The 56,539-nt window shown below is 56.8% G+C and carries 55 protein-coding genes and 3 pseudogenes (1 of these 58 running past the window's edge); 33 read left to right on the top strand and 25 right to left on the bottom strand.

Annotated elements, in window-relative coordinates; all coding sequences use genetic code 11:
• Positions 1-270: pseudogene (locus ACSQ3H_RS29945) on the bottom strand (ABC transporter ATP-binding protein) (it extends 1,603 nt beyond the left edge of the window).
• Positions 271-861: 591 nt separating this feature from the next.
• On the opposite strand from ACSQ3H_RS29945, the gene ACSQ3H_RS29950 reads away from it, so the two are divergent.
• Entirely contained in the window at positions 862-1,035 is a 174-nt protein-coding gene (locus tag ACSQ3H_RS29950) for a hypothetical protein (protein ID WP_436120667.1), read from the top strand.
• Between the two features lie 313 nt (positions 1,036-1,348).
• On the opposite strand, the gene ACSQ3H_RS29955 is transcribed toward ACSQ3H_RS29950, so the two are convergent.
• The 3 genes from ACSQ3H_RS29955 to ACSQ3H_RS29965 all read right to left on the bottom strand — a co-directional run bounded on the left by ACSQ3H_RS29955 (position 1,349) and on the right by ACSQ3H_RS29965 (position 2,688).
• On the bottom strand, positions 1,349-1,789 hold the full coding sequence (locus ACSQ3H_RS29955) for an Ohr family peroxiredoxin (RefSeq protein ID WP_436120668.1): 441 nt from the start codon (positions 1,787-1,789) through the stop codon (positions 1,349-1,351).
• A gap of 216 nt (positions 1,790-2,005) precedes the next feature.
• The gene (locus ACSQ3H_RS29960; protein WP_436120829.1) at positions 2,006-2,248 is read right to left on the bottom strand and encodes an SDR family oxidoreductase; all 243 of its coding nucleotides are present in this window, start codon (positions 2,246-2,248) and stop codon (positions 2,006-2,008) included.
• The gene (locus tag ACSQ3H_RS29965; protein WP_436120669.1) at positions 2,215-2,688 is read right to left on the bottom strand and encodes a hypothetical protein; all 474 of its coding nucleotides are present in this window, start codon (positions 2,686-2,688) and stop codon (positions 2,215-2,217) included. Before ACSQ3H_RS29965 ends, ACSQ3H_RS29960 begins: the two co-directional genes overlap by 34 nt.
• Positions 2,689-2,745: 57 nt before the next feature.
• On the opposite strand from ACSQ3H_RS29965, the gene ACSQ3H_RS29970 reads away from it, so the two are divergent.
• The 7 genes from ACSQ3H_RS29970 to ACSQ3H_RS30000 all read left to right on the top strand — a co-directional run bounded on the left by ACSQ3H_RS29970 (position 2,746) and on the right by ACSQ3H_RS30000 (position 11,679).
• Positions 2,746-3,750, top strand: a complete 1,005-nt coding sequence (locus tag ACSQ3H_RS29970) for an LLM class flavin-dependent oxidoreductase (protein ID WP_436120670.1) — start codon at positions 2,746-2,748, stop codon at positions 3,748-3,750.
• A 14-nt stretch (positions 3,751-3,764) separates the two neighbouring features.
• Entirely contained in the window at positions 3,765-5,120 is a 1,356-nt protein-coding gene (locus tag ACSQ3H_RS29975; protein ID WP_436120671.1) for an LLM class flavin-dependent oxidoreductase, read from the top strand.
• Positions 5,121-5,122: 2 nt separating this feature from the next.
• Positions 5,123-6,304, top strand: coding sequence for a M20 aminoacylase family protein (locus ACSQ3H_RS29980; RefSeq protein ID WP_436120672.1), 1,182 nt, complete (start codon positions 5,123-5,125; stop codon positions 6,302-6,304).
• A gap of 24 nt (positions 6,305-6,328) precedes the next feature.
• Positions 6,329-6,871 (top strand): GNAT family N-acetyltransferase, encoded by a 543-nt coding sequence (locus ACSQ3H_RS29985; protein ID WP_436120673.1) that lies wholly within the window; start codon positions 6,329-6,331, stop codon positions 6,869-6,871.
• Positions 6,872-7,098: 227 nt separating this feature from the next.
• Positions 7,099-8,916: an amino acid ABC transporter permease/ATP-binding protein gene (locus ACSQ3H_RS29990; protein WP_436120674.1), complete on the top strand. Its 1,818-nt coding sequence runs from the start codon at positions 7,099-7,101 to the stop codon at positions 8,914-8,916.
• Between the two features lie 132 nt (positions 8,917-9,048).
• On the top strand, positions 9,049-9,984 hold the full coding sequence (locus ACSQ3H_RS29995; protein WP_436120675.1) for an ABC transporter substrate-binding protein: 936 nt from the start codon (positions 9,049-9,051) through the stop codon (positions 9,982-9,984).
• Between the two features lie 120 nt (positions 9,985-10,104).
• Complete coding sequence (locus tag ACSQ3H_RS30000) at positions 10,105-11,679, top strand: ABC transporter substrate-binding protein (RefSeq protein ID WP_436120830.1); 1,575 nt, start codon at positions 10,105-10,107, stop codon at positions 11,677-11,679.
• 28 nt (positions 11,680-11,707) lie between these two features.
• On the opposite strand, the gene ACSQ3H_RS30005 is transcribed toward ACSQ3H_RS30000, so the two are convergent.
• Positions 11,708-12,067, bottom strand: coding sequence for a hypothetical protein (locus tag ACSQ3H_RS30005; protein ID WP_436120676.1), 360 nt, complete (start codon positions 12,065-12,067; stop codon positions 11,708-11,710).
• 9 nt (positions 12,068-12,076) lie between these two features.
• On the bottom strand, positions 12,077-12,727 hold the full coding sequence (locus ACSQ3H_RS30010; protein WP_436120677.1) for a GntR family transcriptional regulator: 651 nt from the start codon (positions 12,725-12,727) through the stop codon (positions 12,077-12,079).
• Between the two features lie 140 nt (positions 12,728-12,867).
• Here ACSQ3H_RS30010 and ACSQ3H_RS30015 point away from each other — a divergent pair, with 140 nt between their 5' ends.
• The 3 genes from ACSQ3H_RS30015 (at position 12,868) to ACSQ3H_RS30025 (ending at position 17,243) form a co-directional block, all read left to right on the top strand.
• A complete protein-coding gene (locus ACSQ3H_RS30015) occupies positions 12,868-14,289 on the top strand; it encodes a malonyl-CoA decarboxylase (RefSeq protein WP_436120678.1) in 1,422 nt (473 codons plus the stop codon).
• Complete coding sequence (locus tag ACSQ3H_RS30020; protein ID WP_436120679.1) at positions 14,286-15,800, top strand: malonate--CoA ligase; 1,515 nt, start codon at positions 14,286-14,288, stop codon at positions 15,798-15,800. Before ACSQ3H_RS30015 ends, ACSQ3H_RS30020 begins: the two co-directional genes overlap by 4 nt.
• 96 nt (positions 15,801-15,896) lie before the next feature.
• Entirely contained in the window at positions 15,897-17,243 is a 1,347-nt protein-coding gene (locus ACSQ3H_RS30025; RefSeq protein ID WP_436120680.1) for an SLC13 family permease, read from the top strand.
• A gap of 143 nt (positions 17,244-17,386) precedes the next feature.
• Here the strand turns inward: ACSQ3H_RS30025 and ACSQ3H_RS30030 are convergent, their stop codons facing one another.
• The 3 genes from ACSQ3H_RS30030 to ACSQ3H_RS30040 are packed head-to-tail and all read right to left on the bottom strand — an operon-like array spanning position 17,387 to position 19,844.
• Positions 17,387-18,373 carry a molybdopterin-dependent oxidoreductase gene (locus tag ACSQ3H_RS30030; protein ID WP_436120681.1) on the bottom strand — a complete coding sequence of 329 codons (987 nt, stop codon included), beginning with the start codon at positions 18,371-18,373 and terminating at the stop codon, positions 17,387-17,389.
• Between the two features lie 4 nt (positions 18,374-18,377).
• The gene (locus tag ACSQ3H_RS30035) at positions 18,378-19,403 is read right to left on the bottom strand and encodes a carbon-nitrogen hydrolase family protein (protein WP_436120682.1); all 1,026 of its coding nucleotides are present in this window, start codon (positions 19,401-19,403) and stop codon (positions 18,378-18,380) included.
• Between the two features lie 57 nt (positions 19,404-19,460).
• Positions 19,461-19,844: a RidA family protein gene (locus ACSQ3H_RS30040; protein WP_436120683.1), complete on the bottom strand. Its 384-nt coding sequence runs from the start codon at positions 19,842-19,844 to the stop codon at positions 19,461-19,463.
• Between the two features lie 178 nt (positions 19,845-20,022).
• On the opposite strand from ACSQ3H_RS30040, the gene ACSQ3H_RS30045 reads away from it, so the two are divergent.
• From ACSQ3H_RS30045 to ACSQ3H_RS30060, 4 genes and pseudogenes are all read left to right on the top strand, one after another.
• The gene (locus tag ACSQ3H_RS30045) at positions 20,023-20,943 is read left to right on the top strand and encodes a LysR family transcriptional regulator (protein WP_436120684.1); all 921 of its coding nucleotides are present in this window, start codon (positions 20,023-20,025) and stop codon (positions 20,941-20,943) included.
• Between the two features lie 164 nt (positions 20,944-21,107).
• Entirely contained in the window at positions 21,108-22,313 is a 1,206-nt protein-coding gene (locus ACSQ3H_RS30050; RefSeq protein ID WP_436120685.1) for an aminotransferase class V-fold PLP-dependent enzyme, read from the top strand.
• Between the two features lie 171 nt (positions 22,314-22,484).
• Positions 22,485-23,119 (top strand): annotated as a pseudogene (locus ACSQ3H_RS30055) (LysE family translocator).
• A gap of 14 nt (positions 23,120-23,133) precedes the next feature.
• The gene (locus ACSQ3H_RS30060; protein ID WP_436120686.1) at positions 23,134-24,036 is read left to right on the top strand and encodes a dihydrodipicolinate synthase family protein; all 903 of its coding nucleotides are present in this window, start codon (positions 23,134-23,136) and stop codon (positions 24,034-24,036) included.
• A 242-nt stretch (positions 24,037-24,278) separates the two neighbouring features.
• Here the strand turns inward: ACSQ3H_RS30060 and ACSQ3H_RS30065 are convergent, their stop codons facing one another.
• The 13 genes from ACSQ3H_RS30065 to ACSQ3H_RS30125 all read right to left on the bottom strand — a co-directional run bounded on the left by ACSQ3H_RS30065 (position 24,279) and on the right by ACSQ3H_RS30125 (position 36,106).
• Positions 24,279-24,722, bottom strand: a complete 444-nt coding sequence (locus tag ACSQ3H_RS30065) for an Lrp/AsnC family transcriptional regulator (protein ID WP_436120687.1) — start codon at positions 24,720-24,722, stop codon at positions 24,279-24,281.
• Positions 24,719-25,525, bottom strand: coding sequence for a phosphotransferase (locus tag ACSQ3H_RS30070; protein WP_436120688.1), 807 nt, complete (start codon positions 25,523-25,525; stop codon positions 24,719-24,721). Before ACSQ3H_RS30070 ends, ACSQ3H_RS30065 begins: the two co-directional genes overlap by 4 nt.
• Before the next feature lie 12 nt (positions 25,526-25,537).
• Positions 25,538-26,965 carry an aspartate ammonia-lyase gene (locus ACSQ3H_RS30075; RefSeq protein WP_436120831.1) on the bottom strand — a complete coding sequence of 476 codons (1,428 nt, stop codon included), beginning with the start codon at positions 26,963-26,965 and terminating at the stop codon, positions 25,538-25,540.
• Positions 26,965-27,843, bottom strand: a complete 879-nt coding sequence (dapA, locus tag ACSQ3H_RS30080) for a 4-hydroxy-tetrahydrodipicolinate synthase (RefSeq protein ID WP_436120689.1) — start codon at positions 27,841-27,843, stop codon at positions 26,965-26,967. The genes ACSQ3H_RS30075 and dapA overlap by 1 nt, the downstream gene beginning before the upstream one ends.
• A gap of 47 nt (positions 27,844-27,890) precedes the next feature.
• Positions 27,891-29,309: an aldehyde dehydrogenase family protein gene (locus tag ACSQ3H_RS30085; RefSeq protein WP_436120690.1), complete on the bottom strand. Its 1,419-nt coding sequence runs from the start codon at positions 29,307-29,309 to the stop codon at positions 27,891-27,893.
• A complete protein-coding gene (locus tag ACSQ3H_RS30090; protein ID WP_436120691.1) occupies positions 29,306-30,367 on the bottom strand; it encodes a homoserine dehydrogenase in 1,062 nt (353 codons plus the stop codon). The genes ACSQ3H_RS30085 and ACSQ3H_RS30090 overlap by 4 nt, the downstream gene beginning before the upstream one ends.
• Before the next feature lie 111 nt (positions 30,368-30,478).
• A complete protein-coding gene (locus tag ACSQ3H_RS30095) occupies positions 30,479-30,796 on the bottom strand; it encodes a DMT family transporter (protein WP_436120692.1) in 318 nt (105 codons plus the stop codon).
• A gap of 109 nt (positions 30,797-30,905) precedes the next feature.
• Entirely contained in the window at positions 30,906-32,111 is a 1,206-nt protein-coding gene (locus tag ACSQ3H_RS30100) for a trans-sulfuration enzyme family protein (protein ID WP_436120693.1), read from the bottom strand.
• Positions 32,112-32,153: 42 nt separating this feature from the next.
• Positions 32,154-32,843 carry an ABC transporter permease gene (locus ACSQ3H_RS30105; protein ID WP_436120694.1) on the bottom strand — a complete coding sequence of 230 codons (690 nt, stop codon included), beginning with the start codon at positions 32,841-32,843 and terminating at the stop codon, positions 32,154-32,156.
• Between the two features lie 10 nt (positions 32,844-32,853).
• The gene (locus tag ACSQ3H_RS30110; RefSeq protein ID WP_436120695.1) at positions 32,854-33,576 is read right to left on the bottom strand and encodes an ABC transporter permease; all 723 of its coding nucleotides are present in this window, start codon (positions 33,574-33,576) and stop codon (positions 32,854-32,856) included.
• Positions 33,577-33,647: 71 nt separating this feature from the next.
• Entirely contained in the window at positions 33,648-34,409 is a 762-nt protein-coding gene (locus ACSQ3H_RS30115; RefSeq protein WP_436120696.1) for a transporter substrate-binding domain-containing protein, read from the bottom strand.
• 37 nt (positions 34,410-34,446) lie between these two features.
• On the bottom strand, positions 34,447-35,229 hold the full coding sequence (locus tag ACSQ3H_RS30120; protein WP_436120697.1) for an ABC transporter ATP-binding protein: 783 nt from the start codon (positions 35,227-35,229) through the stop codon (positions 34,447-34,449).
• A gap of 190 nt (positions 35,230-35,419) precedes the next feature.
• Entirely contained in the window at positions 35,420-36,106 is a 687-nt protein-coding gene (locus ACSQ3H_RS30125) for a B3/B4 domain-containing protein (protein WP_436120698.1), read from the bottom strand.
• 43 nt (positions 36,107-36,149) lie between these two features.
• Between ACSQ3H_RS30125 and ACSQ3H_RS30130 the strand changes: the two genes are divergently transcribed.
• Positions 36,150-36,773, top strand: coding sequence for a helix-turn-helix domain-containing protein (locus tag ACSQ3H_RS30130; RefSeq protein ID WP_436120699.1), 624 nt, complete (start codon positions 36,150-36,152; stop codon positions 36,771-36,773).
• A gap of 226 nt (positions 36,774-36,999) precedes the next feature.
• Positions 37,000-38,154 (top strand): trans-sulfuration enzyme family protein, encoded by a 1,155-nt coding sequence (locus tag ACSQ3H_RS30135; protein WP_436120700.1) that lies wholly within the window; start codon positions 37,000-37,002, stop codon positions 38,152-38,154.
• Between the two features lie 96 nt (positions 38,155-38,250).
• On the opposite strand, the gene ACSQ3H_RS30140 is transcribed toward ACSQ3H_RS30135, so the two are convergent.
• Positions 38,251-39,603, bottom strand: coding sequence for a sigma-54 interaction domain-containing protein (locus ACSQ3H_RS30140; RefSeq protein WP_436120701.1), 1,353 nt, complete (start codon positions 39,601-39,603; stop codon positions 38,251-38,253).
• A 263-nt stretch (positions 39,604-39,866) separates the two neighbouring features.
• Here ACSQ3H_RS30140 and ACSQ3H_RS30145 point away from each other — a divergent pair, with 263 nt between their 5' ends.
• From ACSQ3H_RS30145 to ACSQ3H_RS30195, 11 genes are all read left to right on the top strand, one after another.
• Positions 39,867-40,694 carry an alpha/beta fold hydrolase gene (locus tag ACSQ3H_RS30145; protein ID WP_436120702.1) on the top strand — a complete coding sequence of 276 codons (828 nt, stop codon included), beginning with the start codon at positions 39,867-39,869 and terminating at the stop codon, positions 40,692-40,694.
• Between the two features lie 13 nt (positions 40,695-40,707).
• On the top strand, positions 40,708-42,330 hold the full coding sequence (locus ACSQ3H_RS30150; RefSeq protein WP_436120703.1) for an MFS transporter: 1,623 nt from the start codon (positions 40,708-40,710) through the stop codon (positions 42,328-42,330).
• A 658-nt stretch (positions 42,331-42,988) separates the two neighbouring features.
• Positions 42,989-43,963, top strand: coding sequence for a CobW family GTP-binding protein (locus ACSQ3H_RS30155; protein ID WP_436120704.1), 975 nt, complete (start codon positions 42,989-42,991; stop codon positions 43,961-43,963).
• Positions 43,964-44,006: 43 nt separating this feature from the next.
• The gene (locus tag ACSQ3H_RS30160; protein WP_436120705.1) at positions 44,007-44,507 is read left to right on the top strand and encodes a DUF1097 domain-containing protein; all 501 of its coding nucleotides are present in this window, start codon (positions 44,007-44,009) and stop codon (positions 44,505-44,507) included.
• Between the two features lie 26 nt (positions 44,508-44,533).
• Positions 44,534-45,277, top strand: a complete 744-nt coding sequence (gene nthB / locus ACSQ3H_RS30165; RefSeq protein WP_436120706.1) for a nitrile hydratase subunit beta — start codon at positions 44,534-44,536, stop codon at positions 45,275-45,277.
• Between the two features lie 27 nt (positions 45,278-45,304).
• On the top strand, positions 45,305-45,922 hold the full coding sequence (nthA, locus tag ACSQ3H_RS30170; protein ID WP_436120707.1) for a nitrile hydratase subunit alpha: 618 nt from the start codon (positions 45,305-45,307) through the stop codon (positions 45,920-45,922).
• 11 nt (positions 45,923-45,933) lie between these two features.
• Positions 45,934-46,284 (top strand): nitrile hydratase accessory protein, encoded by a 351-nt coding sequence (locus ACSQ3H_RS30175; protein WP_436120708.1) that lies wholly within the window; start codon positions 45,934-45,936, stop codon positions 46,282-46,284.
• Positions 46,285-46,316: 32 nt separating this feature from the next.
• Positions 46,317-46,505: a CbtB domain-containing protein gene (locus tag ACSQ3H_RS30180; RefSeq protein WP_436120709.1), complete on the top strand. Its 189-nt coding sequence runs from the start codon at positions 46,317-46,319 to the stop codon at positions 46,503-46,505.
• Between the two features lie 12 nt (positions 46,506-46,517).
• Positions 46,518-47,243 (top strand): CbtA family protein, encoded by a 726-nt coding sequence (locus tag ACSQ3H_RS30185; RefSeq protein ID WP_436120710.1) that lies wholly within the window; start codon positions 46,518-46,520, stop codon positions 47,241-47,243.
• Positions 47,240-47,557 carry a hypothetical protein gene (locus tag ACSQ3H_RS30190; RefSeq protein ID WP_436120711.1) on the top strand — a complete coding sequence of 106 codons (318 nt, stop codon included), beginning with the start codon at positions 47,240-47,242 and terminating at the stop codon, positions 47,555-47,557. The genes ACSQ3H_RS30185 and ACSQ3H_RS30190 overlap by 4 nt, the downstream gene beginning before the upstream one ends.
• Positions 47,558-47,562: 5 nt before the next feature.
• The gene (locus tag ACSQ3H_RS30195) at positions 47,563-48,639 is read left to right on the top strand and encodes a GlxA family transcriptional regulator (protein WP_436120712.1); all 1,077 of its coding nucleotides are present in this window, start codon (positions 47,563-47,565) and stop codon (positions 48,637-48,639) included.
• Positions 48,640-48,932: 293 nt separating this feature from the next.
• Here ACSQ3H_RS30195 and ACSQ3H_RS30200 read toward each other — a convergent pair.
• Both ACSQ3H_RS30200 and ACSQ3H_RS30205 read right to left on the bottom strand, forming a co-directional pair.
• A pseudogene (locus ACSQ3H_RS30200) lies at positions 48,933-49,425 on the bottom strand (12-oxophytodienoate reductase); the annotation flags it as partial.
• A 140-nt stretch (positions 49,426-49,565) separates the two neighbouring features.
• Positions 49,566-50,042 (bottom strand): Lrp/AsnC family transcriptional regulator, encoded by a 477-nt coding sequence (locus ACSQ3H_RS30205; protein ID WP_436120713.1) that lies wholly within the window; start codon positions 50,040-50,042, stop codon positions 49,566-49,568.
• A gap of 105 nt (positions 50,043-50,147) precedes the next feature.
• Here ACSQ3H_RS30205 and ACSQ3H_RS30210 point away from each other — a divergent pair, with 105 nt between their 5' ends.
• The 5 genes from ACSQ3H_RS30210 to ACSQ3H_RS30230 all read left to right on the top strand — a co-directional run bounded on the left by ACSQ3H_RS30210 (position 50,148) and on the right by ACSQ3H_RS30230 (position 56,377).
• Complete coding sequence (locus tag ACSQ3H_RS30210) at positions 50,148-51,347, top strand: diaminopropionate ammonia-lyase (RefSeq protein ID WP_436120714.1); 1,200 nt, start codon at positions 50,148-50,150, stop codon at positions 51,345-51,347.
• Between the two features lie 46 nt (positions 51,348-51,393).
• Positions 51,394-52,566, top strand: coding sequence for a M24 family metallopeptidase (locus ACSQ3H_RS30215; protein WP_436120715.1), 1,173 nt, complete (start codon positions 51,394-51,396; stop codon positions 52,564-52,566).
• Positions 52,567-52,646: 80 nt separating this feature from the next.
• On the top strand, positions 52,647-53,483 hold the full coding sequence (locus ACSQ3H_RS30220; RefSeq protein WP_436120716.1) for a transporter substrate-binding domain-containing protein: 837 nt from the start codon (positions 52,647-52,649) through the stop codon (positions 53,481-53,483).
• Between the two features lie 125 nt (positions 53,484-53,608).
• Positions 53,609-55,051, top strand: coding sequence for an amino acid ABC transporter permease/ATP-binding protein (locus ACSQ3H_RS30225; RefSeq protein WP_436120717.1), 1,443 nt, complete (start codon positions 53,609-53,611; stop codon positions 55,049-55,051).
• Positions 55,052-55,138: 87 nt separating this feature from the next.
• Positions 55,139-56,377, top strand: coding sequence for a Zn-dependent hydrolase (locus ACSQ3H_RS30230; protein ID WP_436120718.1), 1,239 nt, complete (start codon positions 55,139-55,141; stop codon positions 56,375-56,377).
• The last annotated feature ends 162 nt before the right edge of the window (positions 56,378-56,539 follow it).

Below are 56,539 nucleotides of genomic sequence, written 5' to 3' on the forward strand. Positions count from 1 at the left end.
CAACGCATTTTCCGCAATCTTGCCAGCTGCACCGCCCGCCATGGCCGTCTGCGTCTGATCCACGGCATGGCCCAGAAGTCGGGGAATCATCAGTTGCAGGGTCGCGGCGACGAGGGTCGAGCCGATGGCAAATGTCGTTTGCCAAGGATGACGCAAAGTCATGTGGGTAATTCGCACCAGGGTGAAGAGACCTCGACCCCAGCCTGCTGCATTTACGTGCGCCAACGAATCGGAACGATTCGCCGCACGCTTTAACGCATCGCTGCTCACGGTATTTTTCCAGACCAACTGATTGTGCAAACATTGGCCGCAGATCAGGGCCGTTGTGCTAGATATATGACTACGAGCGAATCTTGGCCGATTCCGGGCCCTAATTCAAGAGATCTGCCAAGCCGGTAGACAATAAAACCCTCCTTCTCAAAATATACTACTGCGAATACGTGTCGAGGAAGAGGTACCATGGTGTTGTGTTTCGAGAGTATTACCGGTCTAATCGCAGGATTTCTCGCTGCGCTCTCATGTCCCATCCGCGATGAGTGAAGCGGCGGACCGAACGTCTTTACCGCCGAGTGATATTCCTCACCCTTGAAGCCGACAAAGTGAGTGCAGCGCATTGCATATCTCGCAACTTGGGGTTGTAAACTGCTTGCGATGCACTTACGCTTGAGTCAGCCGTCGCGAGTCTCCTCCCATGTACCCGCTTCGGCTGTTCCCCTCTGGAGGTTTTAACCTTCACAATTAGGCCGGGCTTTTTGGTCCGGCTCTTTTTTGCCTGTCGTTATTTGCTCTAAATCGAGCGGGTTGATTTATTAGCCACGAAACTGTTATTTCGTGTTTCACCATGTAGAAAGGTGCGGATGAGTGGCTAAGAAAAAAAACAAGAAACCCACCACGTTTGTGACAGCGAGTCTCGGCCTCTTTTATCTCAGGATTGAACATGACGGTGTCGAAGCCGACGTAGTAGGACCGTTTAAGACCTTGGCTGAAGCCGAGGAAGAACAGGCCAAACAAAAGAAGCTCAGCAAAAAAGACTGACGTCTTTACTGCCATCCACGCCGTGTCTGATTGCTTCAGATCAATGGAACGCTATTGATGCTCAGGATCAAACACGGGGTGCAAACCTATTTTCGGCGACATCCTGTGGATACGTTCAATGAAACGATCGTTACGGATTTCAGCTTCATAGAGATGCTTTCTCACGACCACGACAGACAATTGGGGCAACGGTGTCTCTCCTCAAAACCCGACTTGCAGTGCGCCGGCTCAGTCTGGAATGCCAGTTTCCTCTGGACGAGTAACGCGATGCCGCTGTATTGGCTCCTGTAGGCCAGCAAAGTGACCAGTCGTGTCAACGATAGAGGCAATCTGGGTCAGAGCAGGTGATCGTAATTTCAACGTTGCCACGCGTTGCTTTCGAGTAAGGACAGATATTGCAGGCTTCGTCGATCAGGGTTCGTGCGACATTGTCCTTAAGATCAGGCAGCCTGACGTTGAGCCGAGCGCTGAGAGAGTAGCCGTCGTCCCCGAGATTCAGATCGATTTCGGCATCGATGCTAACTCCGGCCGGCAGAGGGATATTTTGTTCGAAAGTGACAGACGCGATCGCGCTTGCGAAGCTGGCCGACCAGCCAGCTGCAAGGAGTTGCTCCGGGTTAGTCCCAATTCGCACCGATCCGGGTACCGAAAGCCTGATGTCCAGGAGGCCGTCCGAACTGCGCGAGACGCCGTTCTCGCGGCCGCCCGTGGTTGTGGTTTTGACCGTTTTAACGACCTTTGCGATCCGGCTCATGAGCATTCTTTTGTTGGTTGTAGTATCTGAAACAGGGGCGGCGCCGCCGCGAACTTGATCACGCGTCGACTTCGACAACTGCATCCGCAAAGCCACCGGTCCTGCCGTGGCAGGTGTGCCCAATGCCGCCGGTGATGACCCGGTGCTTCATACAATGTTCATGGCGAGGGCTCTTTTTAACGCGCTTTTCTGAATTGCCTGTGGTGCGTTTCGCAATCACGATACGAGCTGCTGGCCGCCGTCGATGTCATAAGTTGCGCCCGTTAGCGCTGTGTTGCGCATGATGTGAACGGCGAGCGCAGCGACGTCGGCCGGTCCAATGACACGCCGAATTGGCAACGATGCGGACAGTTCGTCGCGCCGCCTGTCGAGGTTCTCCCCGAGCAGGGATGCCGACAGCGGCGTATCGACGAAGCCAGCGGCAATCAGGTTGACCCGTATTGGCGCAAGCTCCCCCAGGCGTCGAGGTTGAGATCGGCGATCACCTTGGCCGCGCCATCCAGCTTACCGGGCTGCTCGAAGCGATTGGCGAGCCACTCGATATTCCAGAAACCGATATCCACATCCTGATCCGTGCCACGGTAAGTGTCGACAACCGCTTCTGGGCCGATTTTGTTCGCAGCAATCCGCCGGCCATATCCCCCGAAGAAGCCCGCCATTGTGTCGGAGCCCTTGACCTCTTTGAGAATCGCAAAGCCCTTTTGTAATTCTATCCCGGGCAGTTGGGATTGCCGATTATTTTCAAGCAAGGAAAGAAACTCAGACGTTTCTTTCTTCATTCCACGTGCAATTTTTCGCGGCCTGACTTTGGGTGATTTATTTCTGAGGTTCGTCAGAATTTTAGCAAGGCTTTCTTTGACGATGAGCCCAATACGGGAAAATCTGGGTGCCTCTGACACGAGGCGTTCATCCCATTGCGATTGAGCGCTTTCACTTTACGAAGGCGATTTCTCAAAATGGGTTATGCACTCAGTCTGCTCGACAAGAGTCCGATTTTTGACGGCGAAACAGCAAGTGTTGCGTTAAAACGCACGGTGGCACTCGCCAAACAGGCCGAGAAATGGGGTTTTCTCCGGTTCTGGGTCGCCGAGCACCACGATACATCGGGCGTTGCGAGTTCGTCACCTGAGGTGTTGATCGCTTTTCTGGCGGCAAATACATCGCGGATCCGTATTGGTTCTGGAGGGGTGATGCTGCAGCATTATAGTCCCTACAAAGTCGCGGAAAATTTCAATGTCCTGGCAACTCTTGCTCCTGATCGGATTGATCTCGGTGTCGGGAAAGCACCTGGGGGCTTGCCATTTTCGACCCGTGCGCTGCAAGGACTGCTCGCGCGGCCTGAAAAGCCGGATTTTGCCGCCCAGCTCGCCCAGCTCAGTACATTTCTTGACGATACCCTGCCATCGGTTCACCCGCTGGCAGGCGTGAAGGCTACCCCACTGCCTGCTGTTTCGGCCCAGCGTTTCCTGCTTGGAGCGAGTGTCGACAGTGCTGAACTTGCCGCAGCGCAGGGATGGACCTTCGTGTTCGCCAGCCATCTCAACGGTGATGAAGAAGTCTTAAGGCAGACACTGGATGCCTACAGGGAGAAAGCGCCTGACCGCAGACCCATTCTTGCTGTCGGAGTGGTGGCCGCGGAAACGGACGCTGAGGCAAAGCGGCTTGTGGATAATCTGGAGCATTTCAAGGTTCATGTGAATGGTGGACAGAGCGTGACGGTCGGCAGTGCCGAGCAGGCCAAGGAATATGCCCGACAGTCCGGAACGCGCGATTACCGCATCGAGAAGAAAATTCCCAACGTCATTCGCGGTTCTGCACACAAGGTTATCGCTGATCTCAATCACCTGCACGATCGCTACGGCATCAGCGAATTCATCATTGATACACCGATAAACGACGCGGCGAAGCGGCTCGCATCGATCGAACTGCTGGCGCAGGCCCGATATGCGATTGCCGCGTAACTTGGAGAAATCAGATGAGTAAGAAATCTGTTCGTTTCGGGGTGATGCTGCAAGGCCCTGGCGGCCATATGAACTCATGGAAGCATCCAAGCTCGCCGCCGGATGCGAGCGTCAACTTCAACTTCTATGTCGAACAGGCCAAAAAGGCTGAAGCTGCCGGCATTGCCTTCGCCTTCATCGCGGATGGGCTCTATATCAACGAAAAGTCCATTCCACATTTTCTCAACCGTTTCGAACCCATCGCGATCCTGTCGGCGCTCGCCGCCACGACATCGAAACTCGGCCTGGTCGGCACATTGTCCACCTCCTACAGTGACCCGTTCACCGTCGCACGGCAGTTTGCATCGATCGACAAGATCAGCAACGGGCGCGCCGGGTGGAACGCCGTGACATCTCCGCTCGAGGGATCGGGTAAAAATTATGGTCGCGACCATCCCGACCATGCGCTTCGCTACGAGATTGCGGAAGAGCATCTCGATGTGGTCAAGGGCCTTTGGGACTCATGGGACGACGATGCCTTCATTCGCGACCGCGCCACCGGTCAATTCTTCGACACGACCAAACTGCACAAGCTGAACCACCACGGTCGGTTCTTCAATTCAGAAGGACCGCTCAACATTGGCCGCTCGCCGCAGGGCCAGCCGGTGGTTTTCCAGGCTGGGTCCTCGGATGATGGCATTGATCTGGCCGGCAAGCACGCCGATGGGGTCTTCACCAATCATGTGCCGATAGAGGACGCACAGATCTTCTACCGCCGCATCAAGGAAAGCGCGAAGGCGCATGGCCGCAATCCCGATGAAGTTCTGATTTTCCCCGGTATCTCGCCTATCGTGGGCGCAACGGAAGAAGAAGCCGATGCGAAATACCGCGAAATCCGCGATCTGGTTACGATCGACGAGGCGCTGGCTTATCTGGGGCGTTTCTTCGATCATCATGATTTCAGTGCCTATCCGCTCGACGCGCCGTTTCCGAAGCTTGGGGATATCGGCAAGAACAATTTTCGTTCAACCACCGATCGCATAAAACGTGACGCCAAGGCGAAGGGGCAGACCTTGCGTGAGGTGGCGCTTGAAGTCACGACACCCCGCAACTCCTTCACCGGCACGCCGGAAAAGATCGCCGAGGAACTGATCCGCTGGATCGACAATAACGCTGCGGACGGCTTCATCCTCGGTTTCCAGATTCTCGCGGCAGGGCTCGACGATTTCGTGCGTGACGTGCTGCCCATTCTCGAAAGCTGCGGCTACCACCGTTCTGTCCTGCCGGGAGCGACCTTGCGTGAAAATCTCGGACTTCCATTCCGCGAAAGTCGCTATGCCGAAAAGAACGCGCCGGCCACCAAACCTATTGCTCAAAAGGAAACTGTCTAGCGATGACGCATCATCCGGACAAGGTCGCGGCGGGCCTGGACCGATTTCTCGACGAGGCGATCGCACTTCGACGCGACCTTCATGTCCACCCTGAGCTCGGCTATAATGAACATCGGACCAGCCAGATCGTCGCCGACAAGCTCAGCTCCTGGGGATATGACGTTGCCACAGGGATCGGCGGTACTGGCGTGGTTGGTACGTTGCAGAACGGCAAAGGTCCGAAACGCCTTGGCATTCGCGCAGATATGGACGCACTGCCGATAACAGAGACGACTGGCCTGTCCTATGCCAGCGGCACCCCAGGCCAGATGCACGCCTGCGGCCATGACGGCCATACCACCATCCTTCTGAACAGCGCCCGCTATCTCGCCGACACGCGAGATTTCACCGGCACTCTCAATCTCATCTTCCAGCCGGCGGAAGAGGGCGGCGCTGGTGCTCGCCGCATGATAAGGGATGGCCTGTTCGAGCGTTTCCCCTGCGACGCAGTCTTTGGCCTGCACAACTGGCCCGGCGTAGCAACGGGGCAATTCGGCTTCATTGCAGGTCCCGCCATGGCATCGGTTGACAAGGTGACGATCCGTATCGTGGGGAAGGGCGGTCACGGAGCGCGTCCGCAGGAAACGGTCGATCCCGTTGTCGCCAGCGCTTCCCTGATCATGGCGTTGCAGAGCATCGTGGCACGCAACATCGATCCGCTGGATGCAGCCGTCATCACTGTCGGCACCATTCATGCGGGCATCGCACCGAACGTCATTCCCGACAGTGTCGAACTCGAACTGACGGTCCGGACCTTTCGCGCGGAAGTGCGTGAAAAGATCAAACACCGCATCACGAACCTGTCCAAGGCACAGGCTGAGAGCTATGGAGCGACCGCCGAAATCGACTATCCGAGAGGCTATCCGGTGCTTGTCAACCACTCTGACGAGACGGAATTCGCACGTCAGGTCGCCGTCACCCACTTTGGCGAAGAGAGAGTTGAGAGCAATTTCCGGCCGATTTCCGCAAGCGAGGATTTCGCCTTCATGCTGGAAGAGTTGCCTGGCAGCTACCTCTTCATAGGCAATGGCGACAGCGCGCCACTGCACAGCCCGCGTTATGACTTCAATGACGAGATCATCGCCCCGGCGTCCCGCTACTGGGTCAAGCTGGCAGAAGAATATCTTGCCAAGAATCCATCCTGAATTGTGAAAGGAAACGAGACAATCATGACTGATGTTTTCGTCTACACCACTCCCCATGACGAAAGGGCACGCCCCCTTATCGAAGCGCTCATCGAAGAATACGAAAGCCGTTACGGCAACTACTTCGGCGAACCGGCACGCAATGAACTGAGCCGTTATCCAGCCGAATATTTTGCGCCGCCACACGGTTCATTCCTCCTGCTGTTGCGTGACGGATTGACCATCGGCGGCGGCGCGTTCAAGCGCTATGATGAGCGAACAGCCGAACTGAAGCGCATCTGGACCCATGCTGATTTGCGCCAGCAGGGACTCGCACGGAAGGTTGTCTATGAGCTGGAGGCGCAGGCAGCACGCCAAGGATATTCGCGCATTTATCTGACCACCGGATTCAGGCAGCCGGAGGCGACCCAGCTCTATCTGCGTTCGGGGTATACCGCGCTCTTTGACGTCGATGTTGATCCGGAAGTCTATGGCCATCTGGCCTTCGAAAAAGACATCAGTAACCTTGCAGCCCAAACGTCATCGCAGGCCGGAGAAGCCGGTAAGCTTTCAACACATGCGGCTTGAATGGAGCAAAATACCGCAATCCTGACGCCAAACACGCCATGGGATGTAATGCTCAAGAAGCAGCAATTTTTGCAACAATGCTTCCGATAAACCCCATGATACGCAGCATCTATCTTTGACTATTTCTTCTAAACACTACTAAATCAGTCGAGTAAAATTATACCCGGAAAGTATCAGGCCAATCCGGGATAGCTCGATGACACGTATTGCGAAGAGGATCCAACAACATGGCGATTGCGACAGATTATTCCGATGCTCATTCTCTGCCGCAATCTTCCAGCGGAAGTGAGGATTACACGCACTACAGGATTGTCAAGGCAAAGTACCCTGCGCGTTTCTTCGGAACACTTTTTGCAGCATTCGTCATTGTCGTCACCTTGCAGTCTATACTCACTAACCCGAAGTGGGGCTGGGGCGTTTTTGCCGAGTGGTTTTTTGCTGCGCCCGTCTTGGCTGGCCTCGCCCGAACCCTTCTTCTGACCGCCTTGGCGACGGTGCTTGGCTTCGCGCTTGGCACGGCTCTGGCTCTGGCCCGGGTTTCGAAATCGCCACTGCTGGGCGGGCTTTCCTGGGCCTATATCTGGCTGCTTCGCTCCATCCCACTCATCGTCCTGCTATTAATACTCAATAACCTCGGCTACCTTTACGCGACCGTCCGGATCGGTGTTCCCTACACGAATATTCTCTTCGCCGAATATCCGACGATATCGATCTTGAGCCCCTTTGCGGCAGCCCTGATAGGACTCAGCCTCAACCAGGCCGCCTTCTCTTCGGAAATCATCCGGGGTGGTATCCTGTCGGTCGACCAGGGTCAGCTCGAGGCAGCGGCTGCACTCGGCCTCCCACGCAGGCGGCAGGCTTTCCGGATCGTCCTTCCTCAGGCGATGCGCACCATCTTGCCGACAGGGTTCAACGAGATCATCAGTTTGGCCAAGGGCACGTCCATGGTCTACGTGCTCGCCCTGCCGGAACTCTTCTATACGGTGCAAGTGATCTATCGCCGCAACCTTGAGGTTGTGCCGTTGCTCATGGTCGCGACCGTCTGGTACCTGATCATCATGACGGTCCTTTCCGTCGCACAATATTATATCGAGCGATATTTTGCCAAAGGCGCGCTGCGCAATGCGCCGATCCCGCTGTTTGGCCCTACGCTGCGCCGTCTGTTCGGTGCACCGATCCTCACGCTGCCGCAAATCGCGCCTGCGTCTCTGGTCAGTTCGCACGGCGAGCTTCCGCCACTACCGACGACCGGCGGTCAAAGGGAGACATTCGGGCAATGGCGCGCACCGGGATCGGTGAAAATCCACGGCGTGTCAAAAAGCTTTGGACAGTTGAAGGTTCTGGACAATATCCGCCTCGATATCAAGGCCGGAAGCGTAACGGCAATTCTCGGTCCATCAGGCTCGGGCAAATCCACTCTCCTGCGCACGATCAATCATCTTGAGCGTGTGGATGATGGTTTTATCACTGTCGACGGTGAGTTGGTCGGATACCGCAAGAGTGGCAGGACACTTTATGAGCTGAAGGAGAAAGACATCCTGAAGCGCCGCGCCGAAGTTGGGATGGTGTTCCAGAGTTTCAATCTCTTTCCTCATCTGACTGTGCTTGAGAATGTCATAGAAGCGCCGGTTTCGCTGAAGCGGCTGAGCCGTCCTGAAGCCATCAACCTTGCACGCGACCTGCTCGCCCGTGTCGGCCTCGGCGACAAGATCAACACCTATCCCCGGCAGCTTTCCGGCGGCCAGCAACAGCGTGTTGCTATTGCACGAGCGCTCGCGCTTCGTCCCAAGGTACTGTTGTTTGACGAGCCGACATCGGCACTCGATCCCGAGCTCGTCGGCGAGGTTCTGGATGTCATCAAGGAGCTCGCGCGCTCCGGCACCACACTGATCATTGTGACACATGAAATCGGTTTTGCCCGCGAAGTTGCCGACACGGTCATCTTCATGGATGCCGGGAAGATTGTTGAAACAGGCTCGCCCGATCAGATCCTGAACCGTCCCGCAAACGCCCGGACTGCCGAGTTTCTGGCCAAAGTTCTCTGAGCAAGGGAGCTGCGCCTTGAGCTCTCATACGAATTCCAGCCGCACGAATACCAACAGATTTGTGCCGGAACTCGGCTGGAAACGACCACTAGACGTCAACCAACACCCAATACTTTTGAAAAGGGGCCAAGCATGACAAAGAGACTAGCACTGATATCAGCAATCGCCGGCGGTTTAATTGCCGCCACAGCAGGGCTGGGATACACGGCAAGCGATGGTTTCGACCTAAGTCCTCAGCAAAAGGATCGTGTCCGGGCGGAGAAAAGCGAAAAGGCGATCGAGGCCGTTTCGAAAGACTTCAAATTTATCAGCGATGGCAAGCTGACCATTGGTCTGAATCCTGGGAATCCTCCACTCAGCACCTATGCAACAGATGCGACGACGGTGGTTGGATATGATGTCGATCTCGCACAACTCGTCGCAGACAGCCTCGGGCGTCAACTTGTTCTCGTTCCAGTCGCCTGGGCCGATTGGCCGCTTGGCTTGCAATCCGGGAAGTTCGATGCCGTCATTTCCAATGTGACGGTCACCGAGCAGCGCAAGGAGAAATTCGATTTCTCAACCTATCGCAAGGACGAGCTCGGCTTCTACGTCAAAGCCGATGGCCCCATCAAGTCGATCAGGGAGCCAAAGGATATCGCCGGTCTAAAAGTGATCACGGATCCGGGCACAAACCAAGAGAAAATCCTGCTTGCCTGGGACAAGCAGAATGTCGGCAACGGCCTGAAGCCGATCGAGGTGCAATACTACGATGACGAGGCGGTCAAATACCTCGCTATCGAATCCGGACGTGCTGATGCCGTTTTCAGCGTAAATGCGACCCAGGCCTACAAGGCGAAGGTCAATGGCAAGACCAGGCTCGTCGGCACGGTGAGCGGCGGCTGGCCGATCACGGCGGAAGTTGCCGTGACAACGCGCAAGGGAAGCGGTGCCGCCGACGGCATCACCGAAGCGCTCAATGAACTCATCGCCAACGGGAAATATAAGCAGGTTCTCGACCGCTGGAATCTCGGTTCCGAGGCAATTGACAAGGCTGCAACCAACCCTCCCGGACTGCCGAACAGCTGATTTGCATCTCATCTCGAGAAGCCGCACCAAAATGCGGCTTCCTCTTCGCGCCGTGTCAACAAAGTACGAGGATTTCAAATGACAGTATCCCGCCCGCAGTTGCTCAAGCGATCCTATGGAATGGCAAGAATTGCCCTACCTCTTGTCGCAGCCCTTTCATTCCAGCCACCCGCGCACGCGGGAACGCCAGCCGATACCCTCGTCGAAGCCTTCGCGCTGGATGAGCTTATTACGCTCGATCCTGCCGAGGCGTTTGAAGTTTCATCGGGGGAGATCACCGGAAATACCTATGACAGATTGGTCCGCCAAGATAACAAGGATCCTTCGAAAATCATTTCCGACATTGCCGATAGCTGGAGCATTTCCGACGACGGGTTGAACTATACGTTCAAGCTAAAGCCCGGCCTGAAATTCGCCTCCGGCAATCCCATAACCGCCGATGACGTGGCCTGGTCCATCGAACGGTCCGTCAAACTCGACAAGAGCCCGGCGTTTATCCTGACCCAGTTCGGCCTGACAGCGGAGAATGTCGTGCAAAAGGCCAAGGCGACCGATCCCTCGACCTTCGTTTTCACAGTCGATCAGTCTTATGCGCCAAGCTTCGTCTTGAACTGCCTGACGGCAACCGTCGCTTCGGTTGTCGACAAGAAACTCGTCTCGGAACATGCCGTCAACAATGATTTCGGCTATGCCTGGTTGAGGACAGCTTATGCCGGTTCAGGCGCCTGGAAGGTGCGCGATTGGCGTGCCAACGAGATCGTCGTGCTGGAGCGCAACGACCATTACTACGGCGCGAAATCGTCGCTCAACCGGGTGATCTATCGCCACGTCAAGGAAAGCGCCGCGCAGCGATTGCTGCTCGAAAAAGGCGATATCGATGTTGCGCGCAATCTTGAGCCGAACGATCTGGAACAGGTCGCCAAGGACAAGGATGTCACCACAACTAGCGTGCCGAAGGGAACCCTCTACTATCTGGGCCTCAACCAAAAGAATACCGAACTTGCCAAACCGGAAGTGCGCGAGGCATTGAAATATCTCGTTGACTACGATGCGATCGGCGACAAGCTGATCAAGGGTATTGGCGAAATTCACCAGACCTTCCTGCCCGAGGCTATTCTGGGAGAACTTGACGAAAAACCCTACAGGCTCGATGTGGCCAAAGCAAAGGAACTGCTCGCAAAGGCAGGTCTGAAGGATGGTTTTTCCGTCACCATCGATGTTCGCAATACCCAGCCTGTAACCGGTATTGCGGAATCGCTGCAGCAGACTTTTGCGCAAGGTGGTGTCAAGCTGGATATCATCCCCGGCGATGGCAAGCAGACATTGACGAAATACCGCGCACGCACCCACGATATCTTCATCGGACCCTGGGGGACAGATTACTGGGATCCCAACTCGAACGCCGACACTTTCACGAATAATCCCGACAATTCCGATGAAGGCACGAATAAAACCCTGGCCTGGCGCAACGCATGGGATGTGCCGGACCTGACCCGGGAAACCCGGGCGGCGCTGCTGGAGTCCGATAGCGTAAAGCGGGCCGGGATCTATCGCGATCTTCAAAGAAAAGTGTTGGCATCGAGCCCTTTCGTCGGGCTGTACCAGCAGATCGAAGTTGCTGCCTACAGGTCAAATGTTCATGGTTACCAACTGGCTGCGTTCGGTACCAATCCGTTGTCGCCCATTTCAAAATAATCGCATGGCACGTGGAGAAATGCGATAGTCATTCCAGAAATCGACGATGAGGATTTTTTGTGGACCACAACTCTTCCAAGGCGACCTTGCCGACATTGGACTTTCGAGATGCCGCGACCCGGAGAAGCAAAATGGTTTCTTTGAGGATATGCGCGCGGCTGCGCGTACATTCGGTTTCTTCCACCTGAGCAATCAAGGAGTATCCTCCGCGCTCCAGGAGAAAATCGTGGCAATCGCCAGACGATTCTTCGCATTGCCTGAAAAGGACACTCGCCGTTGCGTTGCCGACCGTCCGCGGCATCTCGAGGCAAAACTGGTCTACGCCTTCATGCTCGCTGGTTGAGATTACCGGCGCCAGCCGGTTATCTGAGATTTGCCACGCCGACATTTAAATGGGTCATCTGGTTACCATGCTTGAGACCAGATCGCTGAACCTCTCGCCTTGAATGCCGACATGCTCCCGCAGCAAGCGGCGGGCTTCATCTCTATCTCCGGCGAAGATCGCATCGACGATGGCGCAATGTTCCGAGAAGGACGTCGACAGGCGGTTGCGCACGCGCAACTGAAGGCGGCGATACGGTCGCAGGCGCCGGTGCAATTGCGCACATTGCTCCTCAAGGAAATCGCTTCGGCTCGCCGCGTAGATGGCCTTATGGAATTCCTCGTTGTCGTAATAATACGCGTCGCTGTCACCGGCACCGGCGGATAGCTCGCACCTCTTGTGGGCGACTGTGATCGCCTCTCGGGCCTCCTCGTCCAGCCGTCGGGCGGCGAGCGAGCCGGCCAAGCCCTCGAGCTCCGCCATGACCTCAAACATCTCATAGATACGGTGCGGTCCCGGATCGATAACGACAGCACCTCGGCGGGGGCGGATTTCTATGAGCCCGATCGCATTGAGCTGCATTAGCGCCTCGCGCACTGGCGTTCGCGACACTCCGAACCGATTGGCAAGCACCATTTCGTCCAGGCGTTCACCAGGGGCGAACGCGTTGGAAAGGATTGCATTTTCAATCTCATCCCGAAGCCATCGTCCGACATTTTCAGACATCCGCACTACATTCTCCATACATAACAAGCGTTCTTGTATACACGATGATTGACTACGTGTACGAAATGTGACAGTTTACATACTACAAGCAAAACCCAAGGATGGGAAGCGCGGTAAACTGCAGAAGAGAGGAGAATGGTATGTCTGAGACTTCTTTCTTCACCGACATGCTCCAGAGCATTACGGATCGCGGACGCCAGCTTCTGTTTTCCGGCTCGCGCGCCACGCAGGTTGCAGCCAAGGTCGATCTCCAGACACTGTGTGAAATGCTACTGTCGAGCCGGGGCGAAGCGTCAGGCATGGCCCTCGCTGCCGAAATCCTCGAACGCTTTGGCGCACTCGAGAGCGAGGACGCGCAAAAATTCCTCCATATGCTTCATGAAAAGTTCGGGCCCGACACAACCATGCTCGACCAAGCGATGGAAAATTACCGCACTGACAAAAGCTCTGCCGCGATCATTGCTCTCCACCAGGCAGCTGAGCCGCGGCGACAGGCGCTCATGCGCCGATTAAATCACGCACCGAACGGCACCGCCAAGCTCGTCCAGATGCGCCAGCAGATGCTTGCTTCCAAAGACCAATCCGCAGCTTATCATGCGCTCGACGCCGACTTCACGCATCTGTTCGGCTCCTGGTTCAATCGCGGCTTTCTTACGCTGCGACCCATCGACTGGTCGACGCCGGCTTACATCCTTGAAAAGATCATCAAATACGAGGCCGTGCACGAGATCGCCGGCTGGGAGGAGTTGCGGCGTCGTTTGGCACCGGCGGACCGTCGATGCTTTGCCTTCTTTCACCCGCGACTGGCCGACGAACCGCTCGTGTTCGTCGAGGTGGCGCTCACACGATCCGTGCCGAGTGCGATCGGAGATGTGCTCGACGAGGGCAGGGAGCAGATCAACGCCGACGAGGCGACGACGGCTGTTTTCTATTCGATCTCCAACTGCCAGGATGGCTTGCGGGGAATTTCGTTCGGCAACTTCCTGATCAAGCAGGTCGTGGATGACCTGCGCAAAGATCTGCCCGGCCTGAAGAATTTCGTCACGCTGTCGCCCGTTCCCGGCTTTGCCCGTTGGCTTGCCAAGGCGCGCGCCTCGGCCACCGACCTTGACCTGCCGAAAGCGGTCCGCGAAACGCTGATGTTGCTTGACGATCCGAACTGGCCGGATAACGAGAATACAGCGACCGAAGTGGAGCGCGTGTTGCTAGCTCTTGCTGCGCGCTATTTCTTGATCGAACGGACGCCGGAGGGCCGCCCCGTCGACCCTGTCGCCCGCTTCCATCTCGGCAACGGGGCCCGACTTGAAAGACTGAATTTTCTCGGCGACCGCTCGACCAAGGCAATGCAGCAGGCGCACGGTCTGATGGTCAACTACCTCTACAAGCTCGACTACATCGTGGCCAATCACGAGGCTCTGGCACAGCGCGGCGAAGTGATTGCCTCGCCGCGCGTCAAAGGTCTGCTCAACCAGAACGAGGAAAGCCGCGGCGGTAACGGCCAACAAGGCTCGCGGCCATTCGCACAAATAATGAACTCAACGCTTGGAGGAGGGCGAAAGTGAGCAACCATCTTTTCGACGCGATACGGGCCGCCGCGCCCGGTGACGCACCGTTTATCCGGATCGATAGCACGCGCACATGGACCTATAACGACGCGCTCGCTCTTTCCGGCCGCATTGCCAGCGCGATGGACGCGCTCGGCATTCGCCCCGGCGACCGGGTGGCAGTACAAGTCGAGAAAAGTGCCGAGGCAGTGATTCTCTATCTCGCCTGTCTTCGCAGCGGCGCGGTCTACCTGCCGCTCAATACCGCATATACGCTGGCTGAGCTCGATTACTTTATCGGCGATGCGGAGCCGCGTTTGGTGGTTGTGGCGTCGGCTGCGCGAGGGGGCGTGGAGAAAATTGCAAAACCCCACGGCGCGATCGTCGAAACGCTCGACACTGATGGCAGCGGCTCGTTGCTTGATCTCGCACGCGATGAGCCGGTGGACTTTGTCGATGCCTCGCGCTCCGCGGATGATCTGGCTGCGATCCTCTACACGTCGGGCACCACGGGACGCTCCAAGGGGGCGATGCTCACGCACGGGAACCTGCTCTCGAATGCCTTGACCTTGCGCGACTATTGGCGCGTCACGGCCGATGAGCGGCTGATCCATGCCTTGCCCATCTTTCACACGCATGGGCTGTTTGTTGCCACCAACGTCACACTGCTTGCCGGCGCCTCGATGTTCCTGCTGTCGAAATTCGACGCCGACGAAGTCATTTCATTGATGCCGCAGGCAACGATGCTGATGGGTGTGCCGACCTTTTACGTCCGGCTCCTGCAAAGCCCGCGCCTTGACAAAGAGGCGGTCGCCAACATCCGCCTCTTCATTTCCGGGTCGGCTCCACTGCTTGCAGAAACGCATACCGAGTTCCAGGCACGCACCGGTCACGCAATTCTTGAGCGCTACGGCATGACGGAAACCAATATGAACACGTCCAATCCTTTTGGCGGCAAACGCATTGCCGGAACGGTTGGCTTTCCCCTGCCGGGCGTGACGGTGCGCGTAACCGATCCCGCCACCGGCGCCGTGCTGCCGCCTGAACAAACCGGCATGATCGAGATCAAGGGGCCGAACGTCTTCAAGGGCTATTGGCGCATGCCGGAAAAGACCGAGGCCGAATTCACAGCCGACGGTTTCTTCATCAGCGGCGATCTCGGCAAGATTGACGGCGACGGCTATGTCCACATCGTCGGTCGCGGCAAGGACCTGGTGATTTCGGGTGGATACAACATCTATCCGAAAGAGGTCGAGGGCGAGATCGATCAGATCGAGGGGGTGGTTGAGAGCGCTGTGATCGGTGTGCCGCATCCCGATTTCGGAGAAGGCGTAACAGCCGTTGTCGTGTGCAAGCCCGGCGCTGTCCTGGATGAAAAGACCATCGTTGGCGCCCTTAAGGACCGTCTTGCACGCTACAAACAACCCAAGCGCATCATCTTTGCCGAGGACTTGCCGCGCAACACGATGGGAAAGGTTCAGAAAAACATCCTGCGGCAGCAATACGCCGATCTTTACACCAGGACGTAAGGCGACCGCGCCCTCTGGGAGGAGGGTGCGCCGACATCCCGCATCAATCTTGAAAACAACAACTACGGCGCTGGAGGCGCCGGAGGGAGGGGAATCATGGGTATTGAATTATTGTCCATAGGCCTGCTAGTGGCCATGTTTATCATTGCGACGATCCAGCCAATCAACATGGGTGCACTGGCGTTTGCCGGCGCCTTCGTGCTCGGCTCGCTAATCATCGGGATGAAAACCAGCGACATTTTCGCCGGCTTTCCAAGTGATCTGTTTTTGACGCTCGTCGCCGTCACCTACCTGTTTGCCATCGCGCAGATCAACGGCACGATCGACTGGCTCGTCGAATGTGCCGTGCGGCTGGTGCGCGGGCGGATTAGTCTGATTCCCTGGGTGATGTTTCTCGTCGCCGCTATCATCACGGGTTTCGGCGCTCTTGGGCCCGCAGCGGTCGCCATCCTCGCACCCGTCGCCTTGAGCTTTGCCGTGCAATACCGCATCCACCCCGTCATGATGGGCTTGATGGTGATCCATGGTGCGCAGGCCGGCGGCTTTTCGCCGATCAGCATCTATGGCGGCATTACCAATCAGATTGTCGCAAAGGCAGGTTTGCCTTTCGCTCCAACATCGCTGTTTCTCTCCAGCTTCTTCTTCAACCTGGCAATCGCCGTGCTGGTCTTTTTCGTTTTCGGCGGCGCAAAGGTGATGAAGCAAAAACCCGCATCATTCGGCCCCTTGCCCGAACTGCATCCCGAAGGCGTATCAGAGTCAATCAGAGGCCATGGTGGCACGCCTGCAAAACCGATCAGGGAGCATGCCTACGGGACCGCGGCTGATACAGCCACGACGTTGCGCCTGAACAATGAGAGAATTACCACCTTGATCGGCTTGACGGCGCTCGGCATCGGAGCACTGGTTTTCAAGTTCAATGTTGGCCTCGTCGCCATGACCGTGGCCGTCGTGCTTGCGCTGCTGTCGCCAAAGACCCAGAAAGCGGCAATCGACAAGGTGAGCTGGTCGACCGTCCTGCTGATTGCCGGCATCATCACCTATGTCGGCGTCATGGAGAAGGCTGGGACGGTCGACTATGTGGCGAACGGCATATCCAGTCTCGGCATGCCTCTCCTGGTCGCGCTCCTGCTTTGCTTTACGGGCGCCATCGTTTCGGCCTTCGCATCCTCGACCGCGCTGCTCGGCGCCATCATTCCGCTTGCCGTTCCCTTTCTCCTGCAGGGCCATGTCAGCGCGATCGGCGTGGTGGCGGCAATCGCGATCTCGACCACGATCGTTGACACCAGCCCGTTCTCCACCAATGGTGCGCTTGTCGTCGCCAATGCGCCGGATGACAGGCGAGAGCAGGTCCTGCGGCAGTTGCTGATCTACAGCGCGTTAATTGCCATCATCGGACCGATCGTTGCCTGGCTGGTGTTCGTTGTACCTGGACTGGTCTGAAACCGAGCGTACATCCTGCAAGCATGCCGATGCTCTTCGGCATGCTTGCTGCGGCTGGGAACGACTGCGGAGTTTTGAGGGACTTCGGATTTTTCTACGCGCTGGTTACGCCGTCTCAACTCTCGTTCGCGGTAGACAAGGGCCTAGACACCAACTTGAACTTGGACTGAGTGCACTGCGTTTCTTGCAGCCGATGGCGGCTGTCCTTCGCCATGCTCGTTGGTGCAGCGACATAACAGGAAATGGTGGCCGGATGCTGGGGCCCATGGCAACTCGAACCGCTGCCAACTTCTATCCTCGCGCGGACCTACAGTGGCTTTCTGCCACGAGCCTCCTCCATCCACGCTGACTTCCACGGTTGATATCTCACGATCTCCCCAAGCCCAACCCCATATTTTAGTTGGCACATCAGCCAACAGTAGATCATCAGGGGATGGCGACACGATAACGGACTCCGGGGCGACACTCCAAACTGCCTTCACCCCTGATGGTGTGGGATCGTTATAGAAGCGCGTCGTATAGGCGCCGCTCGCCCGCCGGTTTGCGGCCGTGATCGAACCAACCCACTTTACGGAGTTCGTGCCGTACCAACCCGGCACAACCAGTCGAACCGGACCTCCGCGCTCTGGAGTGAGCGGCCGGCCGTTGATCTCAAGTGCAAGAAGAACCTCTTCTGCGAGTGCTTTCTCGATCGGCAAATCTTTTTGATAGGGTTCTTCGACCCCCGCATACTCGCCCCACTCGAGGCCGGAAGTCCAGATGAAAGACGCCTGCTTGCTTATCTTCGCACGTTCCAGAACAAGCGACAGCGGCACCCCTTTCCAAACCACATTTCCGATCCTGCGCTTGGCGAGTGTCGGGGCAAGAGGGCTTCCGGCGCATTCGTGAAATGACATAAACTCGCGCTGAGGCATGGCTTGAAGGTCCGAGAGACACAAACTCGTTGGGTTGCCCACGAGGCCATCGATATCGAGATGCCAATGGTCTGAATCGATTTCGACGAACCCCATATGCGTGACTAAAAAAAGATCGTCTTCAGGGGTGATCCAGGATTTCAGGGCATGAACGCCTTCAGCCGGACCTTGGAAGGAGAAACCCTTCTTTAGCATATGCATACCCGTCCGCGTCATCGCCCTACTCCTCTCGGGCCGGTGCATCGAGGCGGGTTTCATATTCCTCCTGACCTTCTAGGAACCGGATCGGTTTCCGGCGTGTCCGGTTGACAGTGACGTCGAATATATCGAAGCGGTTGTAACCAGCAACGACGTCATGAAATCGTTTCGGTTCAACACAATCGTCGAGATCGATATGGGCATAGCCGATACCTTCATCGATCATTTCATCCCCCATTAGCGCCCCAGTTGGTCCAAGGAAAAAGCTACTGGCCTGCGGGCTGGCATCTATGATCGCTGCGATTGTGGGGTCAGCCAAAGCAATAGATCTGCGTGCGCTTTCGTCCAACCGACCGGCGACAACAATGCCGAAGCACTTGGCCTCGAAACAATGGGCTGAGGCCCGGATGCGGTTGGCCGCCCGGTTGTCGTAGTTGTCGCTCTGCGTCGGAACGCGAGTGGGCCAGATCGGCGGATAACTGCTTATATGAACCTGCTCGGCCTGCGTCATCAGACTGTAGCGCGCGAGTGGATTTGTGTTTTCCCCGCATATGAGACCGCCAATACGGCCGATTCTTGTATTTGCGACGATCAGACCTGCGCCGTCGCCGGGATCCCAAACCAGTTTCTCAAAAAAAGTTGCGACCAGCTTTCGATGGTGGATCAGGATCTCACCCTTATCGGAAATCAGGACATTGCTATTCCACAGGCCCGCGACACTTGCCGGGTTGCGCTCGGAGAAACCGATTGAAACGAAAACACCGTTGTCGGACGCAGCTTTCCGCACACGCTCGATTTCAGGTCCATCCACGTATACGGAAGCATTCAAGAAGCGCTTGAAATGTTCGTGCGATTGAATGGGTGCGTAAAGTGCTGCCCAGACGGGGAAACCGGGAAGAAAGCTTTCCGAAAATACCACGAGCGATGCGCCGTTTCGCGCAGTCTCTGCAATTACGGTGCAAGCTTTCTCCGCGCTCGCCTGGGGATTGAGATAAACGGGGGCAATATGAGCAGCGGCGGCCTTGAAGTTCATCTTTCCCGTCGACATTCCTCTACTTATGAAGGTTGGCGATTAGCCATTTCGACAAGCTCGCCAAAGGCAGGCTCACGATTGCCGTTTTGCCGTTAGACCGATTTCAATGCGTGCACCGAGCGGGAGGCTGGCGCAGCCGATGGTGGTGCGGGCAGGGTAGGGCGATGAAAAACGCGTCGCGTAAATCTCATTCATCTGGCCAAAGTCACTCATGTCAGTGAGATAGACGTTGACGGATACGACATCGTCCTGCCCGAGGCCTGCTGCCTCCAGGACCTGAAACAGATTATCGAAACACTGGCGGGTCTGATTAGCAACATTTCCGTCGACAAGTTTGCCGGTGCTCGGATCAAGCGGCGTTTGCCCGGAGCAGAACAGCAGGTCGCCGGCCCATGTCGCGTGCGAATACGGTCCCACTGCCGCCGCGTTCGAAGCATTCACAGTTCGTCTAGACATGACGTTCTCCCAAGATAGGTTCAAGCAACGCGACCTGCAGGCGATCAACATGTCCGCAGGTGATTTTGCTTCATTGTGCGTTGCACGTTCAGCTTTGCACGTTCAAAACTAACAGAACGAATTTGCGCGCCAATCCGAATAGGATGCACTACCCTGTGCAAAAATAGACGGGGATACTATGGCGAGCGCAATTGATCATCTTGATTGGGACGATCTCAAACTCTTCCTCATCGTCGTCCGGTGCAAGAGCGTGACAGGAGCCGCCCGGGAACTGAAAGTCAGCCACTCCACCGTATCGCGTCGGCTTGCGCGTCTGGAATATACGGTTGGCGGCGCGCTCGTCGAACGGACCAAGGACGGACTTTTGCTGACACCGGCCGGGCTGGTTACAATGCGGCGAGCGGAGGAAATCGAGAACGGCGTGAATGCTCTTCGAAGCGACGTGAGCAATCGTGACGAAATACGCGGTACGGTCAGATTAGCCACGATGGAGGGCATCGCAACGCTTTATCTTTCCGAGCGCCTCGTCGAACTCAGTAGTCGCTACCCTGATCTTGTCCTCGAGCTTGTAACATCGCCGCAATCCGTTCGGGTCGCTCGCCGGGAAGCGGATCTATTCTTAAGCTTCTTCAAGCCACATGGAACTGCTCTCGATAGTCAGCTGATCGGACGCTTCAAGACTGGCTTGTTCGCTTCGCAGGCCTATCTGGAGCGTAATGGCGTTCCCTCTCAAGCGGCGGATCTTAGCGAGCACCGCTTTGTTGGCTATATCGAGGAGCTGGTCCAGCTCGAAGGCGTTCTGTGGCTAGAGGAACTCGTACCCACCCCAAAGATTGCGTTCAGCTCAAACAGCATGATGTCGCAGATGTTTGCCGCGTCTGCAGGCGCAGGTATCGTAGCCCTTCCGGAATTCGCACGCAGCCTGGACATTGGTCTCATTCCCGTGCTCGAAGAGCTGGGCGGCGAGCGCCAAATCTGGATGTCGGCACATCAAGACTTGGCTTATCTCCCGAGAGTGAAAGCCGTAAAGCAGTTCCTGAAGGAGCTAGTTCGTCGAGACGAACACCGCTTGCTGAGAAACGCACCCTGGTCACGGTGAAATTACGCCAGTTGGCGCGAGTGGAGTAGTTCCGGCCTGCTGAATTAGCCGCCGGTCACTCACGACGAGCAATTCTGCACAGCGGGTTGCGAAAGTATCGGCTTCCGCGACAATGCCGATTGCGTCAACAAGATTGGAGGTTCGATCAAAGGAAGGAATCCCTCATGTCGCAAATCAGCCGCGACGCTCGCAAGACTTTGGACCTCTTGCGTCTGCGTGCCGATACCCCCGGCACAAAGAACAGAAACCACCTCAACAATGCCGGGGCTGCGCTGATGCCGAGCCCGGTGATTGATGCAGTGACCGGGTACCTTAACCGGGAGGGCGAAATCGGAGGTTACGAGGCTGCAGCGGAGGCCAACTCGCTGTTGGAGGGAACCTATGACAGCTTGGCCACTTTCGTAAACTGCGCCCGCGATGAGATTGCGATTGCTGAAAACGCAACGATCGCTTGGCAGCGCACCTTCTATTCGCTCTCTTTTAGACCTGGGGACCGAATCCTGACGGCAAGTGCCGAATTTGCAGCTAACTACGTCGCCTTTCTGCAGGTTGCCAAGCGCACCGGCGTATCGATCGAAGTCATTCCAAATGACGCTTCTGGCGTCCTCGATCCGGACGCGCTGGCGAAAATGATTGATAAGAGCGTTCGGTTGATAGCGGTTACCTGGATCCCGACGAACGGCGGGCTTATCAATCCAGCAGAAGCGATCGGTCGAATAGCGCGCGAAAATGGCATTCTCTATCTGCTCGACGCATGCCAAGCTGCGGGACAAATCCCGATTGATGTTAACGCCCTTGGCTGCGACATACTTACCGCTACGGGCAGGAAGTTTCTTCGTGCGCCGCGCGGCACTGGTTTCATGTACATGCGTAAGTCAGTCCTGGAGAAGATTGAGCCAGCCATGATCGATCTATATGGTGCGCCTTTGACTGCACCGGATCGATACGAATTAAGACCCGATGCCAGACGTTTTGAAACGTGGGAAAAGAACTACTCGGTTCGTCTCGGCCTGCGCGCAGCAGTTGATTACGCGCTCGCCGTTGGGTTGGACAAGATTGAAGAGCGTTGCAACCATCTTTCGTCAAAGCTTCGCGAGGGGCTGAGGGGGATGCGTGCAGTATCCGTACATGATCTCGGAACGCCGCTCGCCTCGATCATCTCGTTCACCGTTAATGGCTGGGACTCGCAGGACGTCATGGCCTATGTCACCGCTAAGAAAATCAACGTCTCGGTGTCCCCTCCCTCTAGTACTCCCCTTGATGCCTTTGCGCGAAAACTTCCTCCCGTGGTGCGGGCGTCCCCACATTATTACAATACGGAGGAAGAAGTTGACGCATTCCTGGAGGCGATTGCTGGTATTGCCGCGTAGTGGCAGTTCTTGTAGATACCGATCAACATGAGGCGTTAGAGCAGATTAGCGGATATTTTTAAGTCACACTGATCAAAGGCTGCGAGAAATTAAATCCCGAGAAAACACCGCGGCTCGTCTGAACTCAATTTGAGGCCGTTACTTGGTGAGCTTCGCAGAAGGAATATCGATTTGACGTCTGACTTCCACCAGCTTCTTGTCGTCTACACGGCCTACATAATCGCAGCCGGAAGCCCCGGACCAAGCAACATGCGCATTATGGGCGTTGCAATGGATCAGGGACGGCGCGCCGCGCTTGTCCTCGCCGCCGGCGTCGTCAGCGGCTCGATCTTCTGGGGTGCGATGGCGGCCATGGGCATTTCCGCAATCCTGACCCGATATGCCGAAGCCCTGACGATCCTGAAAATCTTCGGCGGGCTCTATCTCCTCTACCTTGCATTAAGGGCGACCAAAGCGGCCCTCACATCCGGTGAAAGACAGGCTGAGGTAAGGAAGACGGGAAAGGCCGCGTCGAGTTCAGCACTTACCGACGAGGTTTGCTGATGCATCTTACCAATCCCAAGTCGGTCCTCGCCTGGATCGCGCTGGTGACGCTTGGCCTTGGGCCGGATGCGTCCGCGCACACCGTGGCGGCGATCCTCGGTGGATGCGCAGTGCTGAGTGTGACGATCTTCTGCGGTTACGCGATCGTCTTTTCAACGGCTCCTATGGTGCGCATCTATCGCCGAGCACGCCGCTGGATCGAGGCTACACTTGCGATCTTTTTCGGCGCGGCCGGCATTCAGCTCCTGTTTTCCCGCACGTAACCAAGGCAACGCTCATGTCCCTCTTCAAAGGCCTATCCGCTTTTCCGATCACGCCGACGGGTGCATCCGGCCAGGTCGATACAGCCGCGCTTGCGACGCTTTTACAGCGCGTCTGTGATGCGGGTGCGGACTCCATCGGCCTTCTTGGAAGCACGGGCGCCTACGCCTTTCTGGCGCGCGATGAGCGCAGGCGGGCTGTCGAAACGGCCATGAACACCGTCGGCGGGAGAATTCCCGTGATTGTCGGTGTCGGCGCGCTTCGCACAGACGAGGCCCAGGCGCTAGCAGGCGACGCGAAGGGGGCCGGAGCTGATGGTCTTCTTCTTGCTCCAGTGTCCTATGTTCCGCTGACCGGTGACGAGGTGCTTGAGCATTTCACCGCGGTCGCCAAGAGCGGCGGCCTTCCCCTTTGCATCTACAACAATCCGAGCACCACCAGGTTCACATTCAGCAGTGCGCTAGTCGCTAAACTTGCCTTGGTTCCGAACATCGCTGCGATCAAAATGCCCTTGCCGGCAAACGAGGACTTCAAATCCGAATTGGCCGATTTGCGCGGCAAAACGCCGTCCGAATTCGCCATTGGTTATAGTGGTGACTGGGGAGCTTCGTCCGCTCTGCTTGCTGGCGCCGATGCCTGGTACAGCGTCGTCGGAGGTATTCTTCCAGTAGAAGCGCTGGCCCTTGCACGGGCGGCACAGGCGGGCAACACCGTAGAGGTCGAAAGGCTTGAACAAGCGTTCCAGCTCCTATGGTCCCTGTTCAAGCAGTTCGGGAGCTTCCGGGTGATGTATACGCTCGCTGGGCTTTTGGGCATTGGCGATTATGAGCCGCCGCGTCCCGTTAAGCCGATACCGGGCTCCTCGATATCGGATGTCGTACGCGCTCTTAGCCATCTGCGGCACGCCGTTAGCGGTTAACGATGGTTCACAGCAAGATTGACGGGACCGGGAACGGCGAACGACCCCAAGCACTTACATAAGAATCTGGATTTGGTCAGGTGTGGGAGCCATTTTCCCGGCCGCGAAGGGTGTTCCGTAACTGATCGCAATCAGGCGCCGAACAAGCCGAGCGCAACGACGTCTGCTCGGTTTAAGAACAATGGGGACCACCGGGCTAAGGCAGCGTAATTGTGGATGTGCGACATTCGGTCCGAGGGTGCCTATTTTCGAATGACAGAGGAAAGCGCAAATGCCGTGAGGGTATCCCGCACGCCGGGTAGTTCCGATACCAGTTGCCAGATTTGCCGAATGCGATCCGCTTCTGGTGACTCAACTCTCAGGACAAGATCAAAATCGCCCGTCATCACATCGCATGCAACGACCTCCGGAATTTTGCGTAAGGCCAGAATGATCTCTCCACCCTTCATGCGATCATGGCGGTAAACGAATATCAACGCGGTGGTGATGTGCTTGTCATTTCCGCCGGCGCCGGTGACGATTGTGTAGCCCTTAATAAAGCCCTCGCGTTCAAGCCGTTCTATTCGAACACGAACAGCGTTCCTAGACAGATTGACCTTAGCCGACAGGTCAGCGTGAGACGCGCGCGCATTGATCCTTAACAAGCCAAGTATCTGTTCATCGACGCGATCAAGAAGATATTTCATGACTGACCCGATACGGCTGGTCGAGCAACGGTGAAGCACATAGAATCATAAGCGCGCACTGCTGCCTGAAGTAGGCAAGTTTTGTCCTTCTCAGTGGCATAACGTCTGGCGGCGGATGCCACGACAAAAGCAGGTAAAGCCGCCATCTCGGCAGTAGTCAGAACCTTTACACTTTGATAGCCAGCCAAAATGGCGCGCGCTTTTTGATCGTCGAATTCACCATTTGGTCGGCTTGCCCAACCGACGAGAACGTCCGCAATCTCGCAAATCAGCACGTCATCGTGCCGAAGCCGGAAGTTGATGACCCCGCTGACGTCATCACCGAGGAAGAAGACATTGGAAAAAACCAAGGCACCATGGAGCGCGCCAGTGGGTAATTCCTCTAAAGAGCGCCTGTGGCTTCGTTGCAAGGTCATGTGGATCCGCGCCATGAGGCGGCCCAGGCTTTCGCATTTTCCCAACGTCGGATCGTTTGTCGACGAGCCTGAGACGAAGCTAACGATGGCAACAAGGCGACCGGCCGCCTGGAAGGTGGCATTGCCATCTATCGTGCGCGTGGGCTTGGGACACGGGATACCGCTGTTGTTCAGCGTCTCCATCGTTGCGAACGCGCGTTCCAGATCCAGTGGCTCAGCGCCGTTCTCGAACAGCGTGACGATGAACTCCCCGTCCGCCGTCCGGAAAAGATAGGTCGTTTCCCTGTCACCGTCGGCAATACCAATCACCGAGGACAAGGAGGTCATGCCATAAGCCAAAGCGATCGAGTTTCGGTCTTCGTCGGATAGATCGGTGAAAACAGCCATTTTTCCCTCCGTTCAACCGCGCGCAATCTTCGGGACATTTGCGAACTCTGCGGTGTCGCCAAAGATCTGATGAGCCTGGCTTGCCGTCAGAACGTTTTCTTCTTCGACGACGTCCCGCAAATTCCTCTTCTCGACCAGCGCCTTTTTGGACAGATATGCCGCTTTGCTATATCCGATCACGTTCGCCAGTGGCGTGGCAAGAACGAGGGATTGGTCGAGCAACATCTTGCAACGATCAACGTCTACTTCGATGCCATCGATGCAGCGCTCCTTTAAGATCACCATGCCTTTGGTCAGCATGCGCATCGATTGCAGGATATTCAAAACGATGACAGGCTCCATGGCGTTCAGCTGCAGCTGCCCGGCACTTGCGGCGAGCGTCACCGTCAGATCATTGCCAATGACCTGGAAGCTGATCTGGTTCATCATCTCCGGTATGACGGGATTGACCTTGCCCGGCATGATTGAGGAGCCGGCTTGGACCGCTGGCAAGCGGATTTCACCCACGCCGCCGCGGGGACCGCTGCCCAAGAGCCGAAGGTCGTTGCAAATCTTGGTCAACTTGACGGCAATGCGCTTCAGCACGCCTGAAAAAGAGACAAACCCGCCCGTGTCCGATGTTGCTTCGATGAAGTTGCGGGCCGGGATCAGTTGGTAACCGGATATCTGAGAAAGGTGAATACATACGGTCCGCGCGAAGCCGGAAGGAACGTTGATTGCCGTGCCGATCGCTGAACCACCAAGATTGATCTCTCGAAGCAGCTTCGATGCGGACCGAACCTGAACGATATCCTCATCGATGAGTTCGGCGACCGCTTCGAATTCCTGGCCAGCTGTCATGGGTACGGCGTCTTGCAACTGTGTCCGACCAACTTTTAGAGTGCTTGCATATTGTAGGGCCTTGGCTCGGAAAGCATCGCGCAGTGCCATCGCAGCAGCAATAAGACCCTCGCACGCCCGCAAGATCGTCAAGCGGATTGCGGTCGGGTAGACGTCGTTTGTCGATTGAGACAGATTGACGTCGTCATTGGGGTGAAGTTTGGAATAATCGCCAACGTGCTCACCCATTTTCAAGAGAGCGAGGTTTGTCAGAACCTCGTTGACGTTCATATTCGTGGAGGTGCCGGCCCCTCCTTGCATCATGTCGATGGGGAAGTTTTCATCGATATTATTGAGTTTGATAAGTTCGTCGCACCCTTGCAAAATCGCATCGGCCTTTTTAGCAGAAAGAAGCCCAAGGTCCATGTTCGCAAGAGCGGCGGCCTTTTTCACCATCGCCATCGACTGGATGAGCTCGGGAAAGTGCCTCAAGCGCAATCCAGATACGTCAAAGTTTAGTTCCGCCCGCCGTGTATGGACGCCATAAAGGACGTCTCGCGGAATAGCGACGGGCCCGATCAGGTCTGACTCGATACGTTCAGCAAGCATCATCCTATCCATCATACCAGGATCCCCGCATGAGACATGGCGCTGTCAATCTCTTGCTGGACGGAAGGACTGATCGTAGTGAGCGGCAGCCGCAGATCACCGCGTATGCGTCCGAGACGCTGCAAGGCATATTTCGGACCAGCCGGGTTGGTTTCGAGGAAGAGCGCCCGGTGCAGCGGCATCAATCGGTCCTGCAACGTCAAAGCGGCGGCAAAGTCGCCGTTCAGGCAGGCCTGTTGGAAGTCAGCGCAGAGCCCCGGTGCAACATTCGCCGTCACCGAGATGCAGCCGTGTCCTCCATGCGCCATATAGCCAAGCGCCGTGCCATCTTCACCTGTCAAAAGATTGAACTCTTCCCCGCAGGCAATACGCTCGAGGGATGGCCGCAAAAGGTTACCGGTTGCATCTTTTACGCCCTTCACGTTCGGGCAATCGTCGAAAATCCGCGCCAGCGTTTCGACCTGGACATCGATGACGCTTCGGCCTGGAATGTTGTAGACGATGATTGGAACGCTAGCCGCGGCATCAATCGCCTTGAAGTGCTGATAGATTCCTTCTTGGGTCGGCTTGTTGTAATAGGGCGAGACAATCAGCACTCCGTCGGCGCCGGCATTTTGCGCATGGCGAACGAAGTCGATTGCTTCCGCCGTGCTGTTTGATCCTGCGCCCGCGATCACGGGCACACGGCCGTTTGCGGTTTCGATCGTGATTTTGACCACATGCTTATGCTCATCATGGCTCAGCGTCGGACTTTCCCCCGTGGTTCCGCAGGGAACAAGACCAAAGGATCCTTCTTCGATCTGCCACTCGATGAGGTCGCGCAGCGCGACCTCATCGATATGACCATCAGCAAACGGCGTGACGAGCGCGGTGATAGAACCCTTGAACATTGAAACACTCCTAAGTGCGCTGATGGAATTGAGCTTGGCCTGTGCCGTCAGGTCTTCAGGCGGTTGATGCACACGACCTTCGGCTGCGTCATGTCCTCATAGGCAAACCGGACGCCCTCGCGGCCCATGCTGCCATATTTGAACCCGCCAAACGGCATCGCATCGAAACGGTAATCGGAGGAGTCGTTGATCATAATGCCTCCGGCCTCGATCCTGCTCGCCGCCTCGAGAGCCTCTTCCAGATCATTTGTAAATATGCCGGCGTGAAGGCTGTATTCGGGGCTGTTTGCCAAATCAATCGCAGCGGTGAGTTCATCGAAGGGCTGAAGAATGACGATTGGCGCGAATACTTCCTCGCTCCACACGTCACAGGAAGCCGGAACCTTCTCCAGCACCGTTGGCGGGTAAAGGTTGCCGGACGGCTTATGACCGCAAAGCAATGTTGCGCCGGCGGCCATCGCCCTGTCGACCATGGCGGCCGCTCTGCCTACCGCGATTTCGGAAATCATCGGGCCCACATCGGTGTCTGTGCTCAAGGGATTGCCGGTCTTCAGCTTCTTGGTGTCCTCGACAAACTTCGCCTTGAACTGCTCATAAATGGGTCCCTGGATAAGTATCCTCTGCGTGCCAATGCAGTTCTGGCCGGCGGCCCAATAGGCTCCAGACACGCAGCTCTCGACAGCAGCATCGAAGTTGCAATTTTCCATGACGATAACGGGAGCATTGCCGCCAAGGTCCATTGCAAGCTTCTTGAGGCCTGCCGTCTTGGCAATTGCCTCGCCAGTGGCAAAGCCCCCCGTGAAAGAGATCATGCGAACATCCCTGGCTGAGACAAGAGCTTTTCCAAGCTCCGGGCCACCAATCGCGACCGTTATAATTTCTTCGGGTAGACCACTCGCGACCAGAAACTCGACGAGCTTGATTGCGGAGAGCGGTGTAAGCTCGGACGGCTTCAAAAGCACTGCATTGCCGCCGGCAATTGCTGGACCAAGTTTGTGGGCAACCAGGTTGAGGGGATCGTTGTAGGGCGTGATGGCAGCAATGATGCCCAGCGGTTCTCTCGTGTACCACCCTTGGCGGGACTGCGAACCTGCGAAGGCATCGAAAGGGATGACTTCGCCTGCATTGCGTTTGGCCTCATCGGCAGAGAGCTTCAGCGTATTGACGCACCGCGTTGTCTCTTTGCGTGCCTGCGTAATCGTTTTGCCCGCCTCTTTGACGATCAGAAGCGCAAACTCTTCCCGGGCGGCCTCGACGGCTGCAGCAGCCTTCTCGAGGATCGCCGAACGCCGGTGACGGGGCAGGGTTCTGGCAATTTGCGCACCGCGTCTTGCTTGTTCCAGGAGCGCGCCTATGTTTGCAGAACTAGTCTCCATCACTGTTCCGACCAGCGTACCGTCGAACGGGCTGGTGACGGCAATTTCTTCAAGGACAGCCGTTTGGGTGAGTGCAAGGTTTTGCATCATGCAGCCTCCTTAGCGATGGGAGAAGTGCCCGCGGAATGAATGGCGACGATGTCGGAAAGAAGTGCATAGGCGGTTTCAATCCTCCCGGCGCCAGGGCCGGTGATCGTCACGGCGCCCAGCAGTTCGGTGTCGAGCGACACTGCATTGGTGGCACCGTTGACGCCTGCCAGCGGATGGCCGAGGCCAAGCCGTTTGGGGGAAACACTGCCGGTCACGCTGCCGTCGTCATTGCGGACCGCAGCCCCGATGAGCTTCCAGCGGCTGTTTGCTTTGGCGGCTTCCTGGATGTCGGAAGGCGAAAGGCCGGAGATGCCCTTGCAGCTTACATCCTCAGGCTTGAGATTTGCGCCAAGCAGCTCGTTTGCCAGGATCACGACCTTCAGACGAACGTCGAAACCTTCCACATCTGCGGTCGGGTCGGCTTCAGCGTAACCGAGTTCCTGTGCTTCCTTAACGGCGGACGCGAAATCCAGGCCGCTTTCCATGCGACCGAGGACGAAGTTGGATGTGCCGTTGAGGATCCCCTCGAAGCCCTTCAATTCGGCGCCGGCAAGGGTTTTTTCCGCCATGCGAATAACGGGCGTGCCGCTCATCACGGCGCCTTCGTATTCGAAGCGCACACCCTTGGTTTTTGCCAGCGCCTTGAGCGCCGGGGCAGCGATGGCGACAGGGCCCTTGTTGGTGGTGACCACGTGTTTGCCGGTCTCAAGCGCCCAGCGGCAATGCGAGACAGCGGGTTCGCCGTCCTTAGGATTGGTGAAGGTTGCCTCGACGACAATGTCTGCTGGAGCCGTCTTGACGATGGTCTCGTTGTCTGCTTCAGCACTTCCACCCGAAAGCTGTCCAAAGCCACCCTTTTCGAACTTCGCGTCGACCAGGGTCCTCGCATCAAGACCGTTCGGCGAAACGACCGAACCGAGATAAAGGTCGCTCACAGCGACAATATTCAGGCGGAAGCCAAGCTCGCGCTCCCAGAGCTGGTTTTTCGTGGCGATGAGTTCGGCCAAGGCGCGATTGACGCCGCCAAATCCGATCAAAGCGATATTGTAAATTGTCATAACGATCCTCCGTGATGTCTATGGGGTAATCATGGGATGCGAAACGCTCGGCCGGAACGAGGCAAACGAACCAAAGGGCAGCGCACTTTGCTCAATCTGCTGCCGGCTTGGTCAGGTGCTTGAGAGTTTCATCATGAGGATTCCGGACACGATCAAAACGCCGGCTGCCAGACGCATCGGTGATGCCGGCTCTCCAAGGATCGCCATTCCGAGCAGAAAGGAGCCGACGGCACCGATCCCGGTCCAGACCGTATAGGCGGTACCGAGCGGCAGAACCCTCATTGAAAAGGACAGCAGTACGCCGCTGGCAATCATCGCAATGACGGTGATTGCCGACGGGATGAGCAGCGTGAACCCCTCGGATCTCTTCATGTAGAACGCCCAGACGACCTCAAGCAGGCCGGCGATAAGCAGGATTATCCAGTACATAGTACCCTTCCTGGCGGACCTGCGGGTCTGCCGCGCATCAGGCTTTCAGAGGTGACATGAATTGCCCGCCGATGGGCAATTCACATCCAATTCGGTTTGGTCTTTAGTTTCACCCGAACGTCGCATCGAGGGCGGTGGTTATGTCAGCGATCAGATCCTCAGTGTCTTCCAAACCGATCGACAGCCGCAGATGGCCGTACTTTTGGAAGTTCGGTGGATAACGATCGGAACCGCCGCGGCCACTGCCGCCGACATGCACGATCAGGCTTTCGTCATGACCAAGCGAGACGGCCGACGTGATGACCTTGAGATTTGCAACGAACCTGTTCTGCATGTCAGAATCCCCGTCGACTGCAAAAGCCATGACCGCGCCGTAACCCTTGCCAGCGAATTGGCTTTTGGCGAGCGCATGCTGATCATGGCTTTCAAGGCCTGGATAGGTGACATAAGCAACGCGCTTGTCGCCTGCGAGAGACTGGGCGATGACCTCCGCCGAGGAAAACTGCTGCTTCAGCCTCAGAGGCAATGTCACTGAGCCGCGCATGATCAGCCAGGCGTTGAATGGCGAGATTGTGCCGCCCAGATCGACGAGCGCGTCTGCCTTAATGTGCTGGACGAGCGGCTTTGAGCCGATGACCACGCCGCCCATCGCGTCGCCGTGACCATTGATATACTTGGTCAGCGAATGGATGACGAGGTCCGCACCCAAGGCAAGCGGGCGGAAGAACGGGGGAGGGGTGAAGGTCGAATCCACCGACAGCAGCGCGCCTGCTTGTCTTGCAATCGATGCAAGCGTTGCGATATCGGCGACCTTGGTGGTCGGGTTGGCGATGGTTTCTGTGTGGATCAGCCTGGTGTTTGGCCGGACAGCGGCTCTGACGGCATCCATGTTACCCATGTCGACGAAGGTGGCTTCGATATTGTAGCGCTGCGGCAAAAGCTCTGAAAATAGCCGCCAGACCGCCTCATAGGTGACGTCACCGACAATCACATGGTCGCCACTCTTCAAGAAGGTAAAGAACACGGCATGGAGCGCAGCAACGCCGGTTGCGAAGACCGCGGCGTCCTCGCCGCCTTCCATGGCCGCAAGCTTGCGCTGCAAGCAGATCTGGTTGTGACCGGAATTGCGCGTGTAGGAGGGCGTTTGGGTGTCGGACCAGTCCATGGTGGAAGGATCTTCGGGGAGAAGATAGGAGTTCGCCATGACAATCGGCGTGCGGATCGCGCCAGATGTCTTGTCGATCTCGTTGCCGCCATGCACCGAAAGTGTGTTGAAGGAGAGCGTCGACAGCTCGTGTTTGTCTGGTCTGGGCATGATTGATTGACCTTTGTTTCGATGTGTGTGGTTGAGGAGTTTTTACCGACGAACCGGAATGGCGTTTTCCAGCTTTTGGAATCCTTGCGTGATAAGGAAGGTCAGGCTCACATAAAAGACTGTGACGAGGAGGAGAGGCTCGTAGACCAGGAGCGTATCCTGGCGGATCTTGTAAGCAGCGCCATAAAGATCCATTACGGTCACAGAGAATACGATGGGGGTCGCCTTAAGCTGCAGGATAACCTCGCCGGCAAAAGTGGGCAGTCCAATCCGGATCGCTCTTGGCAGCCAGATTCGGCGCAGGATCATCCAACGTGACATGCCGACGGCACGTGCAGCTTCAAGCTCGCCTTTTGGAACCGCTAGCATGGCGCCGCGCAGAATCTCTCCCTGGTAAGCGGCGAAGTTCAGCGTCAACGCAAGTGCAGCAAAGAACAATCCCTCGCGCAGGACCGGCCAAAGAAAGCTGGTCCTCAATCCGGGAATGTGCGGCAGATACGAGCCCAGGCCGTAATAGATGAGCCAGAGCTGGATGAGCAAAGGCGTGCCGCGAAAGAATGTGCAATAGGCTTTGGAAATCCAGCGGGCGATCGAGCCGTTGCCAACCTGAGCAATCGCCAGGAGAATGGCGAGCGCGAACCCCAAGGTGACGGAAACTGCGAGCAGCAGACAGGTGAGAAAGGTGCCGTAGAGCAGCAAATCCTGGTATGCGAAAATCCAGCTGAAATCCATCTCCGCCCTCCTACGCGACTAGTCTTTGGCCGCGTCGGAAGTAGGCTTCGAGCGCAGAAAAGAGCAGATTGGAAACAATTGTAATGACGAGATAAAGCACCGCCGCAGCCAGGAAGAAGACCATATACTGCTTGGTGTTGCTCGCCGCGACCCGGGCAGCAAGAGCGAGTTCCTGATACCCCACGACGGCAATGAGGGCGCTGTCTTTGATGACCGACATCCACAGATTGGCAAAACCTGGTAGCGCATTGGGGATGAGAGCCGGCAAGACGATGCGGTTAAAGCGTAAGCCTGGCCGCATTCCAAAGGCCTTGGCGGCCTCGAGCTGTCCGACAGGGATTGCCAGGATCGCCCCACGCAACACTTCCGTCATATAGGCGCCCTGGACGAAACCCAGGACCGCGATTGCCGCGACCAGGCCGTTGACCTCGACGGGGCCAAGGTCCGCCGAGGCAAGGATTCGGTTCAGACCATCCGTTCCCGCGTAGTAAAGCGAAACGATGAGAATGAGCTCCGGCACCGCCCGAACGATCGTCGTATAGGCGTCGAGAGCGTGTTTCAGCGGAGGAAAGCCGCTCAACTTGCCGAGGGCGCCAAAAAGCCCCAGCACTATTCCGAACAGATAGGCGCCAAACGAGATATACAGGGTCGCCAACGCCCCGGTGACCAGTACGCCGCCCCAACCGGGTGGGGCGATCGACAACATTTCTAGAACTGAACTTGAGGAACTCATGGGAGACCTTCCAATACAGGCAGGCAGATTTGCCCCAAACATATGGGGACAAACCTGCCATGCCGTTGGGCTCAATAGGGGTCGTAATCGAAGTACTTCTTGCTGAATTCGGCGTACGTGCCGTTGGCCCGTACGGCCTTGATCGCGCCGTTCAGCTTTCGCTTGAGTTCGTCGTCGCTCTTGCGGATACCACCGCCGACGCCAGCGCCAAGAATCGCATCGTCGGCCTCGACGCTGCCTTTATATTCGCAGCATTCCTTGCCGAGGTCCGTCTTCAGAAGCTCCTTCAGTGGCCCTGTGTCGGCAAAGATGTAATCGATGCGCCCTGATGCGAGGTCCTGGAAAGATTCATCGACAGTCGCATAGCTTTTCTCCGTCGCAATGTTGGCGAAGTGTTTTTTGAAGTAGGCAGACTGTGTCGTGGACACGGCAATGCCGACCGTCTTTCCCTTCAGCTGTTCAGCGGTTACGCCTTCTACGCCGTCCTTGGCGCCGATCATGCCAGCCAGGGCGGAATAATATTTGTCGGTGAAACCGATGCGCTTTTTGCGCTCCTCGGTGATTGACATCGAAGACCAGATCACATCGATCTTCTTGCTTTCCAGAGCGGGGATCAGGCCGTCCCAGGCAACGTCAACGATCGTGCACTTTTCCTTCAATTCTTCGCAGACCGCATCCATCAGATCGATCTCCCAGCCGATGGCTTTCCCGGAGGCGTCCTTCGTCGTGTATGGCGCATAGGCTTCATTGACGACACCGAAGCGGATTTCCGCCTGAGCGCTCGTCGACAGCATGATCGCTGCGACAGCCAGAGCTTTTCCCAAATGTTTCATTTTGAGGTTCCCTTTTTTCTGTTGGGATGGTGGTGGTTTAATGCGAACCGGCTGCAACAAACTCCCTGCAGCGTGCGCTGGTGGATGCACCAAAAACCTGGGAGGGAGGACCGACTTCCTCGACCTGTCCCCGATGCAAAAACATCACGCGGGTGGAAACGTCGCGTGCGAACTTCATCTCGTGGGTGACCATCACCATGGTGCGGCCTTCCTCGGCCAGCCCGCGGATGACCTTCAGCACCTCGCCGACAAGTTCCGGATCGAGCGCCGAGGTCGGCTCATCGAACAGCATCACCGCTGGATCGACGCACAGCGCGCGGGCAATCGAGGCGCGCTGCTGCTGGCCGCCGGAGAGGAAGGCCGGATAAGCGTCTTTCTTTTCGTAGAGGCCAACTTTGGCCAGCAGCGCCTCGGCCTTTTCGATCGCTGCTTTCCGATTGATACCGAGCACATGCACTGGGGCTTCAATGACATTTTGGACAATGGTCATGTGCGGCCAGAGATTGAAGCTTTGGAAGACCATGCCGAGACCGCTTCGGAGCCTTTCAATCTGCCGCCAGTTGGCGGGGTGGCATTTGCCGTCCCGTCCCTTGCGGAAAACCACATCCTCGCCGTTGATTTGGAAGGTCCCCTGATCGGGAATTTCGAGGAAGTTGATGCAGCGTAGGAACGTGCTTTTTCCAGAACCCGAAGATCCTATAATCGAGACGACGTCGCCTTTTGCGGCGGAAAGGGAAATCCCCTTCAGCACCTCGTGAGTGCCGTAGCTTTTATGAACGTCGCTGACGACCAAAGCGGGCGTAGAGTTCTCGGTGCGCATTTAACCTCCATTGACTTGTGACGGCTGCCTGCTCTTCCGCAGGCAAAGCTCCGCCGTCGCCGCGGCGCCGCGGCGAAATTATTTCACGGCTGGTCAGTGGAACGCGCTGTTCGCAAGGGGCCGCTCATGCGGCGTCACGAAGGAGTACGTTCCTCAACTGACCTTTCTGTCGGGATTGGTCGCCGGCGTGTTAGCCGGCGAGGATTTTTTGTCTGTAGACCTCACACCCTGGCGCCAGCTGCCTTAGACCGCTGACCAGCATGTTGCCCGCCTCCTCGAGCGCCTCCTCCGGCATCGTTGCCAGGCTTTCCAAAATGAACCACATCCGGCCGTCCAAAGTCTCCAGCCGCGTGCGCGTGCCCTGCCGCCAATTCCAGCGGCGGCATGTGACGCCGACATCGTCGCGCCAGATGACCTCTCCCTTGGCGGGATTCTCGACAATTGCCTCCCCATTCGCCAAAGTGTCGAAGGGTTCCGTTCCTTCGGCAACCGACAAACGCGGCTTGCCGACATATGCATCGAAGTTTTCGCCTCCGACTGGTATTGCGAAGCGCAGGCTGACTGCATTGTAAAGGTCAACGACGGGGTTGACCGATGGAATACGACCATCCTTCTCCACCCGCTTTTTCAAGGCCTGGGCAGAACATGGCGTCCGGTTCGGTTTTGCTCCAAATCGGGTATAGGCTTGCGCCCAATCGGCCAGATGTGCATCACTCCAGACGGGGCCCCCTGCGCGGACGAAATCGCACGCCTCCTCCAACACGTTGCGAGCCATGGTGCGCCGTGCGCCATCTTTGACATCGACAAGAATGCTGAGCGCGCGAAATTCAGGAGCAATCCCTACAATTTCTTTGTCGATGACCGGAAAATCCAACATGCCCTCTAGCTCCCATTGACCAATTTAGTCTATAATACCGACCATGGAAAAGAAAGTCAATATATCGACCGAAACGGTCGCTGACGTTGAACGCGTCAGCGCGACTGTGTCCCAAAACCTCAAAATGTTCAGGAAGGAGAACGGCCTGACACTCGATGAACTGTCCCGAAAATCCGGCGTCAGCAAAGGCATGCTTGTCGAGATCGAGAAGGGGAGTGCCAATCCGAGCATTGCAACGCTTTGCAGAGCAGCTACCGCACTAGGTGTCTCGGTAGCAGACTTCGTTGGAGTGGCGGCCAGCGTTCCAATCCGTATTGTCCCGCCCGAGGACGCCTCCACCTTGTGGCGGGGACCAAAAGGAGGAAGCGCAATCCTGCTGGTAGGAACACATGGACCCGACGAGATCGAGCTTTGGCGATGGACGCTGTTTCCCGGCGAGGTCTTCGAATCGCCCGGGCATTCGCCAGGAACACTCGAACTGCTCAACGTGGAAACCGGCGAACTGACCCTGAAATTGACAGATAGCGAACACCTCGTTCAAGCGGGTTCGTCTGTGTTGGCCCGTACTGAAGACAAGCATGCCTACCTGAACCGTGGCAAAAAAGAACTCCGGTTTGTTATGGCAGTCGCGGAGCTTCAGCGACCTCGCGTAAGAGCGGGTTTGTAGCGACCAACGCTTCTGCCCGGATTCCTGACGGGAGCACTCGTTGGCTGGATGAGCACGCAACGTCGGCAGAATGCGTTTCGCCTTCTGCTAAACCGACCATCATGGGCTTGCGGTCGAATGAATGCTCACACCAATGCACGCTAACTGGATCAGTGCTGCCGGCCGGTTCGCAAATACCGGTGGAACAAAAATCGATTGGTTTGGTCCACCGATGAGGGGTAAGTCCATGCAAGATCGTAAAGAGACAGATGTGGCGGATGCTGAGTTCGACGATCTTGGATGCTCGACGCGTGCAATCCATCAACCGGCTCACCTGTCCCGGAACCATGATGTTCCCGCGTCCAAGAAAAGCAGCGGCGCCGACAACGACCACCAGTCTGCTACGGACATGCTCGAGAAAACGTTGGCTCGGCTTGAAGGAGCGCAAGCCGGCCTGGTGCTCTCATCGGGGTTGGCCGCCTTCAATATGCTTGCCGTGTCACTTCTCTCCAAAGGTGAAGAGATGATCGTCCATAGACCCGTCTGTACCGAAACGGCTGCTTTGATGGAGAACACGCTCTCACGGGCTGGCATCATAATGATTCCCGTAGATCTGTCGCTTCCGGCAAATATCCACCGTTCGGTGACGCCTAAAACACGTCTCATATATTTTGAAACCCCGACGAACCCTCTCGGCGATATTCTCGACATCGCGGCAATCGCAAAATGCGGTCGCTCATGGGGGGTCAAGATTGCTGTCGACAGCACATTCGCTTCGCCGGCCTTGCAGCGCCCGATTGAGCACGGAGCCGACATCGTCCTGCAGTCGCTGACCAAATACATCAACGGTCACGGCGATACACTCGGTGGTGCCCTGTTGGGCGAAAACGCAATCGTTCAAAAGCTGAGGGAAACCAGCCTTCGCTCTCCCCAAGCGGCGATTTCCCCGCAGGCCTCGTTCCTCATCCTGCGTGGTCTGAGGACACTTGCACTGCGGATGGACCGGCATAGTTCCGCCGCCCATGCGATCGCTCTGACATTGGAGGCCCATCCCGCGGTGGCGTGGGTGAGATATCCATATCTTCAATCTCATCCAAACTACTCGATTGCTCGCAGGCAGATGTCTGGAGGCTCTGGAATGTTGGCCTTCGGCCTCCGTGCGGGCAGAGACGGTGCCTGTGCGATGATCGCCAGACTGCGGCTTATAAGTTCGGGCGTCAATCTTGCAGAGGTCGGCAGCCTCATTTGCCATTCGGCCCGCCTAACCAGCGCCCGTCACCTGTCTCTTGCAAGAAGCGGCCTTTGTGACCCGCTTGGAGATGATGTCATCCGCTGCTCTGTCGGCCTGGAGGATGCCGAGGACCTCATCGAAGATATCCTGCAGGCTCTGGATTTCGGCTGAGTATTTTGTCTTGCCCGCCAAACGCGAGCAAAAGAAGCTTCATTCCGGCAGGACATGCTCGCTGCTGAACACGGGACGACTTCCTTGGAGATAATGCTATTCGGCGCCCGGCTCCTTGAGGAGGCGATAGAGGTGCGCACGGCTGATGCCGAGCAGTTCGGCCGCGCGGCTTCTGTTGCCTTGCGTTTGTTTGAGAGCGGCGCGAATCTCTGCATCCGTCTGGGATCTTAATCTATGTTTAAGTGGCGTTGTTGGGTCTGGCTGAGCTTGGGTGGAGGAACGTTCTAGGACAGAAATGGAAAGCGTGCCGGTCACAATCATCCGCGTCAGCGCGTTTTCCAGCTCACGCACGTTTCCCGGCCAGGAGTATCCGAGCAACAGTTTGCGATCTTGGGCCGTCAAGTTTGGCGTGGGTTTTCCGACCCGGCCGGCAATGCGAGCAAGCAAGCACTCGGCCAGGTATGGGATATCTTTCCTGTCTCGCAGGGGAGGGACATTGATCGGCAGAACATTCAAGCGGTGATAAAGGTCCTCGCGAAAGCGGCCCACCCTCACCAGCTCAAGAAGATGCTTGTTAGTCGCACAGACGATCCCCAAGTCGACGCTGACCGGATTGGTGCCGCCGACGCGGACGAGTTCGTTCATCTGCAGAACGCGCAGCAAACTGCCCTGAAGCGCGAGCGGCATGTCGCCGATCTCGTCCAGGAATAGCACACCGCCTGCGGCAAGCTCGAACTTGCCGGGTTTGCCCTGGCTGCGAGCACCCGTGAAAGCACCACCTTCGTAACCGAAGAGTTCAGCTTCAATGAGCTCGCTGGGAATGGAAGCGCAGTTAACCCACACAAAGGGTCCATTACGCCTGTCCGACAGTGCATGAAGCGCATGCGCGGCCAGTTCCTTGCCCGCGCCGGTCTCGCCACAAATCATCACAGGCAACTCATACGCAGCGGCCACCTTGATGGCGTCACGATAGGAATCCATCAACTCACCCGTGCCGATGATGTCATTTAGGCTGAACTTCGATTGCCACGCTCTGGGACGTTGCGGAATGGCGAGTTCCGCTTTCGATATGCGGCTGTAGGTCTTCTTCAAGGCATCGTAGTCGGAAAACAGGGCAAGGCCAACAGCGCCGATGATCTTGTCGTCCCGGTGCACCGGAACTTGCTTCGTCACCAGTTTATGGCCACGCACCTCGAGCGGATAACCGACATGAGTGCCGATCCCGCGTGCAACGAAATGGAGCCTAGTCTGCGGCCCAACCACGTCGGTTATGTGACGCCCTAAGAAGTCATCGGCTTCACCGCCCAGCAGTCGGCAGTAGGGCTCATTGATCAGGACAATTGTCCCTGCTGTATCGACGGCAACAAGGCAGTCTGAGACGTGATCGAGCACGAGGCGGAGAAACCCGGCTTCTTCCGACGAACCTGCGAACCACTCCGGAAGCGTCATCTCAGCCTGACCTGGTTGGAGCCCGATGAATTGCGTTACCGGCACTCTATCGGCAAATCGTCTCCTAAGCGAGACAAGATATGTCTCCATTAGGTGACGATGTCCGCAAGAGGCTGACGTGCACGTGTTTTCCGAGGCACCAGGTGTCTTCGAAATTTGCACATGTTTCCAAGTAGTTAATCAATGTATTCGTCGAAAAGCTGCGAACTGGCCCGGCCCTTGCGATGTTATCGATGTAAAAACCTAAAAGGGGAGCAGAAATAATGCATATAGAAACTATGATAATCGGCGATACGGTTGTCCATGTGTCGGGCGCCGGTTCGCCGCTTGTGTTCGTGCACGGGTTCACGACCACCGCTGAATTTTGGCGGGAACAAGTTGATGCATTCTCGTCCCGTTACAGGGTCATCCGCATCAATCTTCCAGGACACGGTTTATCGCCACGACCAGACGGACGCAGCTACACGATCCCGGCGTTTGCCAATGACATCCTGGCGGTCTATCGCGCACTCGAAATCGACGAGGCTATCCTCGTCGGTCTCTCGATGGGGGGAACGGTGGCGCAAAGCTTTACGCTTTCCCACCCCGAGCGTGTCCGCGCGCTCGTCCTGGTCGGGGCCACACCCCACGGACTTGGAGTGGATGTCAACGTCGACAATGTGCTCAAGGCAATTGATGACCTCGGCGTTGTCCAGGCGAGCCAGACCGTCATCGAGCGGTCGTTCGGCAGTGCGGCAAACCGAGCGCTCGTCGAATTTGCCAGACAAGAGGTTGCACAAACGCCGGCTTTCGTGGCGCGCGAGGCGATTGCCTCGCTCAATGCCTCGGATAGCCGGGCCGATCTTCACGACATCGGCGTCCCCACGCTTGTCGTGGTCGGGAATGAGGACATCATCACGCCGCCTGGCGAATCCGTTATTCTCGCAGAGGGGATTCCGGAAAGCCGCCTTGAGGTTATAGCGGACGCGGGTCATTTCCCGATGCTCGAGCAGCCTGAGGCCTTCAACCATGTCCTCGAGAGCTTTCTTAAGGATTGCGATCGTCGCTTTTCTCGGTCGAGTGGCGCGGGCCTCTCGCGCCAAGCCGTTTGAGTGGGAGGTTCACATGTCTGTTCAAGAGATGACTTCAAAGGTCACACCAAAAGCGCACGATTTGGACCGCAACACGAAACGGACCGTTTTTGCGGCCGCGCTCGGAACCGTTTTCGAATGGTATGACTTCTTTATCTACGGCTCCCTTGCCGCCTTCTTCAGTACTTTGTTCTTCCCGAAGGGTAATGAAACCGCCGCTTTGCTCGCGGCCTTGGCGACGTTCGGCGCAGGCTTCGTCCTTCGACCCTTTGGTGCAATCGTTTTTGGCAGACTCGGTGACCTTGTCGGCCGGAAGAAAACCTTCCTTGTGACCATGCTGGTCATGGGCCTCGCCACCGCCGCAATTGGCCTCTTGCCCACGTACGAGTCCATCGGGTGGGCAGCCCCCGCCCTGCTTGTGGGACTGCGCCTGCTGCAGGGTCTGGCGGTTGGCGGCGAGTTCGGTGGTGCGGTCACTTACGTTGCGGAACATTCCGACCCGGACCAGCGAGGTCTCACGACGAGCTGGATCCAGATCACCGCGACACTTGGCTTATTCTTGTCGCTGATCGTGATCGTTCTTTGCCGGTCCTCGCTGTCGGCGGAAGATTTTGCGAGTTGGGGATGGCGGATACCCTTCGTAGGCTCGATACTGCTTTTGATCCTGTCGCTCTACATTCGCCTGAAGCTGCATGAGTCGCCGGTCTTTAAGGAAATGAAGGCTCAGGGGAAAGGCTCGAAGAACCCGATCGCCGAGACCTTGGGTGACCGCAAGAACCTGCGCCTCGTGCTGGTGGCGATCTTCGGCGTCGTCGCGGGGCAGGCGGTCATCTGGTACACGGGCCATTTCTATAGCCTGTATTTCATGACGACCATCCTCAAGATGACCCAGGATCAGGCGAACTTCTATATGCTCATCGCGCTTACGCTCGGCACGCCGTTCTTCCTGTTCTTCGGCTGGCTTTCCGACAGGATTGGACGAAAGTGGATCGTCGTGACGGGATGCGCTTTGTCGGCCCTGCTGATCATGCCGCTTTTCCAAGTGCTGGCGACCTATGGCAATCCTGCGCTGACGGAATTCCGCGCCAAAACCTCCGTGGTATTGTCGGGCAATGATTGCAGCCATGATCAATCGTTTATCGGGCAATTGTTCAGGCCGCAGGCGACGACGGAATGCCAGAAAGCGAAGGCCCTGCTGACGGCGCGTGCCGTTCCCTACACCGTGAAAGTTGACGGCGAGCCTCTCCGAATCCAGCTCAATAGCGGCGAGCCGAAATCGCTGAATGAGGGCGCGCTCGTTGCCGCCCTGACTGAAGTGGGGATGCCGACGGCAAATGCGCCAGTCCAGCCGAATGGCCCCATGGTTGTCCTCGTCCTCTTTGCCTTGGTTTTCCTGGCAACGATGGTGTACGGACCGCTCGGGGCGCTTCTGGTCGAACTCTTTCCCGTTCGTATACGCTACAGCGGTGTTTCGGTCGCCCTGCAACTTGGTAATGGATGGATCGGTGGATTTGCCCCTTTTGTGGCAACGGCAGTTGTGCTTACGACAGGAAATATCTTCGGCGGCCTCTGGTACACAGTTGCCTTCGCCGGTTTGACGGCGGTGATTGGTGCGCTTCTTCTGCCGGAGACGCGCGGACGCGATCTGAACACATAAGTTTGCTGAAGCGCACCGCATACGGGAATGGCCGTGGATCACAGTTCCCGCGTTCAGTTTGCTTCAGAGCCCCATCGAAAAATCCGGGCGCTTGCCCGGATTTTTCTGTCACGGGGCGGGTAGACGGCGCGAGGGAACCTGTGGAAACCTCGTTGTCGTGGCGAAGGCCACCACTTGTGAGGTTTGCAAATCCGGCAATGATCGTCGTGGGCTCGCCCAGGACGGCTGTAGCATGGTCGGTATTCTCGTGCCGGAGAAGAGATGGCGCTGAGCTGCACGTCGGAATTCTACTTCATGAATCCTACGACAACGTCCTGCTTTTAAGCCACTTCGCAAAAGTAGTGGGCTCACTTCAATACGATTGCACGTTGCGCTTTTAGAAGTTGGCTACAAAAAAAACACAGACTGCCTGTTATTTAAGCATGCAGCTTATTTAAGCAGCGCCCGCTATAGAATGTGAAATTTTGGCGGATTCTGCTATCATTTTGGCCGGAAATGCACACATGGCACTATTGCGCACCCGGCTGGTTTTACCTGTAATGCGGTTCAAGCAAGCGTAGCGGCTCGCCACTAATAGTATCTGTAAATCGAAAATTGGCTCAGATCGAACCCGCTTTGCGCGGAACGGCGAAGCTATGCCAGCACGGAGTAAGCAGCAATGTCGAAGTTGAAAACGACGATCCTGACGGGTTTTTTGGGCGCTGGAAAGACAACCTTGCTGAACCGGATCTTGAGTTTGGGAAGCGCCGAGCGTATCGCCGTCATTGTCAACGAGTATGGTGAGGTCGGGATAGACGGCCAGCTCGTCGTTCAGACAAAAGACGAAATCGTCGAGCTAAACAATGGTTGCATTTGCTGCACGGTCCGTGACGATCTGATCGCCGCGATCCGCAGCCTGCTCGCATCTGGACGACCGATCGACCGGTTCATAATCGAGACGTCAGGGCTCGCCGACCCCGCCCCGATCATACAGTCGTTCATTCTCGATGAAGTGCTATCGGCAAGGCTGGAGCTCGATGCGATTGTGACGGTCGTCGACGCCCGTCACATATCGCGCCAGCTCTCGCAGGAGGAGGCGGTCGAGCAGATCAGTTTCGCTGACGTCCTCCTACTCAACAAGATCGATCTTGAAGACGAATATCGTTTGATCGAAATCGAACGCGACCTCACGAGGCGCAACCCACTGGCCCGGATCATCCGCACAAGTTCCTGCGACGTGGAGGTTGCCGACGTCCTGGGGATCGGCGCCTTCGATCTCAAGAACATTCTGGCGATCGATCCGAACATTTTGGACGAACATGACCACGAGCACGACCAGACGATCGGTTGCGTTGCAATCCGCGACTACGAGGCTCTCGATCTGGCCGCCCTTAACGGTTGGCTGACCCGACTTGTCCAGCAGATCGGCATCGATCTTTTCCGCATGAAGGGTGTGTTGAACTTCGCCGGCGAGGCGCGGCGATACGTCTTCCATGGCGTCCATATGACCCTGGAAGGACGCCCCGGCAAGATCTGGCAGCCCTCGGAGGCTCGCGTCAGCGACATCGTCTTTATCGGGCGTAATCTGGACGAAGGCGGCTTGCGCGAAGGCTTCAGAAGCTGCCTCGCCAACCGGCATGCGCTCGCTTCCTGACCTTCGTTTCGAACATACCCATTGTCCATCAAGGAGACAGAACATGCCCCCTCTCGTTGCCGCAATGATCAGCCTTGGCGTCCTTGGCGCGATCGATACGTACATTACCGCGACAGTATTCCCTGTTCCCGTCTGGGCGACCTTCATCGCCTGGGCTTCCTTCTTCGCCTGTGGCGGTGGCCAGCGCGGACTGATCAAAAGCATCGTTTCCAACTGGACGGGCATTATCATCGCCACGATCACGCTCCTGATCATCCAGTTCAGTCCAGCCTATCCAATCTTCGCTGCCATCTTGGTCGGTCTCGGCACGTCGGCAATGGTGTTTGCTTCCTCCATTCCGATCCTGAGCTTCACACCAGCGATCGTCTTTGGCTTCGCCTCCTTCGTTGGCACAACTGCCGCCACCAACACCACCGTTGTGACCTCCGGCATCAATCATCCAACACTAGTAGCCATGGCCGCCATGCTGCTTGGCGGCGTCTTCGGATTGCTCTCCGAAATGGGCACCAATCTTCTGGCGGCCAAGAAGCCGATCACCGCCTAATTTCGTAACGCAGAAAGGACAACGTCATGAAACTGCAACACTATCTAGGCGGGCTTGAGGGTCTTGGCCCGGTGAGCACCGAAACCCGCGTCTTTGTTGAGACCTGGGAAACCCGCATATTCGGCATCCATACGGCGATGATGGCGCTTTCCTCGCAACTGCCACTTCCCCAGACGCCCTCCACATTCACAACCGTTTGGACGTGGGCGGACCTTCGAAAGGGTGCCGAATCGCTGAACCCGTTCGACTATTTCAAATTCCGCTATTACGAAAAATGGCTCGGCGGCATTTCCGGCTACTTCATCGACAACGGATATATCACTGCGGAAGAACTCGATGCGTTGACGGAAGAATATTATAACGATCCACCGAAGTCGGTTCCGGCCGGCGGCGGCGCGGCCATCGACAACAGGGTCGTGCAGTATCTCGTGGAAGGCGACAGCCCGAAGCGCGACACCATTGTGTCCTTTGATTTCGCAGTCGGCGACGTCGTTTCAATCAAGAACGTTCCCTCCATCGAGCACACCAGACTTCCGGGCTTTCTCCGCGACAAGAGCGGTACCGTCGAGACGGTCTACGACGGCGCCTTCGTGTACCTTTGCGATACCGGGACCGACGGAATCGGCGCTGCTATGCCCGTCTACTGCATTCGGTTCGAACCGGAAGACCTTTGGCCCGGCAACGCCGAGAAGAACTTCAGTCTCTACGCCGATCTCTATGCGCATTACGTCGAAGCGCCCGCGGCAGCATCCGCCAAACAGGCGGCTTGACCTGCCATCCAATAGGAGCACACTCACATGATCGACCGCTTTCAATATCGCGAGGATCGCGAAGCCTACAGTGCCGCGCGGGTTAAGGCTCTCGAAGCCCTGCTGATCAAAAAAGGCATTATCACAGACAAGACCGTCGACACGGTCCTCGACTTCTTCGAAACGAAGATGGGACCCTTTAACGGTGCTAAGATCGTCGCCCGAGCCTGGGTTGACCCGTCCTTCAAAGACCGGCTCGTGGCAGACACGCCGGCGGCGATCGCCGAACTTAATCTGCCCGAGGGCATGGCAGGTGCCGAGGGCGAGCATATGCGTGCCGTGGCGAACTCGCCGGATGTGCACAACCTTATCATATGCACGCTTTGCTCCTGCTATCCCTGGCCGGTCCTGGGGCTGCCTCCCTACTGGTACAAGGATCCCACCTTCCGCAGCCGCGCCGCCCGCGAACCACGCGCTGTTCTGGACGAGTTCGGACTCCCGGTCCCCGAGACCATCGAAATTAAGGTCTGGGATTCCAGTGCGCAGATCCGCTGGTTCGTCGTTCCTGAACGTCCCGTTGGCACGGAAGGAATGACTGAGGCCGAACTCGAGGCGCTCGTAACTCCCGAAGCAATGATGGGCGTCGCCATCGCCAAGGCCGCGTGAGGCCGTCGACGATGCTGACCCAGTTCGAACACTTCGCAATCACTGAGATGATGGGCAAGACCGACAATCCTCCTCGCGCCAACGGGTCTCTCTGCTTCGGTTCGCAGTGGGAGCGGTCCTCATTCGGAATGGCCCTGGCGCTCGCCAAGAACGGCATTTTTGAATGGGATGATTTTCGCGACGAACTCATCTTGATGATTAAGGACTGGGAGGACGCGCATCCTGTCGATCGCTCGACATGGAACTATTACGACCAGTTCCTGGCAGCGCTCGAGAAGACAGTCGTCAAGGCTGGCATCATCGATCGGGAAGAGATCAGGGCCGCGCTCGCGGCCTATTCAAAATCAGCAACAGATACTTAAGGGCACGCCGCCCGTCTAGAAAGGTACGAAATATGTCAGTATCCGCAACATCAACCATCGCGACGCCCGTCGTGGCGAACTCCGCAGCCAGAATTCTTCAGGCGGCGATGGCCGTGTGCTTTGGCATGATCATCATCGGCTTTGTAGGGTTTTCCCATATCGAGATCGTTCACAACGCGGCGCATGACACCCGTCATGCCAATGCGTTTCCTTGCCACTGAGGGGTCAGCGCAATGTCTTTATTTCGCTCCATTGTTTTTACCGCTGCCCTTACCGGCGTCATCGTTGGTGTGTCGGTAAGCACGGTTCAGTTTGCCGGTACAAGCCAGTTGATTGCCAGGGCAGAGGTCTACGAAAAAGCAGGCGAAGCCCAGTTTGAGGCGATCACCGCCTCTCCCATGGCGGATGCCCACGTCCATGAAGCTGGTCATGATCACGAAGGAAGCACCTGGCAACCCGCAGATGGTTTTGAACGAATGACATACACGGTGGCCGCCAACGTGTTGACCGCGATTGGATATGCGCTGGTGCTGTGCGGCCTTATTGCGATGCGCGGAAAACCCGTGACGTGGCGCGAAGGCCTGCTTTGGGGATTGGCAGGATTCGCATGTGTCATGATCGCTCCCATGTTGGGTCTGCCGCCCGAGTTGCCAGGGACGCCCTCCGCTCCGCTTGGTGACCGGCAACTCTGGTGGATCGGAACCGCCCTGGCGACTGCCGCAGGAATCGGACTGATCACGTTCCAGCGTAAGCCGTGGGCGGCCCTGGTTGCGATCGCGCTGATCGGGGCGCCTCATCTGATCGGCGCGCCTGCGGCCCCAGAAGGAATGCACGCGCTGGCACCGGAAGCTCTCGAGCATCAATTCGTTGCCGCGGCGGTAATGACCAGCCTCGTGTCTTGGGCGCTCCTAGGCTCGTTGAGCGGGACGCTCTTCAACCGCTTCGAACGCACGACGTGAGCAACGATATGATCTGGAGGGACGACCTCGATGCGCTGCAGTTCGCCGCCGAAAACGGTGGCAACTGCATCGTTCATCGCCGAGCATTCCGCGCAATGTTACGCAAGCCTCCAATGCAGCACAACTGTATCGAGTTTTACGAACAGCACGGCGCCGCGTTTGAGACGGCAGCCAAAGCGAAGATCAATAATGGAGGCGTGCCTGAGGGATCCAACTTCCATCTTAACAGCAGACAGATCCGAAACAGCCTGACGCGCTGGGATTGGCAGCGATCTTGCATGACCAATTTGGTGAACGACAAAACAGGAGACTAAAGCCCATGCGAATCGTCATCCTCGCGCCACCCGGCGTGCAGTCACTCGACATCGTTGGTCCTGCCGAGGTCTTCTGGGAAGCGGCAAGACGATTGGGCGATATGGACGCTTACGATATCCAAATCATGTCGACTGGCGCCCCTTCCGTGGCGGGAACGGGCCAGTTGCGGTTCATGGCCGATCGAACAATCTTCGATGAGGACGAGGATATCGACACCCTGCTCGTAGCAGGTGACCCGGCCTTCTTCGAGATCGACCCAGCCGTCATCGCCTGGCTGCAGCGTCGAGTACTGACGGCCAGACGGTTCGGATCGATTTGCACTGGAGTGTTCCTGCTCGCAGCCGCCGGTCTTCTCGATGGGAAAAGGGTCACCACGCATTGGGAATGCGCCGCAAAGTTCAGCGCCGAATATCCCGATATCGATCTGGATGCCGACGCCATCTACGTGCGCGACGGATCTCTGATAACGGCTGCCGGTGTCACGGCAGGTATCGATCTCGCATTGTCGCTCGTCGAGGAAGACCACGGCAAGGACACCGCGATGATCGTCGCGCGCTACATGGTCATGTTCATGAAACGACCTGGCGGGCAGTCGCAGTTCAGTGCGTATCTCGTCGGCCAGATGTCGGAAACGACCCTGATCCAGAAAGCGCAGGAGTACGTCTTGTCGAATTTGAACCGCGACCTCGATGTGGAGAGTCTTGCCCACGAGGTCGGCATGAGCACCCGGAACTTCGCGCGGGTCTTCCGTAAGGAGCTCGGCTTCACGCCGGCGGAATTCGTTGCAGCCGCCCGCACGGACGCCGTGAGACGACTGCTGCAGGACACCACGCAGCCACTCTTGAGGATCGCTACCACTTGCGGCTTCGCGGACGTGAACGCTATGCGCCGGGTATTCATCAAAACCATCGGCGTCAGTCCGAACGCCTACAGGAGCCGCTTCCAGACAGCGTCGAAGCCATCGCAAACCGTGCCTATTGGCGATGCTCAAGGGCGCCCGGGGAGGGCTCTCGCGATGCAGATAGCGCTAACTACCTCCCATCCGGGCGCGGTCGGCGGGCAAGGAGTGCGAGCGGTTTGAGTTCGAGTCTGTGGCATTGAATATCTTCACACAGCGACCGACCCAGACAGCGCAGTCTAGCCCCCGTACCCATCGTCGGAAAGGTTTGGTTCGCACAAGAGCAACTGCCGAAATAGATGACGCCGGCAAGTTCTTAGTGTAACGCCCCAAACTGCGCGGACAAACCGAGCCAATTTTGGATAGCGGACAAGCGCAGATCGCGCTCGCAAGCTCTCAGGTTAGGTCACCTGCATCCTAGAGAGATTAGCCGCGCGCGTACGCGACTATCATGACTTCCACCCGCGACACTAGAACTATACGAGTTCAAAAAGGGCTGCAGCGTCGAAGCGCTTCAAGCTCGCCTCATCGGCTTCCTCGATATTTGCCAGTTGCGGTCGCTGATCAGAGCGCGGCCAACGGCAATCATCTCGAACTCGTCGTGCTCCATTGGTTCGATCAAACGTTCCAGGCCATTTGTTTCCGCCCCTTGGCCTGCAAATGCGCTCATGAAGTCGCCATCAAGGCCGACTGAGCCTCCGCTGATTATTGCAGCACCGGTCAGTTTCTTGGCCATCCAGCGAAGTTCAGACCTTTTTCGCCATCGATCTCAGAAAATTCGGATTCCCAGAACCGTCGTTGCGAGCAATGCAGGACATCGACCCCAGCTTCCACCAACGGCAGCAGCCAGTCGGTCATCAGCGCCGGTGTCTCGCCCAGCCGTACCGTGAAATCCTGCTGCTTCCACTGGCCCACGCGAAGGATGATAGGAAGTTCCGGGCCAACCGCCCCGCGAATGGCAGCGACGATACCTCGCTTGCATAAGCGAACGATATTCGAAGCCCACACCATCGCAAGAATTCCTGGCGTTAATGCGGTAACTTTCCTTTTTCGGGAATTTTGCCTATTCGGGTTAAACCGCAACGCTCAATCATTGATTCAAACGGGTCTCACACCGGAATTGGCCCATGTGTCTTAACGTTTTCCATTGACACGCAAGTGCGGAAACTTTTGACGTTGCCCGCATCAAAAAACAACGTCCGGGTGACTTCATTGTACTCTGCCATGTCCTTTACGTTGAGGATCAGGATAAAGTCCATCTCGCCAGTAACGTAATAGCACTGCTGAACCTGCGGACACCTGTTGAAGCGATCCTTCATTGCATCCAGCAGATCCAACCGTTCATTCTCGGTGGTGACGTGGACGATGATCGTCAACGGGCGCCCGACGGCTGTCCCGTCCAACACCGCGATATCATGTCGAATGATTTTCGTTTCGCGAAGATGCTGAAGCCGCCGCGCGACCGCAGGAGGCGACAGCCCAATTTTCTCTGCGATGACGCGCTGGGAGGTATGGTTGTCCTGCTGCACCATGCGCAGGATTTTTATGTCGAACTCATCCAGATCGGCAGCGATAGATCGAACCATATTCTCCCCCATTAACGCAAAATTCTTGCAATAATTATGCGAAATTAGAGCGCAAATAAAGCCAATTACGCAATATTGTCTCGGAAGTCACCGAACGAGGCAGCCATGATCCATTTCCATTCTCCCGACCACGAGCTCCTGACCGAGTCGGACAAAGCACTTCTCGGCGCTTCGGCTCCGAACCTTGTACGCCCCTACCTCAACCTTTGGCGAAACGAACGTTCAACGCCGTTGATCGTGCTGCCAGAGATCGCGAAGGCTACCAAAGTGGCAACGGTCCTGATGAAGGATGAGGGCCAGCGGCTGGGCCTCGGCAGCTTCAAGGCTCTTGGCGGCGCCTATGCCGTAATGACCCTTTTCAAGCGTATGCTGGAGGTCCAGCTCGATGAAAAGATCTCTGTCGCGCAGCTAGTCTCTCCAACGGCTCGTGAGTTTGCAGCATCGATTACGTTCTGCTGTGCCACCGACGGAAACCATGGAAAGTCGGTGGCCGCGGGCGCGCGCATTCTCGGTTGCCGTTCCGTCATCTTTGTTCATGAGGGGGTGTCAACCGCCCGGGCCGAGGCGATCGGCGCGGATGAAATCGTGCGGGTCAAGGGCAACTATGACATGTCTGTGGATGAAGCCGAACGGGTCAGTAAGCAGCGCAGTTGGCTGCTCGTCTCAGATACGTCATGGGAGGGTTACGAAGAGATTCCGTCGTTGGTGGCGCAGGGGTATACCATCCTCGCCCAAGAGGCCTTGCATCAAATTGAGGAACTTGGCATAGATCCGCCGACCCATGTGTTTCTCCAGGCAGGCGTCGGCGGCTTTGCAAGTAGCATTTCGCTTCATCTGAGTGAGTTGCTCGGACACCAGAACATAAAGACGATTGTCGTCGAACCTGACCGTGCAGCCTGCCTTTTCATGTCGGCCGAGGCCGGACGGCTCTCTTCGTTTTCCCCCACCGAACCAACCATTATGGCCATGCTCGAGTGTTACACACCGTCTTTGGTCGCCTGGCGGATTCTGAGCGCCAACGCAAGTGCGTTCGTCACAGTTTCCGAAGAGGAGGCGAAGGACGCCATGCGCAAGCTGGCTTTCCGAGAGCATCCCATTATCGCCGGCGAAAGTGGCGCTGCCGGGCTAGCAGGACTGCTGTCTATCGCCGGTGATCCACAGGTGCATAGCAGACTTGGCCTCAATGAGCACAGCCGCGTCCTTCTCATCAACACGGAAGGTGCAACCGACCCGGCTTCTTACGAAAACATTGTTGGTTTGACTGCGGAAGAAGTGCTTCGGAACGCCGCCACCCATGAAAGCTGATGTGGCCTATGGCAATCAACTCAACCAAAACGAAAGGGAACACAAAATGAGCGCCATCAAGATTCCCCAGCGCGGCTTCTCGGCAAACGAATTCGAAACTCGCGTCGAGCGGGCAAGACAGATTATGCATAGGCACAAATTCGATGCACTGCTGGTTTCTTCGCCGCCGAACGTTCGCTACTTCACCGGATTTGACTCGCAGTTCTGGGAAAGCCCGACTAGGCCTTGGTTCGTCATCGTTCCGCTGGACGGTGATCCAGTGGCCGTCATTCCTGAAATCGGAGCGCCGGAAATGGCTCTGACATGGATGAAGGACATCCGCACTTGGCAGGCGCCTAATCCCGAGGACGATGGCATCTCCCTGCTGAAGTCGACGATCGAAAGCTTCCCACGGCGCTATGGCCGCGTTGGCGCGGAGCTTGGCCGCGAGATGGCGCTTCGCATGCCTGTGTCGGACCTGCTCAAGTTACGGGATGCTCTTGCGCTTGAGATCGCCGATGGATCGCCCTGCATTTGGGAAGTCCGTATGGTCAAGACCCCGGCGGAGATCGATCACATTCACTACATTTGCCAAATCGCAAGTGATGCTTATGAGGCGCTTCCCGAGAGTATTTCCATCGGCGAGAGCGAACGCGAAATCGCCCGAAAGCTACGAATTGATATTGCACGTCGCGGGGCAGACGCCACCCCTTTCATGCCCGCGATCTCAGGACCGGGCGGCGTGTCCCAGATAGTGTGTGGCCCTCACGACCGGCTTATTCAGGCGGGCGACGTCCTTTTCATCGATACCGGTTCGACATTTGACGGGTACTTCTGTGATTTCGACCGAAACTATGCGATCGGCGATATTTGCGATGAAGCAAAACGGGTCCACGAAGCTCTTTGGTTGGCGACGGAGGCGGGAATCGCTGCGGCTGTACCCGGCGCAAAGACCGATGACGTGTTCCGCGCCATGGCGAAGATCATCGACCAAGCCGGCGCCATTGGCAATAATGTCGGCCGCCTTGGCCACGGATTGGGATTGCAGCTGACCGAGCCGCCTTCCCACAGGCTCGGTGATGGCACCGTGATCCTTGAGAATATGGTGCTGACCATCGAACCGGGAATGGAATACGCGCCAGGCAAGATGATTGTCCACGAAGAGAACATCGCCATCACCATGGACGGGCCGCGGCTTCTTACCAGGCGTGCACCACGGGAGATGCCGACAATCCGCTAAAAGTTTCGGGAGGAAACGGGAAAGGACTGCTCCAACGCCGGGCGGATGGTCCGCACGGAAAACACAAAAGGGGAATAAAAATGCATAAGAAAATCTGTTCAACAGCCGTCGTCGCATTCACTGCATTGGCCGCAGTTATGGCAAGTGGATCGTCTGCGACAGCGGGAAACCTTAAAACCATCACCGAGGGGACTTTGCTGGTCGGCTCCGACCAGGTGTACCCTCCTTACGATTATCTTGAGGATGGCGTGACGAAGGGCTTTGACGCCGATGTCATGGCCGCGATAGCGCCGAAGCTAAGCGTTGAAGTGACGTTTATAGATACGCGTTTTGCTAGTCTCATCCCGGGTCTTCAGGCGAACCGCTTTGATATGATCGCGTCGGCGCTCTACGTCACGCCTGCGCGCGCCAAAGTGGTCGATTATATCGCTTATGCAAAAACGGGCGGCTCGTTGATGGTACGCGCGGACGACAGCTTTGAACCAAAGACACCCGAAGACCTTTGCGGGAAGCGGGTGGCTAACCTTAAGGGAGCGGCTTGGGTTCCTGAACTGCAGAAGGTTTCGCAGGACAAATGCGGTTCTAATCCAATCGACGTCAAGGAGTTCGCTACGTCGGCCGAAGCAGCACAAGCACTGCTCTCGCGCGGCGCCGATGTCGTTTTCGATGACGCAGGCGTGTCAAAAGCGGCGCTGGTCGCGTCCGGTGAGCGGCTGAAGATCACGTCCTCAGAGATTCTCTTTCCGGTCATCATGGGCCTGGCTGTGAAGAAGGGCAATGATGAGCTTCTTGCCGGACTCAAGGAGGCGTTCGAGCCGCTGAAATCGAGCGCGGAATACAAGGCGATTCTCGCCAAATACAACCTCGACCTCCCGACCGATGCGGAAATCGCTTCTGCATTGACGCAAGCCAAGTAACCTCACTGCGCCCCGGGTCGCTTTGGCGGTTCGGGCGTCCTCTACAGGAAACTGAAGATATGGCTTTCGATTGGTCTTACACGATCGGGCTCCTGTGGAGCCGAGACTTTTGGAATGCAACTCTAATGGTCATTGAGCTAAGCGTTGCGACATGGGTGTTGGCCGTGGTTCTTGGCTTTTTTGTCGCCCTTGCGCATCGCTCCAACCTCCTGGCGGTAAGGCGTGCTGCTGCATTGTACGTCTGGTTCTTCAGGAGCCTTCCGCTTCTCGTGCTACTAATCTTTGTCTACAACCTTCCCCAGGCCTTTCCCTCTACGTCGGCTCTCCTCTCAATCCCGTTCGTTGCCGGGCTCTTGGCCATGGTCCTGAGCGAGACGGCATACATTGCGGAAATTCACCGCGGCGCTCTTGTTTCAGTGGGGAAGGGCCAGTACGAAGCGGGTCGCGTCCTTGGTCTCTCACGGTCTGGAATCCAGCGCCTGATCGTGATCCCGCAGGCACTGCGCATCGCTCTTCCCTCGCTTGGTAATGAGTTTGTATCGATCGTAAAGCTGACGTCGCTCGTGTCCGTGATTTCTCTTGCTGAAATTCTTCTGGTGGGCCAACGCTACTATACCCAGAACTTCAAAGTCATTGAGACGATGGTCGCCGTCGCATTCTACTATATCCTGATCGTCACGGTTTTTGACACGGGATTGAAGGCGCTCGAACGGCGGCTGGACTTTTCCAGACGTTTGGCTGAGCTGACCACGGAGGACGTGGCACCGAACGGCGAAATTGCAGAGGAAATCGCCGGTGATATTCCACCAGCGTCAACGCAGCCGGCGGTCCGGCTTGAGCGCGGTGGCAAGTCCTTTGGTATTTATCCCGTCTTCCAGGACCTGAACCTTGCCGTCAAGCCGGGTGAAGTAGTCTCCATCATCGGACCCTCCGGATCGGGGAAAACCACACTGATTCGCTCACTGAATGGCCTTGAAACGCTTGAGCACGGCGTGGTCTATCTTGAAGAGAAACCATTCCTTGCGGGGTCGAAAGAGAAGCTGGCGAACTCACTGCGCCATGTCAGCAGCGACGCCCTTCGGATTGGAATGGTTTTTCAGAACTTCAATTTGTTCCCGCACCGCACGGCGCTCGAGAATGTGATGATGGGGCCTCTCTATCACAATCGCGCAACTGTTTCAGAGCTTCGCCAGGAAGCGCGGTCCATTCTCAATGAGGTCGGGATGCTGGTCCATGAGAACAAGTATCCGCATCAGCTCTCAGGAGGCCAACAGCAACGCGTCGCGATAGCGCGTGCGCTCGCAATGCACCCGTCGATTCTCTTGTTCGATGAACCCACATCCGCGCTTGATCCCGAAACCGTCGGCGAAGTACTCCGGATCATGGCCGCGCTGGCGCGATCAGGCCGAACCATGGTGATTGTCACCCACGAGATGAAGTTCGCCATGGAGGTCTCCGACCGAGTCATCTTTATGGAGAAAGGTCAGATCGTGTTTGACGGATCGCCTGCGCTACTGGCCGAGCGGAGAAAACAGGATGGCCGATTGGCGGAATTTGTTCGGATCTGAAGGAGTAACGATGGCAGCGCGGGCGATTTCCGGTGAACAAAACCAAGCTGAGGCGGCAACGCCCACGCCGAAATCTAAAGGTCAAATATGAGCGATATCTCGGTTGATGGGGACCGTCTCCTAGGGCGCATCAAAGAGCTTGGAAGTATCGGACGTGACGCTGGGGGTCGGCTTGTCCGGCTCGCCGGATCTGACGGCGACAAACTTGGCCGAGACCTCTTCGTTTGCTGGCTCAGGCAAGCAGGTCTTGACGTTGCGGTCGACCGTATCGGCAATATCTTTGGTATATGGCGCCCGGCCGGAACTGAAGACTGCCAACCTCTCATGCTGGGCTCACATATCGACACCGTCATCAATGCCGGTATTTACGATGGGTGCTACGGCGTTGTCGCCGGGCTTGAGGTGATACAGGCACTCAAGGCGGCAAATTTTCGGCCGATACGTCCAATTGCGGTTGCAGCCTTCACCAATGAGGAGGGCGTACGGTTTGCACCTGACATGATGGGGTCGTTGGTCTATGCCGGAGGCTTGGACGCGGATGCCGCGCTCTCTACCGTCGGCACCGACGGGGCCATCCTTGGTGAAGAACTCAAACGCATCGGTTACGCCGGAGCGGAAGCGCCCGGGTTTCTGAAGCCCTTTGCCTATTTGGAACTTCACATTGAACAGGGTCCTGTACTGGAACGGGAGGGAATCGTCCTTGGAGCGGTAGAGAACCTGCAGGGTATCTCCTGGCTGAGGATCACGATTGAGGGCACCGCCAACCACGCCGGGACGACCCCAATGACCATGCGGGCGGATGCGGGTTACGGAGCCGCTCGTATCATTGCCTATCTCCGGGAGCGTGCCCGTTCTTCAGCCACTCCCTCGGTTGCAACAGTCGGCTGCCTCGATCTCGAACCCAACGCGATCAATGTTATTCCGTCGCGCGCGACACTGACCGTCGATCTTCGCGACCCGTTCGAGTATAGGCTCAAAGAAGAGAGTGAGGCCTTGGGGGCATTTTTGGAAATGCTGGCTCGGGAGGAAAAGTTACTTATATCAGTCGAGCAATTGGCGCAGTCCAGTCCTGTCGCGTTTGACCAGGAGATCGTGCAAATGGTCGAAGGCGCTGCAGAAAGGCGTGGTCTTTCCTGCCGCCGCATGACCTCTGGCGCTGGGCATGATGCGCAGATGATCGCCAAAATTGCGCCAGCCGCGATGATTTTTGTTCCCAGCTGCGGTGGCATCAGCCACAACCCTGCCGAAGATACTTCAAAGGCCGACTTGATCGCAGGTGCCAACGTACTGATGGATGTCGTTCGCCAGATCTCGTCACAAGCGTGAACATAGCCCACCCCGAGATTTTGACCTAAAGACATTCGACAAGCTATCTGAAAGCGGCCGGCTGGGACATGTCTCAGGCGAGGCAGGCGTCGACGCGATTGAGCTGATCCATTCCTTCCTTCGCGTCTTGGGGCGCCGACAAGAACTGTTCCAAATCATACG

This window comes from Phyllobacterium sp. LjRoot231, assembly GCF_964253365.1.
Classification (GTDB): Bacteria; Pseudomonadota; Alphaproteobacteria; order Rhizobiales; family Rhizobiaceae; genus Phyllobacterium.

Coding starts and splice junctions, on each gene's coding strand:
- ACSQ3H_RS29955 (WP_436120668.1), bottom strand. CDS start 1,789: ATGAGCCGGATCGCAAAGGTCGTTAAAACGGTCAAAACCACAACCACG.
- ACSQ3H_RS29970 (WP_436120670.1), top strand. CDS start 2,746: ATGGGTTATGCACTCAGTCTGCTCGACAAGAGTCCGATTTTTGACGGC.
- ACSQ3H_RS29975 (WP_436120671.1), top strand. CDS start 3,765: ATGAGTAAGAAATCTGTTCGTTTCGGGGTGATGCTGCAAGGCCCTGGC.
- ACSQ3H_RS29980 (WP_436120672.1), top strand. CDS start 5,123: ATGACGCATCATCCGGACAAGGTCGCGGCGGGCCTGGACCGATTTCTC.
- ACSQ3H_RS29985 (WP_436120673.1), top strand. CDS start 6,329: ATGACTGATGTTTTCGTCTACACCACTCCCCATGACGAAAGGGCACGC.
- ACSQ3H_RS29990 (WP_436120674.1), top strand. CDS start 7,099: ATGGCGATTGCGACAGATTATTCCGATGCTCATTCTCTGCCGCAATCT.
- ACSQ3H_RS29995 (WP_436120675.1), top strand. CDS start 9,049: ATGACAAAGAGACTAGCACTGATATCAGCAATCGCCGGCGGTTTAATT.
- ACSQ3H_RS30000 (WP_436120830.1), top strand. CDS start 10,105: ATGGCAAGAATTGCCCTACCTCTTGTCGCAGCCCTTTCATTCCAGCCA.
- ACSQ3H_RS30005 (WP_436120676.1), bottom strand. CDS start 12,067: ATGTCGGCGTGGCAAATCTCAGATAACCGGCTGGCGCCGGTAATCTCA.
- ACSQ3H_RS30010 (WP_436120677.1), bottom strand. CDS start 12,727: ATGTCTGAAAATGTCGGACGATGGCTTCGGGATGAGATTGAAAATGCA.
- ACSQ3H_RS30015 (WP_436120678.1), top strand. CDS start 12,868: ATGTCTGAGACTTCTTTCTTCACCGACATGCTCCAGAGCATTACGGAT.
- ACSQ3H_RS30025 (WP_436120680.1), top strand. CDS start 15,897: ATGGGTATTGAATTATTGTCCATAGGCCTGCTAGTGGCCATGTTTATC.
- ACSQ3H_RS30030 (WP_436120681.1), bottom strand. CDS start 18,373: ATGACGCGGACGGGTATGCATATGCTAAAGAAGGGTTTCTCCTTCCAA.
- ACSQ3H_RS30035 (WP_436120682.1), bottom strand. CDS start 19,403: ATGTCGACGGGAAAGATGAACTTCAAGGCCGCCGCTGCTCATATTGCC.
- ACSQ3H_RS30040 (WP_436120683.1), bottom strand. CDS start 19,844: ATGTCTAGACGAACTGTGAATGCTTCGAACGCGGCGGCAGTGGGACCG.
- ACSQ3H_RS30045 (WP_436120684.1), top strand. CDS start 20,023: ATGGCGAGCGCAATTGATCATCTTGATTGGGACGATCTCAAACTCTTC.
- ACSQ3H_RS30050 (WP_436120685.1), top strand. CDS start 21,108: ATGTCGCAAATCAGCCGCGACGCTCGCAAGACTTTGGACCTCTTGCGT.
- ACSQ3H_RS30060 (WP_436120686.1), top strand. CDS start 23,134: ATGTCCCTCTTCAAAGGCCTATCCGCTTTTCCGATCACGCCGACGGGT.
- ACSQ3H_RS30065 (WP_436120687.1), bottom strand. CDS start 24,722: ATGAAATATCTTCTTGATCGCGTCGATGAACAGATACTTGGCTTGTTA.
- ACSQ3H_RS30070 (WP_436120688.1), bottom strand. CDS start 25,525: ATGGCTGTTTTCACCGATCTATCCGACGAAGACCGAAACTCGATCGCT.
- ACSQ3H_RS30075 (WP_436120831.1), bottom strand. CDS start 26,965: ATGGATAGGATGATGCTTGCTGAACGTATCGAGTCAGACCTGATCGGG.
- dapA (WP_436120689.1), bottom strand. CDS start 27,843: ATGTTCAAGGGTTCTATCACCGCGCTCGTCACGCCGTTTGCTGATGGT.
- ACSQ3H_RS30085 (WP_436120690.1), bottom strand. CDS start 29,309: ATGATGCAAAACCTTGCACTCACCCAAACGGCTGTCCTTGAAGAAATT.
- ACSQ3H_RS30090 (WP_436120691.1), bottom strand. CDS start 30,367: ATGACAATTTACAATATCGCTTTGATCGGATTTGGCGGCGTCAATCGC.
- ACSQ3H_RS30095 (WP_436120692.1), bottom strand. CDS start 30,796: ATGTACTGGATAATCCTGCTTATCGCCGGCCTGCTTGAGGTCGTCTGG.
- ACSQ3H_RS30100 (WP_436120693.1), bottom strand. CDS start 32,111: ATGCCCAGACCAGACAAACACGAGCTGTCGACGCTCTCCTTCAACACA.
- ACSQ3H_RS30105 (WP_436120694.1), bottom strand. CDS start 32,843: ATGGATTTCAGCTGGATTTTCGCATACCAGGATTTGCTGCTCTACGGC.
- ACSQ3H_RS30110 (WP_436120695.1), bottom strand. CDS start 33,576: ATGAGTTCCTCAAGTTCAGTTCTAGAAATGTTGTCGATCGCCCCACCC.
- ACSQ3H_RS30115 (WP_436120696.1), bottom strand. CDS start 34,409: ATGAAACATTTGGGAAAAGCTCTGGCTGTCGCAGCGATCATGCTGTCG.
- ACSQ3H_RS30120 (WP_436120697.1), bottom strand. CDS start 35,229: ATGCGCACCGAGAACTCTACGCCCGCTTTGGTCGTCAGCGACGTTCAT.
- ACSQ3H_RS30125 (WP_436120698.1), bottom strand. CDS start 36,106: ATGTTGGATTTTCCGGTCATCGACAAAGAAATTGTAGGGATTGCTCCT.
- ACSQ3H_RS30130 (WP_436120699.1), top strand. CDS start 36,150: ATGGAAAAGAAAGTCAATATATCGACCGAAACGGTCGCTGACGTTGAA.
- ACSQ3H_RS30135 (WP_436120700.1), top strand. CDS start 37,000: ATGCAAGATCGTAAAGAGACAGATGTGGCGGATGCTGAGTTCGACGAT.
- ACSQ3H_RS30140 (WP_436120701.1), bottom strand. CDS start 39,603: ATGACGCTTCCGGAGTGGTTCGCAGGTTCGTCGGAAGAAGCCGGGTTT.
- ACSQ3H_RS30145 (WP_436120702.1), top strand. CDS start 39,867: ATGCATATAGAAACTATGATAATCGGCGATACGGTTGTCCATGTGTCG.
- ACSQ3H_RS30150 (WP_436120703.1), top strand. CDS start 40,708: ATGTCTGTTCAAGAGATGACTTCAAAGGTCACACCAAAAGCGCACGAT.
- ACSQ3H_RS30155 (WP_436120704.1), top strand. CDS start 42,989: ATGTCGAAGTTGAAAACGACGATCCTGACGGGTTTTTTGGGCGCTGGA.
- ACSQ3H_RS30160 (WP_436120705.1), top strand. CDS start 44,007: ATGCCCCCTCTCGTTGCCGCAATGATCAGCCTTGGCGTCCTTGGCGCG.
- nthB (WP_436120706.1), top strand. CDS start 44,534: ATGAAACTGCAACACTATCTAGGCGGGCTTGAGGGTCTTGGCCCGGTG.
- nthA (WP_436120707.1), top strand. CDS start 45,305: ATGATCGACCGCTTTCAATATCGCGAGGATCGCGAAGCCTACAGTGCC.
- ACSQ3H_RS30175 (WP_436120708.1), top strand. CDS start 45,934: ATGCTGACCCAGTTCGAACACTTCGCAATCACTGAGATGATGGGCAAG.
- ACSQ3H_RS30180 (WP_436120709.1), top strand. CDS start 46,317: ATGTCAGTATCCGCAACATCAACCATCGCGACGCCCGTCGTGGCGAAC.
- ACSQ3H_RS30185 (WP_436120710.1), top strand. CDS start 46,518: ATGTCTTTATTTCGCTCCATTGTTTTTACCGCTGCCCTTACCGGCGTC.
- ACSQ3H_RS30195 (WP_436120712.1), top strand. CDS start 47,563: ATGCGAATCGTCATCCTCGCGCCACCCGGCGTGCAGTCACTCGACATC.
- ACSQ3H_RS30205 (WP_436120713.1), bottom strand. CDS start 50,042: ATGGTTCGATCTATCGCTGCCGATCTGGATGAGTTCGACATAAAAATC.
- ACSQ3H_RS30210 (WP_436120714.1), top strand. CDS start 50,148: ATGATCCATTTCCATTCTCCCGACCACGAGCTCCTGACCGAGTCGGAC.
- ACSQ3H_RS30215 (WP_436120715.1), top strand. CDS start 51,394: ATGAGCGCCATCAAGATTCCCCAGCGCGGCTTCTCGGCAAACGAATTC.
- ACSQ3H_RS30220 (WP_436120716.1), top strand. CDS start 52,647: ATGCATAAGAAAATCTGTTCAACAGCCGTCGTCGCATTCACTGCATTG.
- ACSQ3H_RS30225 (WP_436120717.1), top strand. CDS start 53,609: ATGGTCATTGAGCTAAGCGTTGCGACATGGGTGTTGGCCGTGGTTCTT.
- ACSQ3H_RS30230 (WP_436120718.1), top strand. CDS start 55,139: ATGAGCGATATCTCGGTTGATGGGGACCGTCTCCTAGGGCGCATCAAA.